We start from the raw sequence: 57154 nt of genomic DNA on the forward strand, positions 1-57154 counted from the left end.
GACGCCGCCGCGTGGTCGGAGTACGAGACCGTGCAGGAGCAGGCGTTCTCGCAACTCTCAGAGGAGGTGCTGCCCGGGGTGCTGTGACGGCGGGGCGGGCGCTGGAACGCCCCGAACCACCAGCACGCAGTCCATGCAACGCCGGGACCGGGGGCGGTCTCCGGAGACGGTCACACGAGCTGGCGCGACTTCCCCGGCGCCAGGTCGTGAGCGTTCGTCCGCTGAAAGGTGGACAATAGCGGCCGTGTCCGGAGGCCCTCCGGTTACTTCGGAGGGGCCACGCGAAGGACACCGTGAGGCGCACCCGGTGCGCCGCACGGACCAGGGGGAGATCGCGACAGCGTGGAGGAACAGCAGCGCATGGGGGACAACCGGCAGCACGAGCGGCCCGACAGGGACGGCTCGGCGGACCAAGGGGCCACACAGGACGACATCGCCGCCCGCGTCCGGGCGGCGAGAGCGGGAATCGACCCGTCGCACGTACCGGTCATGCTCGACCGGATCGTGGAACTGCTCGCACCGGCGCTCAGCAGGCCCGGGGCGGTGTTCGTCGACGGCACCCTCGGACTGGGCGGCCACTCCGAGGCCCTGCTCAAGGCCTGCCCCACCATGCGACTCGTCGGTGTGGACCGGGACACCACCGCTCTGGAGCGCAGCGCCAAGCGCCTCGCACCCTACGCGGACCGGACCCACTTCGTCCACGCCGTCTACTCCGAGATCCCGCGCGCGCTCGACGAGGCGGGCACGGAGCACGCCGACGCGGTCCTGCTCGACCTCGGTGTCTCCTCACCGCAGCTGGACGAGACCGAACGCGGGTTCGCCTACGCCCACGACGCCCCCCTCGACATGCGCATGGACGGTACCCAGGCACTCACCGCCGCCGAGGTCGTCAACGACTACCCCGTCGCCGAGCTCACCCGTGTCCTGCGCACCTACGGTGAGGAGCGCTTCGCCTCCCGCGTCGCCAGGGCGATCGAACGCCGCCGTGCCCAGGGCCGTATCGACTCCACCCGGGAACTGGCCGAACTGGTGCGCGAGGCCATCCCCGCCGCCACCCGCCGTACCGGCGGTCACCCCGCCAAGCGCACCTTCCAGGGCCTGCGCATCGAGGTCAACGCCGAGCTCTCCATCCTCAAGGAGACCCTCCCCGCCGCGATCTCCCGCCTGGACGTCGGCGGCCGCATCGCGGTGCTGTCCTACCACTCGCTGGAGGACCGGATGACCAAGAAGGCCCTCGCCGCCCTGGCCACCGACACCACACCCGCCGACCTTCCGGTCCCCCTCCCGGACCGCCAACCGGAACTCCGGCTCCTCACCAGGGGCTCGGAACTCCCCACGGACGAAGAGAACGAACGCAACCCGCGCGCACAGTCGGCACGCCTCCGGGCGGCCGAACGCGTGCGCTGGCCGTCGCGGCAGTAGGGAGACCAGAGATGGGCACGAAGACGGACACACGCCGCACCACCACCAAGGGGCGCGCGACGACCACGAGGCGCACCGGGGCCACCAAGCGCCCCACGGCGCCCAAACGTCCAGCGCGTCCTGCGGCGACCACACGCACCACCCGCCCAGACGGTTCCGGCCCCGCGCCGAAGATCCCCTTCGTCCTGCTCATCCTGTGCCTGCTCGGCGGCGCACTGGTGGCGCTGCTGGTACTGCGCAGCGTCGTCGCCCAGGAGGCGTACACCATCACCAGTCTCCAGTCGGAGAACCGGGAGATGTCCTACGTGGAACAGGAGCTGGAGAAGTCGGTGGCCCACCTGGAGACCTCCGAGCGGATCGCCAACGACGCCGAGGAGATGGGGATGGAGCAGGGGGACGCTCCGCTCTTCCTGGACCTCGACAGCGGCCAGATCAGCGGTGACAACGGTACGGACACCGGGAACGCTGGGAGCGGAGAGTGAGCAACCCCCGGGACCGCCGCCCCCGTGACCCCCGAGGCCCCGGAGCGGCGGGACGCTCCGGGTCCCGGCCCAGCAAGCGTCCCCAGCGGGAACCCCGGCGCCCCGCCAGCGGGGCCCGCGCGAGCTCCGGATCGAACCGGGGAGGGTCCGCGCGCGAGGTGAGAAGGGGCGGCGAGCGGCCACGGCGCAGGAGCCCGGCCCCGCCGCCCCCGCCGCCGCTCCTGCGGCGCACCTTCCGGCCGGGTGATCCGAACAAGCGGATCAGGATCGGCGGGGCGATCATCGTCGTGATCCTCATGCTGTTCGCCGGGAGGCTTACCCAGATCCAGGGGGTGGACGCCGAGCGCTACGCCGAGGCCGCCGCCAACCTGAGACTCCAGACCATCGACATCCCCACCCTGCGCGGACAGATCACCGACGCCGAGGGGAACCCCTTCGCCCTGTCCGCGGAGGTCCGCACCGTCTTCGTCGACCCCGAAGAGGTCAAGGAGGAGGAGCGCGACCAGCTCGTGGACGAACTGGTCACCCGCTTCGACCTGGAGCAGGAGGAGGTCGAGGCCAAGGTCGACGCCGCTCCCAGCCGCTACCAGGTGGTGGCCAACAAGGTGTCGCCGGGGGACTGGCAGGACATGCGCGACCTCGGCCTGTCCGGGGTGGGCGCCGAGGTGGACTACGAACGCGTCTACCCGGAGGAGACCGGTGCCGCCGACCTGGTCGGTTTCACCGGTTCGGAGGGTCACGGCCTTGAGGGGCTGGAAGGCTACCTGGACTCCACGCTGGCCGGTGAGGCCGGCAAGCGCCAGGTCGAGGTGGGCAACGACGGGACGCAGATTCCCATGGCGGGCGGTCTGGTGCGTGAGCCCGAGCCCGGTCAGGACGTGCGCCTGACCCTGGACCGCGACCTCCAGTGGTTCGTCCAGCAGGCGCTGGCGGAACGCGTGGAGGAGTTGGACGCCGAGGGCGGAAGCGCCATCGTCACCAACACCGACCAGGAGATCCTCGCGATGGCGGACTACCCGTCCTACTCGCAGAACGACATCGCCGCCACCGGGCCGGAGGAGTGGTCCAACGGAGCCGTGGCGGAGACCTTCGAGCCGGGCAGTACCAACAAGGTGATCACGGTCGCCGCCGCGCTCGAAGAGGAACTGACCACACCGGAGACCGTCTACACCGTCCCGTACACCCTCCAGTACTACGACCAGACCTTCCGCAACTCCACCAACAACGGCACCCAACGGCTGACCGTCAACGGCATCATGGCGCAGTCCAGCAACGTGGGCACCATCAAGATCGCGGACCAGGTCAAGGCCGGGGTGCTGCACTCCTACATGAAGGACTTCGGCCTGGGACAGCCGACCGGCCTGGCCCTGCCGGGAGAGGAGTCGGGGGTGCTCACCGAGCCCGACGACTGGTGGGGGACGCAGCTACCGTCGGTGTCCATCGGACACGGCCTGTCGGTGAACGCCGCCCAGATGGCCTCGGTCTACGCGACCATCGCCAACGACGGGGTACGGGTGGAGCCCCGGCTCATCGCCGGGACCGTCGACACGGACGGGGAGTTCACCCCTTCCGAGGAGCCCGAGAAGACCAGGGTGGTCAGCAAGGAGACCGCCGACAAGCTCGCTCTGATGCTCGAAGCCGTCACGGGCGACGAGGGCACCGCGCCCCAGGCCCGCATCGACGGCTATCGGGTCGCGGGCAAGACGGGTACCGCCAACCGGATCAACCCGGAGACCGGCGGCTACGACGGCGGCGGCTACACGGCGACCTTCGCGGGCTTCGCCCCCGCCGACAACCCCGAGCTCGTCGTCCAGGTGGTCCTGCACAACCCGAAGGAGACCTACTACGGAGGCGAGGCCGCAGGACCGGTGTTCAACGACATCATGTCCTTCGCCCTCAAGACCATGAAGGTCCCACCGACGGACACCGAGCCCCCGGCCATCCGCCTCTTCGAGGAAGAAGAGGACCGCTGACCCAGAGGCGGGAGCCGCCACTCAGCGGCTCCCGCCACCCCGGCTCTGGCGGCGCGGGGCGCAGCCGAGGGCGTTTCCGTCCGCCGCGCCATGACCGGGTCCATCCCCGCGTGCGCGGGGAGCAGCCCTGTCGCCGGGGATTGGTGATGCCATGGGCGGGTCCATCCCCGCGTGCGCGGGGAGCAGGGGGGACCGACTTGGGCCCGATCCCCTCCTGACGGTCCATCCCCGCTTGCGCGGGGAGCAGTCAGACGGCGCAGGGGGGACCGACTTCTTCTCGGGTCCATCCCCGCGTGCGCGGGGAGCAGGATGACCAGACCGACCAGTACGACTCGCTGCCGGGTCCATCCCCGCGTGCGCGGGGAGCAGCCATCATAGCCGACGCGTGCGCGTCTGTCCCAGGGTCCATCCCCGCGTGCGCGGGGAGCAGACTCTTTCACCTGGCAACTTACCGGCGGCAAGTGCCAGTATTTCCAACTTGTCGAGAAACAGACAAATCCGGCACCACTCGTCACTGTCGCTGTCCCAGATGAGCCCACGACCACGGCGATGTGGATCCTTCTCGCCTGTGCGGAACGGGCTTCGTGTCGCGGCTGATCAAGCTTTCCACCGGACTGCGGCGGCGAGGGTGGGCTGTGGGCCGGGGTGGGTGGTCTTCGCCGGGTGGATGGGGGTGGAGGCCGACCCGGCTCCGGTCGCGGGGGTGAGGGCCTTCGCGGCGGTGAGGGTCATGGGTCGGCCTCCTTCCGGGGGTGGCGGGTGGGGTGTGTGGGCCTGCGGGGAGAGGGAGTTGCCGCTCATTCGCGGGGCGGAGGTGGTTCCGGCTGTGGGGGCGGGTCCGGGCGCCGGTGGGCGGGGCGGCCCTTCCAGGTGGCGCGGTGAGGGTTGTTCTCGCGGCGCCATTTGAGGCGGTTGTGGGTGGAGCACAGGGGCTGGATGTTCTCGGCGCTGGTGCGGCCGCCCCGGGAGTAACTGGTGACGTGGTCGGCCTCGGTGCCGCTGATGGGGACGTCGCAGCCCTGGGGCCAGGCGCAGGTGGTGCGGCCGTGGTGGGCGACGGTGCGGATCTGCTCGGGGGCGTTGCGCATCCCTCGGCCCACGTCCAGGGGCTTGCCGGTGGCGGGGTCGGTGATCACCCGGCGGAGCACGCTGCCCGGGGACAGGGCGCGGACGGCTTCCATGGCCAGGAGCATCCCGTCCTGCGTGGCCGCACCATCACCGTCACCTTTGGGCACGGTGGCGCGCTGGCCGGTGTAGACGTCCAAGGGCACGGTCACGTTGATCATCGCGAGGGGACCGGGGGGTTTGGTGCAGTTCTGGTGGCCCAGCGCGGACCTGATCAGTTTCATGAAGGCGTCGTAGGAGCGTTCTGCCTTCGACTGCCTCGGGCCGGTGGGGTTGAGGGGCTTGGTGAACGCGGCCACCGCCTTCTCCAGGAGCTCGGCGTCCACCTCGGGGCCGGAAGCCTGGAGGTAGAAGGAACCCTCGAAGCTACGCAGCACGTCCAGGCGACGGTTGCGGTGGGCCCTCCTGTGCTCGTCCTCCACCAGGGTGGGGTGGAGTTGAACGGAGATACGTCGGCCGAGCCGGGCGAGTTGGGAGGCGGAGAGGGCGGGGTTGTCGGCCTTCACGGCCATCATCCCGGAATCCATCAACTGCCGGAAGGCGTCCGGGTCGGGGAACTCGGTCTCGTCCCGGGTTTTCGTCGCGGCCTCGACCGCCTTGGCGGTGGCGGTGGCTTCTCCGAGGGAAAGCAGTCCCGAGTCGAGGGCTTGACGTGTTTCGGGAAGCCTTTCATGAAACAGTGAATCTGCCAGGCACGCGAGGGACCGGGCTTCTGCCGGACTCGTTCCGAGTGCTTGGGTGATCCACCCGGCCAGAGTGCGCTGACCCCCCACTTCCAGGAGATTTCCGGTGGAGTGGATGTGCGCCAGCCGCATAAGGATGTGCAGTTTGGCCTGATCCATGTCGTGCCACACCTGGCAGATGTCGTCCAACACCTCGGCCACGGCACCGGCTGAGGGTGTGGCCTCGAAGGTGTGGGTGACCTGCTCCCTCGCTTTGCGCATGGCGGCGACGGCGGAGGAGTGTCCCATTGTCGCCGTGTCACGCGTGGAGGAGAAGGTCATGCCTCCACTGTAGGGGTGAATGGCGGAAAAGAGAATGGGAGTTGAGAATGAATTCGACCTGGAACGCCAGGTTTCTTGGTTGCCAAAAAGGTCCTGTGGATAACTCCGATAATGGCCGAGGCTCTGCTATTTAATGCCCTGGGCCTGAACCCTCTTGGTCCGGAAGGGCGTCCACGAGGGTTCGGAGGGCGCGGACGTGTTCGGGGCCGGTGCGGCAGCAGCCCCCGACGAGCACCGCGCCGTCGGTGATCCACTGGGCGGCGGCGTGGCCGAAGTCCCGCGGGTCGGTGGTGCCGGTCCACCTCTGGGTCTCTGCGTCCCAGCGTTCGCCGGAGTTCGGGTACGCGACGGTGGGCAGGCCGGTGCCGGCGACCTCGCGAAGCAGGCCGGGCACGTCGCTGGGCGGCACGCAGTTCACGCCCACGGCCAGCAGCTGGTCGCGGAGCGGAGCGAGCTCGGCCGCGACCTGGCGGAGGGGAGTGCCGTCGCTGATGTGCTCGGCATCGGCACAGGAGAAGCTGAACCACGCGCGGACGTGGGGGGTCTCCTCCAGGAGACGGGCGAGGGCTCGGGCCTCCTGGAGGGAGGGCAGCGTCTCGCAGGCCATGAGGTCGGCACCGCTGTCCGTGAGGATCCGCCAGCGTTCGCGGTGCCAGTGGTGGAGCTGGTCCTCGGTGAGGCCGTAGGCGCCCGTGTACTCGGAGCCGTCCGCGAGTGAGGCGCCGTAGGGGCCCACGCTGGCGGCCACGAGGCCGCCGCCGAAGGCGTTACGTTCGGTGCGGGCGAGTTCCACGGAGCGGGAGAGAAAGCCCTGGGCCTCGGCGCGGGAGTGGCCGCGTTCGATGAGGGCGGTGACGCTGGCCTGGTAGCTGGCGGTGATCGCGACGTCGGCGCCCGCCTGGAAGTAGTCGCGGTGGACCCGGGAGACGAGTTCCGGTTCCTCGACGAGGAGACGGGCGGACCACAGGCCTCCGCTGAGGTCGCGTCCGTGCGCCTCCAGGCTGGTGGCCAGGCCTCCGTCGAGTACGAGTGGGCGTGTCATGGCGGCACCTCCTTCGGGTGAAGTATCGCCCGCGGGCAGCGTGGAAATTACCGAGAGGTCCCCCGCAGCCGTTAACCTCCACACGTGCCACCGGTAATGCGACCTGAACACGCCAAACTCCGTCCACTGTCCGCCCTCGCAGCGCTGCTCGGGCCGGACGCCACACTCCTGCGCCCGGATCTCGGCGCGGACCGTCCAGCGGACATGCCCGATCGGGAGATCCATGTCCGCGGTATCACCCATGACTCCCGCAAGGTGCGACAGGGTGACCTGTACGCCGCCCTGCCGGGGACCCGCGCGCACGGCGCCGACTTCTCCAAGCAGGCGGCCCAGGCCGAGGCCGCGGCGATCCTGACCGACGCCGCTGGCGCCGACCGGGCCGTCGAGTCCGGCCTGCCCGTGCTCGTCGTGCCGGACGCGCGCGCGGCGCTGGGCAAGGTCGCGGCCTGGGTCCACGACGACCCCGCCGAGGACCTGCTCCTGGTCGGTACCACGGGGACCAGTGGCAAGACCACGGTCACCTACCTGATCGAGTCCGGCATGCGCCAGGCCGGGATGAGCACGGGCCTGGTCGGCACCGTGGAGATGCGTGTGGGCGACGAGCGTGTCGCCTCCTCGCTGACCACGCCGGAGGCCACGGACCTGCACGGTCTGTTCGCGGTCATGCGCGAACACGGGACGACGGCCGCCGCCATGGAGGTCTCCAGCCACGCCCTGGCCCTGGGCCGCGTGGGCGGGACCCGCTACGACGTGGCGATCTTCACGAACCTGTCCCAGGACCACCTGGACTTCCACTCGGACCTGCGCGACTACTTCGACACCAAGGCGCGCCTGTTCTCGCCCGAGTACTGCGACATCGCCGTGGTCAACGCCGACGACCGGTTCGGCCGCGCGCTGGTGGACATGGTGCAGGGGCGCGGCGCGGTCCCGGTGACCACCTTCGCGGTGGAGGGCGCCTCGGACGCGGGCCCGGAGAACGCCATGGCGGCGGACTGGACCGCGGTGGACGTCGTCCTCGGCGCCACCGGCAGCACCTTCCGCATCGTGGGTCCCGGCGGTATGGAGGCGCGTGCCTCGGTGGCGCTGCCCGGCCCGTTCAACGTCTCCAACGCCATGGCGGCCGTGGTGGGCCTGGTCGAGGCGGGCATCCCGATGGAGACGGCGATCGCCGGTGTGGCCGCCGCTCCCGGAGTGCCGGGCCGCATGGAGCCGGTCGAGGTGCGCGGCGCGTCGGGGTCGCAGGACTTCGCGGCCCTGGTGGACTACTCGCACAAGCCCGGCGCGATCGAGGCCGTGCTCAGCGCCCTGAGGGAGACCACCGACGGGCAGGTCACCATGGTGGTCGGCTGCGGCGGCGACCGGGACCGCGCCAAGCGTCCGCTCATGGGCGAGGCCGCCGCGCGCCTGGCCGACCAGCTGATCATCACCAACGACAACCCGCGCACCGAGGACCCGGTCTCCATCGCCTCCGCGATGCTGGACGGGGTCGCCAAGGTCCCCGAGGACCAGCGGGCCCGCGTGACGGTGGAGTTCGACCGAGCCGAGGCGATCGGCCTGGGCGTGCACCGGACCGGCCCCGGCGACGTGGTGGTGGTCGCGGGCAAGGGCCACGAGACCGGTCAGTACGTCAAGGGCGAGGTCCTGCCCTTCGACGACCGCGAGGTCCTGCGGGGCGCCATCGAGGACGCCCTGCGCACCCGGGCGAGCGAGCGGCTGGGCAACGCCCTCCAGAACGTCCACCGGGTGCCTGACGAGGGCTGACCCACGACACACCCGAGGTGCGCCGAAACTTGGTGCCGTCCTCTTTCCGGGACGCGGTCCCAGACCGCGTCCCGGTGGTGTGCCCCTCCGTGACGTGCACGAATCACACGCGCGGTGCGTGTCGACGGTCACGAAGTGGAGCATATTGCTCTGGACAGGGCCCTGCCGGGACCCCAGACACCCCAACATGTTCTAAGGTAGGTCCGGCAATCGCAGCCCGACACGTGCCGCCCACCCAGGCGCCCGCGGCCCGGTACCAGCCGGAGTTCGTGGCCCGGCGCGGCACCGCGCGCACGGTATCCGCGGTGCCATCCCCTGACCCGATCCCGAGGCCGGGTGGCCAATGCCCCTGGGGCGCCGTGGGCCGGGCCTGACATGAGGAGTGGATTTGATCGCGCTCACGCTCGATCGGATCGCTGAGATCACCCAAACCGCCATCGGCGGATCAGCGCGCCCCGACGCCGTCGTCGACGGCCCCGTCGTCATCGACTCTCGACAGGTGGCGCCAGGAGCGCTCTTCGTCGCCCTGAGCGGTGAACGGGTCGACGGTCACGACTTCGCCGCGACCGCCGTGGCGGCCGGAGCCGTCGCGGTCCTGGCCTCGCGCCCGGTCGACGCCCCCCACCTGCTGGTGGACGGCGGCGACGACGAGGTCGTGGCGGCCCTGGCCCGACTCGCCCGGCACGTGGCCACCGAACTCAGCGACCCCGCGCGCGGAACGGCCACCACGGAGGTCGTGGGGGTCACCGGCTCCTCCGGGAAGACCACCACCAAGGACCTCATCGCCCAGGTTGTCGGAGAACTGGGCCCCACCGTCGCCCCCGCGGGCTCGTTCAACAACGAGATCGGCCACCCGCTCACGGTGCTCCGCGCGGACACCGGCACCAAGAACCTGGTGCTGGAGGTCGCCGCACGGGGGATCGGGCACATCGCCCACCTGTGCCGCGTCGCCCCGCCCCGGATCGGTGTCGTCCTCAACGTCGGCAGCGCCCACATGGGCGAGTTCGGCGGCCGTGACGCCATCGCCAAGGCCAAGGGCGAACTCGTGGAGTCCCTGCCGCCCGGCGGCGAACGGCGCGGAGTGGGCGGCGTGGCCGTCCTCAACGCCGACGACCCGCTGGTGCGCGCCATGCACTCCCGCACCGAGGCCCGCGTGGTGTTCTACGGCACCGCCGAGGACGCCCAGGTGCGCGCCACGGACATCACCATCGGTACCGACGGCGCCCCGTCCTTCACCCTGAACCTGCGCGGTCGTACCGCCCCGGTCCAGCTGGGACTGGTCGGCGCCCACCAGGTCAGCAACGCGCTGGCCGCCGCGGCCGTCGCCGACGACCTCGGGATGGACATCGAAGACATCGCCGCCGCCCTCGGCGCGGCGACCCCGGTCAGCCGCTGGCGCATGGAGGTCACCGAACACCACGGTGTCACCCTCGTCAACGACGCCTACAACGCCAACCCCGAGTCGATGCGGGCGGCACTGACCACCCTGGGCGCGCTCGCGCGGGACCGCCGGTCCATCGCGGTGCTCGCGCACATGGCCGAGCTCGGTGACGACGGCGGGGCGGAGCACGAGAACGTGGGTGAGCTGGCCGCCGAGACCGGCGTGGCCCACCTGGTCGTGGTCGGAGCGGCGGCCGAGGGGATCGCAGTCGGCGCCGAACGCGCCGCCCAGCAGGGGCGGTGGCGCGGTGAGAGCATCCGGGTTCCCGACGCGGAGGCGGCAGCCGACGCGGTGCGCGAACGGATGCGCACAGGAGACGTTGTCATTGTGAAGGGATCGCGCGTGGCTGCGCTCGAAAGGGTCATCGACCTCATCACCAAGGGTGATGTCCAGTGATCGGCATCACCATAGCGGCGGGGCTCTCGCTGATCATCTCCATGGTGCTGATGCCGCCGCTCATCAAGCTCCTGTACCGGTTCAAGTTCGGCCAGGAGGTCCGCGACGACGGACCCGAGGGCCACAAGACCAAGCAGGGCACGCCCACCATGGGCGGCATCGTGATCATCCTCGGCGCGGTGGTGGGCTACTTCGGCTCCCACCTGCTGCTCTGGGCGATCCAACCGGCCGCCTCCGGGCCCACGGCCTCCGGTCTCCTGGTGATGTTCCTGTTCGTCGGCATGGGCTGTGTCGGCTTCCTGGACGACTTCATCAAGATCTACAAGCGCCGCAGCCTCGGTCTGCGCAGCGGCGCCAAGATGGTCGGCCAGGCCGTCATCGGTGTCGGCTTCGCCTACGGCGTCACCCAGTTCCCGAACGGCTACGGCTACACCCCCGCCGCCCCCCAGCTGTCGTTCCTCCGCGACTTCGGACCGCCGCTGATGATCGGCGTGTTCGTGATCTGGGCGCTGTTCCTCATCGTGGGCTTCTCCAACGCGGTGAACCTCACCGACGGTCTGGACGGTCTGGCCACCGGCGCGACCATCCTGTCGCTGGCCGCCTACGTCATCATCGGCAACTGGCAGCTGCGCCAGTCCTGCGTGGAGGCGCTCACCTCCAGCTGCTACACGGTCCGCGACCCCCTGGACCTGGCCGTGGTGGCCTCCGCCGTGCTCGGCTCGTGCATCGGCTTCCTGTGGTTCAACGCCCCGCCCGCCAAGATCTTCATGGGCGACACCGGTTCGCTGGCCCTGGGCGGACTCATCGTGGGTCTGGCCATCACCACCCGCACGCAGCTCCTGCTGCTGCTCATCGGTGGCCTGTTCGTCATCATCACCATGTCCGTGATGATCCAGATCACCTCGTTCCGCCTCACCGGCAAACGGGTGTTCCGCATGGCCCCGCTCCAGCACCACTTCGAACTCAAGGGTTGGGCGGAGACCACCATCGTCATCCGGTTCTGGATCATCCAGGGCCTGTTCATGGCGATCGCCATCGGGCTCTTCTACCTGGAATGGATGCCAAGCTAGAGGCATGCCGCACCTCCATCCTTCCGACTCGTCCCGCTCCGCCGCCCCCGCAGGGGGAGACGATCCCTTCGTGGGCGCGCGGGTCTGCGTCGCCGGTCTGGGTGTCTCCGGGCCCCCCGTCGCCAGGGCTCTCCTGGCCCGGGGGGCCCGCGTGGTCGTCGTCGACGGCCGTGACGACGACACCACCCGCCCGGTCGCCGCCGCCCTGACCGAGGCAGGCGCCGAGGTCGTCCTGGGCGACACCCCCCTGCCCGAGGGCTGCGACCTCGTGGTCACCTCGCCCGGCTGGCGTCCCGACTCCCCGCTCCTGGTCCGCGCCGCCGAGGCCGGAGTGGAGGTCATCGGGGACGTGGAGCTGGCCTGGCGGCTCAAGCCCGCCGACCAGGTGTGGCTCGCCATCACCGGTACCAACGGCAAGACCACCACCGTGCGCATGCTGGAGTCCATCCTGCGCGCGGACGGCCGTGACGCGCTCGCGGTGGGCAACGTCGGCACCCCGATCGTGGACGCCGTTCTGCCCGACGCCGACGGCCACGTGCACGACGTCCTCGCCGTGGAGCTGTCCAGTTTCCAGCTGCACTGGTCCAACAGCGTCCGCCCCCACGCCGCCACCGTCCTCAACGTCGCCCCCGACCACCTGGACTGGCACGGCGGCCTGGAGCCCTACGCCCGCGCCAAGGGCAAGGTGTTCGCACGCGGCACGATCCGCGTGGTCAACACCGCTGACGCGTGGTCCGTCCGCCTGGCAGAGGAGGAGGGCGACCCGCACACCCCGGTGGTGGGCCTGCGTCTGGACACACCGGGCGTCGGTGAGTTCGGTGTGGTCGAGGACCTGCTGGTGGACCGCGCCTTCGTGGACGAGCCGCACAGCAGCGCCGAGGAGCTCGCCACCCTGGCCGACGTACGGCCCGCCGCTCCGCACAACGTCGCCAACGCCCTGGCCGCCGCGGCCCTGGCCCGATCGCTGGGGGTCGCGCCCGCCTCGGTCCGGGCGGGGCTGACCGCCTTCGTGCCCGAACCCCACCGCATCGCTTACGTGGCCTCGGTCGCGGGCGTGGACTACGTGGACGACTCCAAGGCCACCAACCCGCACGCCGCCGCCGCGTCGCTGAACTCCTACGACTCCGTGGTGTGGATCGCGGGCGGCCTGCTCAAGGGGGCCGAGGTGGACGGACTCGTTGCCGGGGCCGCCGCCCGTCTGCGCGGCGCGGTGCTGATCGGCGCCGACCGCGAGCGCATCCGCGAGGCCCTGGCCGAGCACGCCCCCGAGGTCCCGGTGGTGGAGGTGGCGGGCCCCGAACCCGACGCGCCCGCCGGTCACACGGTGATGGACGCGGTGGTCGCCCGGGCCGCCGAGCTCGCCGAGGAGGGCGACACGGTGCTGCTGGCCCCGGCCGCAGCCTCCATGGACATGTTCACCAACTACCCCGAGCGGGGCCGGTTCTTCGCTGAGGCGGTTCACCGCCGGTCCTGAGGGGCACCGGACACGGGCCCGGACGAGCGGCGGCCCGATCTGTCACTGAGTCACCGGAGGTCACCCCTGCGTCATTTCGGACGTGCGGGTGGCCTCCTGTGTGTCGCGTAGCACCCCGCACACCGCCAAAGATGGCCAACACGCGGGAAATGTCCACGGTTCCCGACCCGCCGGTACGCAAGTATTGAGGCGCGAATCGTGCGGAGGGTGTGGATGGCGGCGACGACAACGGTTCCCGGGGTGTCCCGCACCCGGGAGCGCACGGCGGCCGGTGGCCGCGAACGGGGCCTCTGGCGTGAGTGGGCCCGGTCCCTGGACCGACCCCTCACCTCCTACTACCTGATCCTCAGTACCGCGGTGATGCTCATCTCGCTGGGCCTGGTCATGGTGCTGTCCTCGACGATGGTCAACTCCATCACCGAGACCGGCTCGGCCTTCTCCGTGGTCCAGCGCCAGATGGTGTCGGCCATGATCGGCCTGCCGCTCATGGTGATCGCCTCCCAGCTGCCCCTGTGGGTCTTTCGCATGGTCGGCTACCCGGCGATGATCCTGTCCGTGGCACTGCTGCTGCTCACCGCGTTCCAGGGCACCGAGGTCAACGGCGCCATGCGGTGGCTGGAGGTCGGCGGCCTGGTCATCCAGCCCTCCGAACCGGCCAAGCTCGCCTTCGCCCTGTGGGGCGCCAACATCCTGGCCCGCAAGGAGGAGCTCAAGGACCTCACCGAGTGGCGGCACCTGCTGATCCCGCTGGTGCCAGGCTGCGGACTCCTCGTGCTCCTCGTGCTGCTGGGCTCGGACCTGTCCACCTCACTGGTGCTGCTGCTCATCTTCCTGAGCCTGCTGTGGGTGGTGGGCGCGCCCGCGCGTCTCTTCGTGGCCATGTTCGGGCTGGTCCTGGGCCTGGCCGCGATCGTCATCGCGATCGAGCCCTTCCGCATGACCCGTATCGCCGTGTTCCTCGACCCCGAGTCGGACCCGAGCGGTTCCGGATTCCAGTCCCTGCACGGCCTGTACGCGCTGGGCACCGGAGGGCTCTTCGGGGTCGGCATCGGCGCCAGCCGTGAGAAGTGGGGGTTCCTGCCCTTCGCCGAGTCCGACTTCATCTTCGCCATCATCGGTGAGGAGTTCGGGCTCCTCGGCTCCCTGCTGGTCCTCGGCCTGTTCGGCATGCTGGGCTACGCCGGTCTGCGCGTGGCCTTCCGGGTCAGGGACCCGTTCTCCCGGCTCGCCGCCTTCGCCATCGTGACCTGGATCATCGGCCAGTCCATGATCAACATCGCGGCCGTCATCGGCCTGGTCCCCGTGACCGGCATCCCGCTGCCCCTGGTCTCCTACGGCGGCTCCGCGCTCATCCCGACGATGATCTCGCTCGGGGTGCTGCTCGCCATCGCCCGGAACGAGCCCGAGGCCCAGAAGGCCCTGGCGGCCCGGGGTCCCACGCGGGTCCAAAGGGCTCTAAGCTGGCTTGGCCTGGAGAACATCGTCGCTTCCGTCCGTAAACAGAGCGGTTCGACGCCCTCCAAGCGCACCACCGCGTCGCGCACCCCTCGCAAGTCGGGTGAGCGCGGGGCGAAGACGGGTGCCAAGACCACGGCCAAGAACAACAGCGGACCGGTCCCGGCGGGTGATCGGCCAAGGAGGAATCGGCGACGATGAGGGTAGCCCTCGCCGGAGGCGGCACGGCCGGGCATATCGAGCCCGCACTCTCCCTAGCGGACGCGCTGCGGCGCGTGGAACCCAACACGGAGATCCTCTGCCTGGGAACGGAGCGGGGCCTGGAGACCCGGCTGGTTCCCATGCGCGGCTACGAACTGGGCCTGATCCCGGCGGTCCCCCTGCCGCGCAGGCTCACCCCGCAACTGCTCACGGTCCCCGGCAAGCTGGCCGGGGCCCTCAGCGCGGCGGGCGAACAACTCGACAAGGTCCAGGCCGACGTCCTCGTCGGCTTCGGCGGCTACGTGGCCACCCCCGGCTACCTGGCGGCCCGGCGCCGTCGCATCCCCATCGTCGTGCACGAGGCCAACCCGCTCCCGGGCCTGGCCAACCGGCTCGGCGCGCGGCTCACCCCGCACGTGTTCACCGGACACCCGCACACCCAGATCCGTAACGGCCGGTTCATCGGCATCCCGCTGCGCCAGCAGATCACCTCGCTGGACCGGCTGGCCATGGGCGACAAGGCCCGCGCCTACTTCGGCCTGCGCCCCGACCTCCCCACCCTGCTGATCTTCGGCGGCTCCCAGGGCGCCCAGCGCATCAACGAGACCGCCTTCCAGGCCGCCGCGGCCTTCCGCCAGGCGGGCGTGCAGGTCCTGCACGTGGTCGGCCCCAAGAACGCCGACGAGCCCCAGGACCTCACCCAGGACGGCATCCCCTATGTCGCCGTCCCCTACGTGGACCGCATGGACATGGCCTACGCCGCCGCCGACGTGGCGATGTGCCGGTCCGGTGCCATGACCTGCGCCGAACTCACCGCCGTGGGACTGCCCGGCGCCTTCGTGCCGCTGGCCATCGGCAACGGCGAGCAGGCGCTGAACGCCGAGCCGATCGTCCAGGCGGGCGGTGGCCTGATGGTCGACAACGCCGACGTCTCGGTCGAGTGGATCACCGGCCAGCTCATCCCGCTGCTCACCGACACCGACCGAGTCGTGGCCATGTCGGAGGCGGCGGCTCGGATGGGTCGCCGCGACGCGGACACCGAACTGGCCCGGGAGGTCCTCGCGATCGCCCGCGGCGACAAGCCCACCCCTGACATGCAACTGTCCGACGACGACGGCGAAGACGCCTTCTACGACGACGGGAAGGACGCACGATGAGCCTGGTCACACCGACCGACCCGGTCCCCGTCGACGAACTCGGCCGTACCCACTTCATCGGTCTGGGCGGGGCCGGCATGTCCGGCATCGCCCGCGTGCTGCTCCAGTCCGGGGTCGAGGTCTCGGGCAGTGACGCCCGCGACAGCGAGACCCTGCGCGAACTCGAGCAGATGGGCGCCCAGGTCTTCGTGGGCCACGCCGCCGAGAACCTGGGCAAGGCCGAGACGCTCGTGGTCTCCTCCGCCATCCGTGAGGACAACCCCGAGCTCGCCGAGGCGCGCGCCCGGGGCATCCGCGTCCTGCCCCGCGCCGCCGCCCTGGGCGCCCTCCTGCTGGGCCGCGAGGGGATCGCCGTCTCGGGCACCCACGGCAAGACCACCACCACCTCCATGGTCACCGTGGTCCTCCAGCACCTGGGGGTCGACCCCGGGTACGTGATCGGCGGCAAGCTGGTCACCACCGGACTCGGTGCCGACGCCGGGATCGGAGAGGTCATAGCCGTGGAGGCGGACGAGAGCGACGGGTCCTTCCTGATGCTCTCTCCCAAGGTCGCCGTGGTCACCAACGTCGAGGCCGACCACCTGGACAACTACAGCGGCATCGACGAGATCCACGCGAACTTCGCGAGCTTCGTGGACCGGGTGGAGCGCACCCTCATCGTCGGGATCGACGACCCGGGCGCCCGCACGGTCGCGGAGCTCGCCCGTGAGCGCGGCAAGAGGGTGCTCACCTACGGCGAGGCCGAGGACGCGGACTACCGGATCACCCGCGTCCGCGCGCGCGGCTTCACCACGGAGTTCACGCTGACCACCGTCGACGGCGAGCCGATCGACGGCACCCTGGCCGTCCCCGGGCGCCACAACGTCCTGAACGCGGCCGCGTCCGTGGTCGTCGCCGACGAACTCGGCCACGACCTGGAGGTCGCGGTGGAGGGGATCGCGGACTTCGCCGGTGCCGCCCGCCGCTTCGAGCTCAAGGGCGAGGGCGACGGCGTGGGCGTCTACGACAGCTACGCGCACCACCCCACCGAGATCGACGCGGACCTGCGCGCCACGCGCGCCGCCCTGCGTTCCTTCTCCGAGGACTCCGACGAGGAGATCGCCGAGGGCCGGGTCGTCGCCCTGTTCCAGCCGCACCTGTACAGCCGGACCCGGATCTTCGCGGAGGAGTTCGCGACCGCCCTGAGCCTGGCCGACGAGGTCGTGGTGATGGAGGTCTACGCCGCCCGCGAGGACCCCGAGCCCGGGGTGACGGGGGAGCTCATCACGTCGAAGGTGTCCCACGACAACGTCCGGTACGTGCCGGACCGCGCGGACGCCGTGCGCACGGTGGCCGCGCTGGCCCGCCCCGGGGACATCGTCCTCACCATGGGCGCCGGTGACGTCACCGAGCTGGGGCCGCTGATCGTGGAGGAGCTGGCGCGGAACGCCGAAGGTACCGAAACCAGCTAGAGGAGCACGCACGTGGCCGCTGACCGTCAGAGGGCGAAGACCACGGAACAGGACGAGGCGGGGCCGGAGGCCGCCGTCCGCAAGGGGTCGGACCCCTGGAAGGTCGCCTTCGCGGTCCTGCTTGTCGTGTCACTGGTCTGCGTGGTCACGTGGGTGCTGCTCGGCTCCCGTCTGCTGGTGGTGCGCGACGTCGCCGTCACCGGCCTGGACCGGGTGTCGAAGGAGGAGGTGGTCGCGGCGGTGTCCGTCGAGACGGGCACGCCCCTGATCCGGGTGGACCTGGATCAGGGCCGCGACCGCGCCGAGGGGATCGACCTGGTCGAGTCCGCCGAGGTGAGCCGGGGCTGGCCCGCGACCCTCAGGGTGGAGGTGGTCGAGCGCCGCCCTCTGCTGGCCATCCGGATGGGTGAGGAGTACCGGCTCGTGGACGGCGACGGCGTCCGGATCGAGGACTCCGCCACGCGGCCCGGTACGCACCCGCTGGTCCGGGTCACGGGGGAGATCGAGGAGAACACGGCGGTCCGGGCCGCCGCCGACATCGTGGAGGAGGCCCCGGACTCCCTCATCGCGCAGATACAGCTGATCGACGCCACCGACACCGACGACATCACCGTGGAACTCGGTGACGGGTCGGTCGTGGAGTGGGGCGACGCGCGGGACACCGCCTCGAAGAGCGCGGTGCTGCGCGTGCTGATGCGCGAGCACCCGCCCGAGGCGGGGCGTGTCTACGACGTCGGAACCCCCGACCTCGCCATCGTCCGGTGAAGCGGGTCCCAAGGAACGGGATACTCACGCAGGAGTCAGGTCAAGAGGCGCGAGTGGGGACAGAGGGTACGAGTGGGAGCTCGACACCGCGAACCGAATCCCTCACGAGGACATTCCAGACGCGACGCGCCGAGTGCGCACTTCGCTTCCTCGCGTTATACGCCGTTAGGCTGAAGTCGTCACCGGTTGCTCGCACCCGACGGTCCGCTTACTGTCGGGAAGCACAACCAACGTCAACAACGCAGTAAGACACGCTTTCAGGGGTACACGGGAACCGTTCGAGAACGGTCTTCGGTGGCCCCGGGTCTCCCACACACGGTCGCCTCCGGGCGCTGTGCGAGGGTACCCGAAACGCACACTGTAGAACCGGATGCCGGACCGCCGGCGCACCCGCTGACCCCAGGGCCAGCGGACGCGGAGACGGAACGGCGTATGCGAGCGGAAAGGCCCCTCGTCGTGGCAGCACCGCAGAACTACCTCGCGGTCATCAAAGTCGTCGGTATCGGCGGCGGCGGTGTCAACGCCGTCAACCGAATGATCGAAGAGGGGCTCAAGGGCGTCGAGTTCATCGCGATCAATACCGATGCCCAAGCGCTGCTGATGAGCGACGCGGACGTCAAGCTCGACGTCGGCCGTGAGCTCACCCGTGGCCTTGGCGCAGGCGCCAACCCCGATGTCGGCCGCAAGGCCGCCGAAGACCACCGCGAGGAGATCGAGGAGGTCCTCAAGGGGGCCGACATGGTCTTCGTCACGGCTGGTGAGGGCGGTGGCACCGGTACGGGGGGAGCCCCGGTCGTCGCCAACATCGCCCGCTCCCTCGGCGCGCTCACCATCGGTGTGGTCACCCGCCCCTTCGGTTTCGAGGGCAAGCGGCGCGCGACCCAGGCCGAGTCGGGGATAGCGATGCTCCGTGAGGAGGTCGACACCCTCATCGTCATCCCGAACGACCGACTGCTGTCCATCTCGGACCGCCAGGTCAGCGTCCTGGACGCCTTCAAGGCGGCCGACCAGGTCCTGCTGTCCGGTGTCCAGGGCATCACCGACCTGATCACCACGCCGGGCCTGATCAACCTGGACTTCGCCGACGTCAAGTCGGTCATGTCCGGGGCCGGATCGGCGCTGATGGGAATCGGATCAGCGAGAGGGGACGACAGGGCCGTCGCCGCGGCCGAACTGGCGATCTCCTCACCACTGCTGGAAGCGAGCATCGACGGCGCCCACGGTGTGCTGCTGTCCATCCAGGGCGGCTCCGACCTCGGACTGTTCGAGATCAACGAGGCGGCACAGCTGGTCGCCAACTCGGCGGCGCCCGAGGCCAACATCATCTTCGGCGCCGTCATCGACGACGCCCTGGGTGACGAGGTCCGTGTCACCGTGATCGCGGCGGGCTTCGACGAGCCCGAGGTGTCCGGCTCCGTCACACGGGAGCGCCAGCCGGTGGACCCTCCTGAGGCCGTCGCCCCCACGGCAGGCATCACGTCCGGCAGGGAGGAGTCGTCCGCGAAGGCGACGCCCCCCGGCACGGACGCGAGCGGGGCGCCGGCCACCAGCATGCCGTGGATCGCTCCGTCCCGCCCGGCCCAGCCGGTGCAGGAGGCTCCCCGGCCCGCGATGCCGCCGGTGCAGCCCACGGTGACCCCGGAACCGGTCCAGCCCGAGCCCCAGCAGGTCCAGGCCCCGGCCGAGCCCGCCCTGGGCAACGGCTACCCGGTCTCGCACGGCGAGCCCGAGCCGGTCGAGCAGGAGCCGACGCCGTCGGTTCAGGCGGAGGAGACCGTCGCCCCGGAGCCCGAGGACACCGAGCCGGAGGAGCAGGCGAACCACATCCACGCGGTGTCGGAGGCCTCCGAGCGTCGGAGCGAGGTTCCCACGCCGCGTCGCCGGGTCATCTTCGACGACCCCGACGACCTGGACGTCCCGGAGTTCCTCAAGTAGTCCCGCACCATCCCGGTACCATCGACGTGTCAGCGGCCCCGACCCATCTGCGGCGGGGCCGTCGCCGCCCTCGGTGGGGCGCGGCGGAGGACGGCGGGGGCGATCCGCCCGCCGTCACTCCTCCTCCCCCGGGGCAGAGGGAAGGACCACGTCGCACCGATGGGCAACGTCATCGACCTGGGGCACGGTGTCCGTGCCGCCGTCACCGAACGCAAGGGCGGCGTGAGCCCGGCACCGTACGACTCGCTCAACCTCGGACTGGGCACCGGCGACACCCGGGAGGCGGTCACCGCCAACCGTCGTCGTGCCGCCGAGGAGTGCGGGTTCGACGTCGAGCGTGTCGTGTGGATGAACCAGGTGCACAGCGCCGACGTGCTCGTGGCGACCGAACCCGGCGGGGTCGGTACCTGCGACGGCGTGGTCACCACCCGATCGGACCTGGTCCTGGCCTCGATGGCCGCCGACTGCCTGCCGGTGCTCGCCGCCGACACCCGCGCCGGAGTGCTGGGGGCGGCCCACTCGGGCCGTCTGGGCACCGCGAACGGGGTCGCGGTCAACCTGGTCGACACGATGGTCGCCCAGGGCGCCACCCCCGCACACGTCACCGTCTTCCTCGGCCCCGCCATCTGCGGCAGCTGCTACGAGGTCCCTCCCGAGCTCCAGGCCCAGACCGCGGCGCGGACCCCCGAGGCCGCCTCCACGACACGCCGGAGCACCACGGGCGTCGACATGGTCGCCGCCGTCACCGCCCAGCTGCGCCGGGCGGGTGTCACCGACATCGTCACCGACGGCCGCTGCACCCTGGAGAGCCCCGAACTCTTCTCCCACCGGGGCGACGCGCCCACCGGCCGGTTCGCCTCCTTCCTCTGGCGCACCTGACCCTCCGACCCGCCCGACCGCGCCGACTCCCACGGCCGGTTCCGGTCACGCGCCGCCCCACCGACACCAGAAGGAACGAACGACCGTGTCAGAGACCGACCGCGAGCGCACCGAGCAGATCCGCGCCAACCTCACGGCCGCGCGGGCCAGGATCGAGGCGGCCTGTCACAGGGCCGACCGCGATCCCTCGGAGGTGTCCCTGATCGGCGTGACCAAGACCTATCCGGCCAGTGATGTGCGTATTCTCGCCTCGCTCGGTGTCAACGACGTCGGGGAGAACCGCGACCAGGAGGCGGCCCCGAAGGCGGCGGAGACCGCTGACCTCGGCCTGACCTGGCACTTCGTGGGCCAGCTCCAGACCAACAAGGCGCGTTCCGTGGCCTCCTACGCCGACGTGGTGCACTCGGTGGACCGGGCGAAGCTGGCCCGGGCCCTGGGGGACCGGGCCGCCGCCGCCGAACGGCGTCTGACCTGTCTGGTGCAGGTCAACCTGGACGCCGACTCCCAGGCGGGGGTGATCGGTCCGCGCGGCGGCGTGGACCCGGCCGACGCGCCGGCGCTCGCGGAGAGCATCGACGCGCACGAGGCGCTCACCCTCGGGGGAGTGATGGCCGTGGCCCCGCTCGGCGGCGACCCCGACGCGGCCTTCGCGGTCCTCGACGAGGTGGCGGCGCGGATTCGGGATCGCTACCCTCAGGCGACGGTGATCTCCGCGGGGATGAGCGGGGACCTGGAGGCCGCGATCGGAAGAGGCGCGACACACCTGCGACTCGGCACGGCGTTGCTTGGCGCTCGGGGACCGATCGTGGGGTAATGTCCCCACATAGACCTTGGGGCCCGTCTGTGGCGTTCGCCCGAATGGACGAACACCCCGCTGAGGCGGGGCGCAGGGGCCGGAAACGACGGAGGAGTCGGCTGCGGTGAGAACGCCGCGGGGACGACGGAGGACATGAGATGGCCGGCGCGATGCGCAAGATGGCGGTCTACCTCGGCCTCGTGGAGGACGACCGTTACGATCACCGCTATGCGGACGAATATGATGAGTTCGACGATTTCGACGAGGGCGTGGAGGAGCAGCGTGACCGCGACGCCGACACTCCACGGGGCGAGGAAACACGAGGCGACGCTGTGACGGACACCGGCGACTACCTGGGAACGGGTGAACGGCGCGGTGGAACGACCACGACAGCCTCAACCGCCGACCTCGCTCGGATCACCACGCTCCATCCACGCACCTACAACGAGGCGCGTACGATCGGAGAGCACTTCCGGGAAGGTACACCGGTGATCATGAACCTGACCGAGATGGTCGACAGCGACGCGAAGCGTCTCGTCGACTTCGCGGCTGGTCTGATCTTCGGTCTCCATGGCAGTATCGAACGCGTGACCAACAAGGTGTTCCTGCTGTCCCCGGCCAACGTCGAGGTGACCGCCGAAGACAAGGCGCGGATCGCCGAGCGAGGGTTCTTCAATCAGAGCTAGATCATCACATTTGTCCAGAGATTGGGTCGGGGAACGACCGTGAGTATGGTCCTGTACGTGCTGCTGCTTCTGCTTCAGCTGTTTGTCTTCGTGCTGATAGCGCGGGTGGTGTTGGAGATGGTGATGTCCTTCTCCAGGACCTGGCGGCCGACCGGGTTCGTGCTCGTGCTCGCCGAGATCGTGTACACGATCACCGACCCGCCACTGAGGTTCCTACGCAGGTTCATCAAGCCGATCCGGCTGGGAAGCGTCGCACTCGACCTGAGTGTGCTGATTCTCTTCTTCGCCGTGATCATCCTTCAGAGCATTCTGAGGGGCATGATGGCAAGCTTCGCGTAGGGGATCGCGGGCGGAAAAGACGCCCCGGATTCCGATATGTGGTCTTGGTCATGATCTGGATTGCCGTAAGGTCACGATCAGGTAGCGTCCCTACGGACAGACTCCAAGCGCGCCAAGGAGACGAACATGCCGCTGACACCCGCTGATGTGCGGAACAAGCAGTTCAGTACCACCCGGCTCCGGCCGGGGTACGACGAAGAAGAGGTCGACGCCTTTCTCGACGAGGTCGAGTCCGAGCTGGACCGCCTCATCCAGGAGAACGAGGAACTGCGCGGCAAGCTGGCCGAGTGCCTGAGGGGCAAGGTCCCCAACGCCGGTATGCAGGACTTCCAGCAGCAGGAGCAGGCCCCCGAGGCTCCGCAGCAGATGGAGCAGATGCGCCCGGAGCCCGTCCAGGCGCAGCAGCCCGTCGAGCCGCAGCCCCAGCCGCCGGCGCCGCAGCCGCAGATGGGCATGACCGGCGCCAACCTCGCCATGGGTGGCGAGGAGAACATGGACACGGCCGCCCGCGTCCTGGCGCTCGCCCAGCAGACCGCCGACCAGGCGATCTCCGACGCCCGCCGTGAGGCGGACGAGACCCTCGGCCGCGCCCGCCACGAGTCCGAGGACATCCTCGGCAAGGCGCGCCGCCAGGCCGACCAGATCATCGGTGAGGCCCGGGCCCGCTCCGAGAACCTCGACCGTGACGCGCAGGAGCGCCACCGTCAGGTCATGGGCAGCCTGGTCCAGCAGCGCGAGGAGCTGGAGCACAAGGTCAACGTGCTCAAGGACTTCGAGCGCGAGTACCGCAGCCGTCTCAAGGACTACTTCGAGCGTCAGCTGCGCGAGCTCAACGAGGAGGGCAAGTCCATCGAGCCCAACCCGAACACCACGGGTGGGTTCCAGACGATGGCCCCCCAGTCCGGTGGGACCCCCGCGCTCCAGCAGCACGGCCCCGGCGGCAGCCCGTTCGGTCAGCCCGAGCCCGCCCAGCACGGTGGTTTCCACCCGGGTGAGGCCCCTCACGAGCGTCGCTGACCCGTCAGCGACCGCGGCTCCGAACAACTGAAAACTCCGGCTCCACACGTGTAAAGGCCCTGGTCGACCCGTGATCCTTAGCCTCCTCGCCACCGTGGCGGTACTGGCGGCCCTCGTCGTCATCGCGGCAGCCCTGGTGCTCGCTGAGCCCACCCTGGTGTACATCGCCCTGGGACTCGGCGGCTTGAGCGTCCTCCTGTTGTTGGGCGCGCTGGTCCAGGGACGGTTCGGTGGGAGCGGATCGGACACGGCACGGACGGACGGTTTGGGGAAGTCGTCCGTCCCCGTGGTGGCCGCCGCGACGGCGGCCGACACGGTACCGGTCACACAGTGGGAACCGGAGCACTCCAGGCGCGTACCCGCACCGGCTCCGCAGCCGGTGCGGGAATCCGCCGTCACGGAGCCCCCCGTGCCCCCGGGGCACGAGCCCGGCGAGCCGCGTGTCGCGGCGGCCGAGGAGAACGAGGAGGAAGCGGAGTTCGAGGTTCCCCGCTGGCAGACCCCCACCATGGGGAGCTGGCCGGAGCCGGCCGTCGAGCCGGAGACGGCGCCGCAGTCGGCAGAGGACTCCGAGAGAGCCGAGACCGTCCCCGAACCCGACGGATCGGACGTGTCCCCGCGGGACGAGAGGCCCCCCGAGCCGGAGGCGCTCCACGAGGACGCGCCGGACCCGACCGAGGTCGAGGCGGCGCCGGAACCCGTGGTCGCGGAGGAGCACCCCCCGGAGGCCGTGGCCGAGGCCGAGCCCGCCACGGAGCCCGAGCGGGAGGCGGTCGAGAGGACCGCGACGGAAGAGACCACCGCCAGGGAGGAACCGTCGCCTCCCGAGAGCGACGAGGCGTCGGCGCAGGAGCGGGTCCGCGAGGACGCGGCCCCCGTGGACGACGAGGAGGCCGTCGCCTACGCGGCCCTCCTCGACACGCCGGACAATGCCCCCGAGCCCGATCAGGACACCGAGGCCGGGGAGACGGCCCCGACGGAGGCGGCCCGTCAGGACGAGACGGTCCACGGACCGTCCGGTGAGGACACCCAGGACGGCCAGGACGCTGTCCCGGCGGAGGAACACGTGTCCCCGGAGGCCCCTCACGGGATCGAGCCGGTCGACGGACCGTCCGGTGAGGCCGTCCGGGACGACCAGGACGCTGTCTCGGAGGATGACCGAAGATCCCCGGAGACGCTCCACGGTGACGAGATCGCTCCGGTCGACGGACCGTCCGGTGAGGCCGTCCGGGACGACCAGGACGCTGTCTCGGAGGATGACCGAAGATCCCCGGAGACGCTCCACGGTGACGAGATCGCTCCGGTCGAGGACGCCCCGGACGACCAGGACACGGACTCCGAGAAGGACGCCTCGATCCCCGAGGGCCCTCAGGAGGTGGAGCCGGTCGACGGTGGTCCCGATGGGGACGCCCCGGCAGACCGGGCCACGGCCCCCGACGAGGGGCCTCCGTTCTCGGAGAAGCCTCACGCCGAAGAGGTCGAGCCCGGCGAGGACACCCGGGCCGAGGACACCGACGTTCCCGAGGAACCGAACGCCCTTCCGGACGAGACCCGGGAGAGCGTGACCGAACCGGTTCGCCACGGGTCCGACGAGGCCGCCCCGACCGAGACCCCCGCGTTCGAGGACGCCGGGAGCTCCGCACCCACCGAGGACCGGGCCGAGGACTCCGAGAGCGCCAAGGAGAGCAACCCCTCCTACAGCGCCTGACCCCTGAACACGAGAGGGCCCCGCTCAGCGCGAGCGGGGCCCTTCGCCGTCCCTGGGACGTGACGGGTCAGGCGCGGCGGAAGCCGAAGACCACGTCGAACTCCTCCGACTCGGCCGAGTGCGGCGCGTCCTCGGACGTACCGGCCACGAAGGCGTCGGCGAGCACCTCACCGGCGATCAGCTGACCGTGCTCGGTGAGCGCCTGACGGATCGACTCGTCGCCCGTCGACCACCACACGTGGATCCGGTCGGACACGTCCAGGCCGCTGTTCTTCCGGGCCTCCTGGAGCATCCGGACCATCTCGCGGGCCAGACCCGCGCGACGCAGCTCCGGGGTCAGCTCCAGGTCCAGGGCCACGGTCTCACCGCCCTCGGAGGCCACCGCCCAGCCCTCGCGGGGCTGCTCGGTCACCAGCACCTCGTCGGCGTTGACCTCGACCGGCTCGTCCTCGACCCGCACCTGCGCCCAGCCGGTGTCACGGACCTGCGCGACCAGGGCGGCCGGGTCGGCGGCCTGGATGGCCTTGGCCACCAGCGGCGTCCGCTTGGCGAACCGCTTGCCCAGTGCGCGGAAGTTCGGCTTGACCACGTAGTCCACGAGGTCGCCGCCGACCGACGACAGCGCGTCCAGCCCGGCCACGTTGAGTTCCTCGGCCACCTGGGCGCGCAGCTGCTCCGGCAGGTCCGAGAAGCCCGGAGCGCCCACCAGGGCGCGGGCCAGCGGCTGACGGGTACGCATCGCGGAGTCGACCCGCGCGGACCGGCCCAGCTCCACCAGACGGCGGGTGAGCGCCATGTTCCTGGACAGCTCGGCGTCGATCAGGTCCTCGTTCACCTGCGGCCAGGAGGCCAGGTGCACCGATTCGGCGGCCTCCGGGCGGCGCAGCGCCGACCACACGTGATCGGTCAGGAAGGGGACGATCGGAGCCATCAGCAGGGTGACGGTCTCCAGGGCCTCGAACAGCGTCGCGAAGGCGGCCGCGCCCTCGGGAGTGTCGGCTCCGCCCCAGAACCGGCGGCGGGAACGGCGGACGTACCAGTTGGAGACGTCGTCCACGAACGCGGTCAGGCGTCGCCCGGCCCCGGTCGTGTCGAACTCCTCCATCGCCTTCGTGACGTCCCGGACGACCTCGTTCAGCTCCGACAGCAGCCAGCGGTCCAGCACCGGCCGGTCCTGCGGGGCGGGCGCGTCGGCCAGCTTCGAGTGGTCCCAGCCCTCACCGGCGTTGGCGTAGAGGGTGAGGAACGACGTGGTGCTGTAGTAGGTCAGCAGCACCTTCCGGACGATCTCCTCAAGGGCGGCGTGGCCGACCCGGCGGGCCGTCCACGGCGAGCCGCTGGCCAGCATGAACCAGCGCAGGGCGTCGGCGCCGTGCCGGTCCATCACCGCGATGGGCTCCATGACGTTGCCCAGGTGCTTGCTCATCTTGCGGCCGTCCTCGGCGAGGATGTGGCCGAGCACGACCACGTTCTCGAACGAGTTGCGGCCGAACACCAGGGTGCTCACCGCGAGCAGCGAGTAGAACCAGCCGCGGGTCTGGTCGATGGCCTCGGAGATGTACTGCGCGGGGAAGTTCTCCTCGAAGGTCTCCTTGTTCTGGTGCGGCGCGCCCCACTGGGCGAACGGCATGGAGCCGGAGTCGAACCAGGCGTCGATGACCTCGGGAACGCGGCGGGCCACCCGCTGCTCCTCGGGCAGTGACGGGTCCGCGTCGGGGTCGGGGATGACGATGTCGTCGACGTAGGGCCGGTGCGGGTCCAGGTTGGACAGGTCCTGGCCGCTGAGCTCGCTCAGCTCCTCCAGGGAGCCCACGCAGATCTGGCGGCCGTCGGGGAACTCCCAGATCGGCAGCGGCGTGCCCCAGTAGCGGTTGCGGGACAGCGCCCAGTCGACGTTGCCGCGCAGCCACTCCCCGAAGCGGCCCTCCTTGACGTTCTCCGGCACCCAGTTGGTGCGGTCGTTCTGCGCGAGGAGCTCGTCCTTGACGGCGGTGGTGCGGATGTACCAGGACGGGACCGCGTAGTAGAGCAGCGCGGTGTGGCAGCGCCAGCAGTGCGGGTAGGAGTGCTCGTAGTTCAGGTGGCGGAAGAGCAGGCCGCGGTCCTTGAGGTCGCGGACCAGCGTCTTGTCGGCCTCCTTGAAGAACACGCCGCCCACGAGGGGGAGGTCGGCCTCGAAGGTGCCGTCCGGGCGGACCGGGTTGACCACGGGCAGGCCGTAGGAGCGGCAGACCAGCATGTCGTCGGCGCCGAAGGCGGGGGACTGGTGGACCAGACCGGTGCCGTCCTCGACGGTGACGTAGTCCGCGAGCACCACGTAGTGCGCGGGCTCGTCGAAGGGCACGAGGTCGAAGGGGCGCTGGTAGGTCCACCGCTCCATCTCGTCCCCCTCGAAGCTCTCACCGGTGAGCTCCCAGCCCTCTCCGAGGACCTTCTCGAACAGCGGCTCCGCGACCACGAGCCGCTCGTCGCCGTTGGTGGCCACCACGTACCGGACGTCCGGGTGCACGGCCACGGCGGTGTTGGACACCAGGGTCCACGGGGTCGTGGTCCACACCAGCAGCGAGGTCGGGTGCTCGGGAGCGGCCAGCGGCCCCGAGGTGACGGGGAAGCGCACGTACACCGACGGGTCGGTGACGGTCTCGTAGCCCTGCGCCAGCTCGTGGTCGGAGAGCGTCGTGCCGCAGCGGGGGCAGTAGGGGCTGATCCGGTAGTCGCGGACCAGCAGCTCCCGGTCCCAGATCTGCTTGAGCGCCCACCAGACGGACTCCACGTACTGCGGGTCCATGGTGCGGTAGGCGTCGTCCATGTTGACCCAGTAGCCCATGCGCTCGGTCATGGAGGTGAACGCGTCGACGTTGCGCAGGACGGACTCGCGGCAGCGCTGGTTGAACTCGGCGATGCCGAAGGCCTCGATGTCCTTCTTGCCGCTCAGGCCGAGTTCCTTCTCCACGGCGACCTCGACCGGCAGGCCGTGGCAGTCCCAGCCCGCCTTGCGGTCCACGTGGTAGCCACGCATGGTGCGAAAGCGCGGGAAGACGTCCTTGAAGGCGCGGGCCTCGACGTGGTGCACGCCGGGCTGGCCGTTCGCGGTGGGCGGGCCCTCGTAGAAGACCCAGTTCTCGTTGCCGCGCGTCTGGTCGAGCGAGCGCTGGAAGACGTTCTCCTTCGACCAGCGGCCGAGGATCTCGCGCTCCGTCGCGGGCAGGTCGATCTGAGCGGGCAGCTGGGGCAGCGCGCGGGATTCGGGCCGGGGGTCGTCGGTCACCGTCGTACCTTTCTCCATCAGGGGTGTTCCTGACGGAGGGACGAGGCCGAGCCCCGCGGTACCACCCTCCTTGGAGCCGCGTCCGAGTCCGCTGGGCGGTCGGTGGCGGGTCCCACTTCGTTGGGTTCGTGCCGGTTCTACTGGGGTGCGCGCTGTGCGCGGCCCGTTCTTCCGGCGGCTCCGGGGTGATCTTCGCGCTGGTCGTTGCCCCCGGGCTCGCACCGTCCCCGGGTCGCTTGGGCGGTCCAGCCCCCTCTAGGCTGTGTCCGTCCGGTCGGGGCCAGCGTTACTCGTCCCCATCGACACGACTTCAGGATAACGCAGTGCGGCCAGGCGCGCCGCGCTTTAGGTGGGGGTGCGGCCATGGCGGAGCGGACACGGGGCGCGGTACTGGTGACCCTGCCCGACCGCGACGACGCGGAGGAGCTCGCGGAGCAGCTGCTGGAGCAGGGCTACGAGCCGTGCCGGGTGTACCGGGACATGCTCGCGGGGGAGGACGACGCCGAGGACGTCGACTGGGTGATCGAGGTGCTGACCGGACCGCACGGCGGCTCGGCGGTTTTCGACGAGCCCCACCTGCTGCTGCTCGCTGAGGACTACGGCGGGTTCGCCGTGGCCGAGTGAGCCGCGCCGACCTCCCGCACCGCACCGTCGGGATCGTTGCCATGGGCCGGGGTATTGCCTAGGCTCACGGCACCACTCACGGCCGTTCCGAAGGGGAGAACCCCAGTTCAGGTGGGGTGCGGAGGCCGTGGTGCACGTGGAGGGGGAGTGCGATGAAGGCCACCGAGGCGGCGGCGCTGCCGGTGCGACCGGGCGAGGAGCCCTGGACGTCGGGGGAGCTCGCGGAGGTCCGGAAGCAGCTGGAGGGCGAGATCGCGGCCCAGCGCGAGGAACTGCGGGACGGCGAGAAGGAGCTCGCGGAGCGGCTCACCGATCCGGTCGAGGGCGCGGGGGACGACCCCGCCGACGTCGGGGCCAAGACCTTCCAGCGCGAACACGATCTGGCGTTGGCCTACAATACTCGTGACCTGCTCGCCAAGAGCGAGCGGGCGATCGAACGGATGGACGCGGGGACCTACGGGGTCTGTGAGTCATGCGGCCAGGCCATCGGTAAGGCGCGTCTACAGGCCTTTCCGCGCGCCACCCTGTGCGTCACCTGCAAACAGCGCGAGGAGCGTCGCTGACTGAGGTAGAGCCCTCCGGGGACAGCAACATGACCACGACCGACAACACCGTTGCCCGGCCGCGCAGGTACGTACTCCTGTTGGTGGTCGCGCTCACCGCGATCGTCGTCGACTTCCTCACCAAGGAGTGGGTGCTGGCCGCCTTCTCCCCGGGCGAGCGGCTCGACGTCGTCGGCGAATTCGTCCAGTTCACCCTGGTCTACAACACCGGTGCCGCGTTCTCGCTCGGTACCGGCTACACGTGGGTGTTCACCGCCATCGCCACCGTCGTGGTCCTCGCGATCGCCTGGATCGGCTGGCGTGTGCGCAGCCTGTGGTGGGGCGCGACGCTCGGCCTGATGATGGGCGGCGCCGCCGGAAACCTCGTCGACCGCTACTTCCGGGGCGAGACGCCCGGGACGGGCGCTGTCGTCGACTTCATCAGCGTCGGGACCTTCCCGGTCTTCAACGTGGCCGACTCCTGCGTGGTGGTCGGGGCCTGCCTGGTGGTGGCGCTCACGTTCAAGGGGCTCAACCTGGACGGGACGAGGGCCGAGGACGAGGGTGCCGGGCCCGACGAGGGCGCTGCGAAGGACAACGACGACAACGACGAAGGGAAGGGCGCATGAGCGACACCCGGAGCCTGCCCGTCCCTGACGGGCTCGAGGGCGACCGGCTCGACGCCGCCATCGCGCGGATGTTCGGGCTCTCCCGGACCCGCGCGGCCGAGATCATCGGGGACGGCGGGGTCCTCCTCGACGGCGCCGAGGCGGCCAAGTCCGACCGGGTGAGTGCCGGTGCCTGGCTGGAGGTCACCCTCCCGCCGCCGCCCACCGCCCCGGTGCCCCGGGCCGAGGCGGTCCCGGGCATGCGGATCGTGCACGAGGACGCGGACATCATCGTGGTGGACAAGCCGGTGGGCGTGGTCGCGCACCCCACGGTCGGCTGGACCGGCCCCAGCGTGCTGGAGGGTCTGCTGGCCTCCGGCGTGCAGCTGGCCACCAGCGGCGCCGCCGAGCGCCAGGGCATCGTGCACCGGCTGGACGCGAACACCACCGGCCTGATGGTCGTGGCGAAGAGCGAGACCGCCTACAGCGTGCTCAAGCGGGCGTTCAAGGAGCGCACCGTGGACAAGCGCTACCACACGCTGGTCCAGGGACACCCCGACCCGCTGCGCGGCACGGTCGACGCCCCGATCGACCGACACCCGGCCGGTGACGGACGCTGGGCCGTGGTCGCGGGCGGGCGCCCCTCGGTGACGCACTACGACACCCAGGAGGCCTTCCGGGCCGCGAGCCTGCTGGAGATCAAGCTGGAGACGGGCCGCACCCACCAGATCCGGGTGCACATGGCCGCGCTGCGCCACCCGTGCGTGGGTGACCACCTGTACGGCGCCGACCCGACCCTCGCCGAACGGCTGGGGGTCAGGAGGCAGTGGCTGCACGCGGTGCGTCTGGGCTTCGACCACCCCACCGAGCACCGCCCGGTGGAGTTCTCGAGCCCCTACCCCGACGACCTGAGCGCCGCCGTGGAGCTGCTCCGCGAGGACTAGGCCGTGTCTCTCGGGGCTTCGCCGATGGCGGCGGAGCCACCGTTGAGGCCAGCGGCCATCCGGGCGATCTCTCGCGAGACCAGGAGCGAGGCCGCCCCTCCTGCGCGCCGCTACGTGAGCTCCGCGGCCTCGCACAGCGTGGGCCCCGGCCCCCGCCCCTCGTCAGGCCCCTCCGCCGTCCTGCCCCACCGGGGCCGGGCGGCGGACGTGCAGGACCCGCTGGCACAGCGCCGCGCCGAGGATGATCACGAGGGCCCCCAGCGGCTGGTTCCAGGTCAGGGTCTCACCGAGCAGCAGGACTCCGGCGGTGACGGCGACCACCGGGACGACGTAGGTGACGGTGGTGGCCACCGTCGCGCCCGCGGCCCGGACGATCGCGTAGTTGAGGATGTAGGCGAACCCGGTGCCGAACACGCCCAGGGCGGTCACGGCGAGGGCGGCCCGCCAGGTGAGCTCGGTGGGGACCCCGGTGAACAGCGGAGCCAGCACCAGCAGGGGCAGGGTTCCCAGCAGCATCTGGAGCGAGCTCAACTCCAGCGCCGTGTGCGGGCTTCCCGCCACGAACCGGCGCAGGTAGGGGGTGCCGATCCCGTAGCAGACGGTGGCGCCCACCACCAGGAGCATGCCGAGCAGAGCCTCCTCGTCGGAGGCGTCGACGCGGCCCAGGGAGTTCCAGACGCCGAAGACGGTGAGGACCCCGAGGAAGCCGATGCCCAGGCCGAGGAGGCGGGTCCGGTCGGGTCGTTCGTCGGTGAGGATCAGCATGGCGAACACCACGCCGAAGAGCGGGGTGGCGGCGTTGACGATGCCCATGAGTGCGGAGGGGATGAGCTGGGCCGCGTACCCGAACAGGGTGAACGGGACGGTGTTCAGCAGCAGGGCGGCCACGAACACGTGTCCCCACAGCCGGGGTGAGGAGGGGAGTCGTCCACGGGTCAGGAACAGGATCGCGAGCAGGGCCAGGGCCCCGGTACCCATGCGGCCCAGGGCGAGCTGGAGCGGGGCGAGGACCTCCGCGCCGACCCGGAGGAGGACGAAGCTCATGCCCCAGATGAGCGCGAGCAGCACGAACTTGGCACGCCAGTTCAGGAGCGGGGTTCGTCGGGGTGCGACGGCCGACGGGACGGAGGCGACGGCGTCGGGAAGAGTGGACATGGGATGTTTCTATCTGTGCACGATCCCTTAGGTCTACTTCGTATCTCTAAACCCATGGCTTAGCGTTGCTTACATGCTCAGTGTCGACCGCCTCCGGGTCCTGCACGCCATCGCCGCCCACGGGTCCCTCAGCGCGGCCTCCCAGGCCCTGCACGTCACCAACTCCGCCGTCTCACAGCAGCTGACCAAGCTCGAACGCGAGGTCGGCCAACCCCTGGTCGAGCGCAACGGGCGGGGCGTGCGCCTCACGGACGCCGCCGAGCTCCTCGTGGAACACACCTCCCGCATCCTGAGCCTGGTCCACCGCGCCGAGGCCGACCTGGAGGCCCACCGGGGCGAGGTCACCGGCCACCTGCGCCTGTCCGCCACCCCCACGGCCGTGCGTGGACTGCTGCCCGCCGCCCTTCCCGCCCTGCGTGAGGCCCACCCGGGTCTCAGGGTGGAACTGCACGAGGACGAACCGCAGGAGAGCGTCCCGGCCATGGCGCGCGGCGACGCCGACCTGGCCCTGGTCGTGGACTGGATGGGGGCGCCCCTGCAACTGCCCCAGGGGATGACGCGCGCCTCCCTCATGGAGGACGTCGGTGACATCGCGCTGCCCTCGGACCACCCCCTGGCCCATCGGGAGATCCTGGAGCTTGACGAGATCCTGGACCTGCCGTGGATCAGCTGGACCAAGGGGTCCATCTGCGACGACTGGCTGCACGACATCATCCGGGGGCGCGGGGCCGAACCCCACGTCATCCACTCCGTGGAGGAGCACCAGACCAAGCTGGCCCTGATCGCCGCGGGGATCGGCGCCGCCGTCATGCCGCGCCTGGGCCGGGGCCCCGTGCCCGAGGGGGTGACGGTGGTCCCGGTGCAGCCCGCGATGGTCCGCCAGGTCTACGTGTTCTGGCGTACCGACGCCTCCCGGCGCCCGGCCATCAGGGCCGTGGTCAGGGCCCTGCGCGAGGCGGCCGCGGCCTACGCGGACTGAACCGGTGGGGCGGCCCGCGGGACGCCCCACCGCTCAGGCGTCGCCGAGCAGGTCCGTCATGGTGGCGGTCGGGCTGATCACCTCCGGATCGGTGCGCACGTCCACCAGGGTGGGCAGGTCCGCGCCCACGGCCTCGGACAGGGCCTTCTCCAGCTCCTCACGGGTGTGCACGGTGGCGCCCCGGGCCCCCAACGCGCGGGCGTACCCGGCCAGGTCCAGGGGGCCGCTGATCTCCGTCCCCGCGAGTCTGCCCAGCTCGCGGGCCTGGTGCATGGCGATCGTGCCGTAGAGCCCGTTCTGGAACACCACCACCGTGATCGCAGCGCCGTGGCGCACCGCCGTCTCCAGCTCCTGCCCGGTCATCAAAGCGCCGCCGTCCCCGGCCACCGCCACCACCGTCCGCCCGGGGGCGGCGAGCTTGGCGGCCACGGCGGCGGGCACCGCGTAGCCCATGGCTCCGCTGGTCGGCGCCAGCTGGGTGTCCGCGTGCCGGTACCACCAGCCCCGGTGCAGGAAGGAGGCGAAGTTGCCCGCGTCGTTGGTGATCAGGGCGTCCTCGGGCAGGGCCTCGCGCATGCCCGCGATCACCGACCACGGGTGCATGCGCGGTCCGCTGTGCCGTTCGGCCTCCGGTGGGACGGTGGCGCTCTCCACCCAGAGTCGGCGTGCCGCGCTCCAGTCCCGGTAGGGCACCTTGACCGGGGCCTCCGCCAGGGCGCGCAGCGCCTCGCCGGAGTCGGCCACCGCGCCGAGCCACACGTCCTTGGTAGCGCCCACCTGCGCGGGGTCGATGTCGATCTGCGCCACCCTGGTGCGGCCGTCCGACTCGGGCAGCCGGTACCCCTGGGTGGTGGTCTCACTCATCCGGCAGCCCACCACCAGGACCGCGTCGGCGTCCGCGAGGGCGCCCAGCACCGCGCTGGGCGCCCCCAGCCCCAGGTGCCCGAGGTAGAGCGGGTGGTCGTTGGGGAAGACGTCCTGGCGGCGCCAGGCGGCGTACACCCCGGCGCTGTACCGCTCGGCCACGCGCACGAGGTCCTCGCGCGCGGCCCGTGCCCCGCCGCCCGCGATGATCACCGGGCGCACCGCCCGGGCCAGCCAGGCGGCCAGTCGGTCGCGGTCGCCCTCGCCCAGCGGCGGCCGGGGGACCAGCGGGGCCCGCGGAGCGGGCGGTGCGCCGACCCTCTGCCCGAAGAGGTCTCCCGGAACGGCGATGGCCACCGGGCCCGGCCGCCCGGTGGTGGCGATCCGGACCGCGCGCGCGGTCACCTCCGCCAACCGGTCCGCCCGGTGCACGGTGGTCGACCACTTGGTGATGGGCGCGTAGAAGGCGGTCAGGTCCACCTCCTGGAAGGCCTCCCGGCCCAGGTGCTCGGTCTCGGCCTGTCCCAGGAAGACGATCATCGGGGTGGAGTCCTGCATAGCGGTGTGCACGCCCACCGCCAGGTTGGCCGCGCCGGGGCCCCGGGTGGCGGCGGCCACGGCGGGGACACCGGTGAGCTTGGCCTCGGCCTCGGCCATGAAGGCGGCGCCGCCCTCGTGCCGGGTGGAGACGAGGGCCATCTCCGGGTGCTGGTCGATGGCGTCGGCCAGTTCGAGGAAGCTCTCTCCTGGGACGGTGTAGCACCGTCTGATCCCGGCGGCGGCCAGGACCGACACCGTCGCGTGCGCGGCGGTGTCGGCGGGGGGACGTGGGTCGGCAGGGGCCATGGAGGCGGGTCCTTCCATCGTCGCAAGGTCCACTCAGCGCGCCCCGGGGCAGGGGTGTGGCCCGGAACACATGCGGCTGACTCTGGCAGGCGGCCCAGAGCCGGTCAAGGCCGGGCGCCGCGGCCTGTGGACAACTCCACCCGAGCCGTCCCAACCCGCCCGCGCCGGTGCGTGCCCGGTGGTCCGAACGGTCAGGCGGGGCCCCCGCCCTCGTGTTCGAGGTGCCGTGCCGCCGACCGGCCCCTGCGCGGTTCGAGGGCGCTGGCGTGGTCGTGCAGTTCGTTGAGGACGGCGTTCACCAGGGGGTGCCCCTCGGTTCCACGGCGCACGGAGACGAACACGTGCCTCCTCGGCGGTCGTCCCCTCAGGGGGACGACGCTGACGCCTGGCAGGTCGACGGCGGCTATCGCCGACCGCGGGGCGAGCGCGATGCCGAGGCCTGCGCCCACGAGCGCGCTGACCGCGCGGAAGTCGTTCGAGACCGACTCGACGCGCGGCTGGAAGCCCGCCTGCTGGCACGCGAGGAGCGTGAGGTCGTGGATGGGGTTGCCCGGGAGCGGCGTGATCCACACCTCGCCCGCCAGGCGTGACAGTGACACCTGGGCGCTGGCGGCCAGGTCGCTGTCCGAGGGCACCAGCGCGTCCAACGGCTCCGAGTACAGACGGGCGTGGCTGAACTCCTGGACGGTCGAGACCGTCGCCTCGGGATAGTCCACGGACAGTGAGACGTCGACGTGACCCTCCGCGAGGAGCCGCTGCGCCGCCGCGCCCTCCGCGTCCGTGACGTGCGCGCGCAGATGCGGAGCGGAGGTCCGGAGCGCGCGGAGGGCGGGTGCCACGACCTCGATGATCGCGGACGGGAAGGCGGCGATACTCACCGTGCCGACCTCTCCGATCGCGGACGCGGCCAGGTCGGCCTCGGCCTGCTCCAGGATCGCTGACACCTGCACGGCGTAACCCGCGAGGACCGTTCCCAGGGAGGTCAGCCGGATGTTGCGACCGTGGCGTTCGAAGAGGTCGAGGCCGACCTCGCGCTCCAGCGCCGACAGCTGCTGCGACACCGCCGACGGTGACAGGTAGAGCGACCGCGCCGCGGCGGTGACCGTGCCGTGGAGTGCGACTGCCTGGAGAACGCGCAGGCGGCGCGGGTCGATCACGCGATCTCCTTTGAAGCAAAGCTTGAAGGTTCTCTACAGGTCTTCGTGATGGACTTAATGATATCCGGTACGTGATGATCGGGGTCATGAAGGCTCTTTCGAAACTCCGCGGCGAACCCGGGCTGACCTTGGCGGACGTCAAGAACCCCGAGATAGGTCGCGGCGAGGTGCTCATCAGGGTCCTGCGCACGGGAATCTGCGGGACCGACCTCCACATCAGAGCCTGGGACCACTGGGCAGAGTCCGTGATCGAGCCGCCGCTCGTGCTCGGACACGAGTTCGTCGGTGAGGTCGTCGACGTCGGCGGTGGTGTGAGCGACGTGAAGGTCGGCGACCTGGTGAGCGGCGAGGGCCACCTGGTGTGCGGCAAGTGCCGCAACTGTCGAGCCGGCCGCCGCCACCTGTGCATCCGCACGATCGGCCTGGGGGTGAACACGAACGGCGCGTTCGCCGACTACGTCGTGCTCCCCGAGCCGAACGTCTGGGTGCACCGCATCCCGATCGACCTCGACGTCGCCGCCATCTTCGACCCCTTCGGCAACGCCGTGCACACGGCGCTGTCCTTCCCCGTCATGAACGAGGACGTCCTGGTCACCGGGGCTGGCCCCATCGGGATCATGGCCGCGGCGACCGCGCGCCACGCGGGGGCGCGCAGCGTCGTCGTGACCGACCTGAGCCCGTACCGCCTCGGGCTGGCCCGGGACATGGGAGCGACGATCGCCGTGGACGTCTCACGGGAGGACCTGGCCGACGTCATGTCGGCGAACAACATGAAGGAGGGCTTCGACGTCGCGTTCGAGATGTCGGGGCAGCCCAGGGCGCTCGCCTCGGCGATCTCCAGCATGAGCCCCGGCGGTCGTATCGCGGTCCTCGGCCTGCCGTCCGACGACGTCTCCGTCGACCTCGCGACCGTGGTGACCCGGATGCTCACGCTCAAGGGAATCTACGGGCGGGAGATGTTCGACACCTGGTACGCGATGTCCGTCCTGCTCGAGAACGGTCTCGACATCAGCCCGGTCATCACCCACCGGTTCGGCTACGAACAGCACGAGGAAGCGTTCGAGGTCGCCGCGACCGGCGCGTGCGGGAAGGTCGTGCTCGACTGGACCACGCCGGTGATCCCCCAGCCGGGGGCCGCCCACAACGACGATCAGCAATCAGTAGGGGAGTGACGTGTACTCAGCGATGCGCGACCATCTCACGCGGGAAATCGAGGACATCCGGGAGGCGGGGCTCTTCAAGGACCAGCGGCTGATCAGCGGCCCCCAGTCCGCGCGGATCAGCGTCGGTGACGACTCCGTCCTCAACTTCTGCTCGAACAACTACCTGGGCCTCGCCGACCACCCCGACCTGATCGAGGCCGCCAAGCGGGCGCTCGACGAGTCGGGTTTCGGGATGGCCTCGGTGCGGTTCATCTGCGGGACCCAGGACCTGCACGCGCGACTGGAGCGACGGCTCTCGGAGTTCCTCCGGGTCGACGACACCATCCTGTACAGCTCGTGCTTCGACGCGAACGGCGGCGTCTTCGAGACGCTCCTGAGCGCCGAGGACGCGGTGATCTCCGACGAGCTGAACCACGCGAGCATCATCGACGGCATCCGGTTGAGCAAGGCGGCCAGGTTCCGGTACAAGAACCGGGACATGGTCGACCTGGAGAAGCAGCTCATCGCGGCCGCGGACGCGCGCCACCGCCTCATCGTCACCGACGGCGTGTTCTCGATGGACGGCTACCTCGCCCCGCTCGACGAGATCTGCGACCTGGCGGAGCGCCACGACGCGCTCGTCATGGTGGACGACTCCCACGCCGTCGGGTTCGTCGGGCCGAACGGCCAGGGAACGCCGGAGCTGTTCGGCGTCCAGGACCGCGTGGACATCGTGACCGGAACGCTCGGGAAGGCGCTCGGCGGCGCCAGCGGCGGGTACGTGGCCGGACACGCCGAGATCGTGGAGATCCTCCGGCAGCGGTCGCGCCCGTACCTCTTCTCCAACTCGCTCGCCCCGATGATCGTCGGTGCCTCCCTGCGCGTGCTCGACATGCTCTCCGAGGCCGACGACCTCAGGACGCGGCTGAACCGGAACGCCGCGCTGTTCCGGGAGTCGATCACCGCCGCGGGCTTCGACGTCCTGGACGGCGAGCACCCGATCGTGCCCGTGATGATCGGGGACGCCGCCCAGGCGGCCAGGATGGCGTCCGCCCTCCTGGAGAAGGGCGTGTACGTGACGGCGTTCTCCTATCCCGTGGTCCCCATGGGGCGTGCCCGTATCCGGGTCCAGCTGTCGGCGGCCCACAGCGAGGACGACGTCCGCGCGGCGGTGGCGGCGTTCGCGCAGGTCCGGGACGAACTCGGCGCGGCCGACTCGACGGACTGACGCTGAGGCGGCCCCCCGGAGACGTTCCGGGGGGCGCCCAGGGCGTGTTCCGTGGATGCTTTCGGTTGACTCGGCGCTCGCGCCGATCAATGCGAGCGGCCGCCAGGCAATCTCTCGCAAGACGATGAGTGAAGCTGCCCCTACTGTGCGCTGCTACGCAGGCTCCGCAGCTTCGCACAGCGGGGGCCCGCCCGGGGTTGGCTGTCCGAGCTTCATCGGCGCGGCGAGAGGCAGCCTGGTGGTCGCGAGCCCGGAATGATCCACGGAACACGCCCTAGGCCACTCCGAGGGCGCGCAGGGCGGCCGTGGTTCCGGCCGCGGCGACGACGACCAACAGGAACGGCGCGCGCAGCACCAGGGCGAGCACGGCGGCGCCCACCCCGGCCATGCGGGCGGTGTCCCAGTGCAGTGCCTGGCCGTCGCCCAGGGCCTGGACGGTGATCAGCGCGGCCAGCAGGGCGAGGGGGACGGCCATGGCGAAACGGCGAAGCCACGGGTTGTCCAGCAGGCGACGCGGGGCCCCCAGCCCGGCGTACTTGAGCAGGTAGCACCCGGCGGCGGTGGCGATCAGCGCGATCCACAGGGTCATGACCGTCCCTCCTCGGAGCGCGTGCCTCCGGCGGAGGTCCCCTGTTCCACGTGGTCCTCGCCCTCGGGTCCCCGCGACCGGTCGTCGGCACCCGCGAACACCAGGAGGGCGGCGGAGGCCGCCAGGAGCACCGGAACCCCCGGCGGCAGGAACGGGGTCGTGGCCAGCGCCAGCCCGGCGCCCAGGCCCGCGATCAGCCAGGTGCGCGGTCCGCCCTCGCGCAGGCGGGGCCACAGCAGTCCCAGGAAGATGGCCGGGCCCACCGCGTCCAGCCCGAACGCGTCGATGTCGTCCACGCGGTCCGTGGCCAGCGCGCCCACCAGGGTCGTCGTCACCCAGAACCCGCCCAGGACCAGGTAGGTCGTCATGAACGCCGTACGAGCGGACGCGCGGTCCGGCTGGATCAGCGTCACCGCCGTGGTCTCGTCGATCACCCCGTGCGCGGCCAGCGCCCTGCGGGTGCCCCGGTACCCCAGGACGTCGGCCAGCCGCAGCCCGTACAGGGTGTTGCGTGCCCCGAGCAGGAGGGCGCCCAACGCTCCGGCGACGAGGTTGCCGCCACCGGCGATCACCCCGACCAGGGCGAACTGCGAGGCGCCGGTGAACATGAACAGGCTGAGGAACACCGCCTGGGCGGGGGACAGTTCGGCGGCCACGGCCGCGGTGCCGAAGGCCAGGCCGGCGGCGCCGACGGCGACACCGATCCCGAGGCTGTCCCGCACCGCTGGCGAACGGAGTACGGAGAAGGTCTTCACGAGCGCCCACGCTAGGCGGGGCCCGGCCCGGAGTCTTGAACGTTCTTGCGCACCCCGAGGGGATCAGCCTCGCAGGGCGCGTTGGTAGGCGACCGGCGGCACGCCCAGGTGCCGGCGGAAGTGCCGGGTCAGGTGGGACTGGTCGGCGAAGCCCACCCGCGCGGCCACCTCGCCCGCCCGCCAGCCCTGGAGCAGCAGGGCCCGGGCCCGGTCCACCCGCTGCTGGTTCAGGTAGGCGTGCGGGGGTAGTCCGTAGGCGGCCCGGAAGGCCCGTGCCAGGGAGAACGGGCCGATCCCCACGTGCGTGGCCAGCTCCTCCAGCGTCGGCGGGTCCACCAGGCGCTCGGTCAGCAGATCCCGTGCCAGCGCCACCTCGGGCCGGGCGGTGTGCGCCCCGCCCTCGGCCCCGCGTTCGCGCCCGTGTGCGCGCAGCAGCATCGCGATACCCCTGCGGGCCAGGGACGACGCCGTGAGCGGTTCCCCCCGTTCGGCGGCCATGTGCGCGCTCACCAGCACACGGGAGACCTCCGGGGCGTGGATGCCGGAGTGGGTGAAACCCGGGGTGCCGCGCATCCCCAGTTCCCGTCCGATGTCCTCCACCACCTCGGGTGCGGGGTAGAACACCCGGTAGCCCCACCCCTCGGGAACCCCGGCGTGCCCGGTGTGCACCTCGTCCGGGGCCACCACGGCCAGCCCTCCCGGCCCCACCCGTGAGCTCCCGCCCGCGTGTGAGTACTCCTCGATCCCGGCGGTGATCATGCCGATGGTGTAGGTGGAGTGCGTGTGCCGGGTGAAGGCCGTGGTGACGAAGCGGGCGGTGAGCAGTTCGGTGTCGGGCAGCCCGGAGAAACGCCAGTACCGCGCGCGTTCCACGCGCGGGTCCTCGACCGTGGGGTGGACGTCGCTGGGCATTTCCATAGGTCCAGGTTAGAACGGGTCGGGGAGGGCCGCCGGAGCCCGGGTGGGGGACCGACGCCCACGGGTCGAGGCAGGCCCGCGGGGGTGTGCGGTGTCGGCGCGCGGATAGTCTGCGCCCATGAGCAAGCCACAGATCCGCCGGGCCGAGGACGAGCGCGACCGCGCGGCCGTCTTCGTGATCCGGGGAGCCGTCTTCGTCGCCGAACAGCAGGTCCCCATCGAGGAGGAGTGGGACGAGCGTGACTCCACCGCCGCGTTCCTCCTCGCCCTGGTGGACGGAACCCCCGTGGGCACGGTCCGCCTCGTGGACCAGGGCGACGGGTCGGGCCTCCTGGGCCGCATGGCCGTCCTGCCCGCCGGACGGGGGAGGGGGACCGGCGCCGCTCTGGTGCGCGCAGCCGAGGAGCTGGCCCGCGAGTCCGGGCTCGAGCGGGTGGAGCTGCACGCGCAGACGCACGCGCTGGGCTTCTACGAGCGGCTGGGCTACTCCGCCCACGGTGAGGAGTTCATGGACGCCGGGATCCCGCACCTGCACATGGAACACAAGCTCGGTTGACCGGGCCCGACGGGGTGCGTGCTCCCGGTCCGGTGTGACGGGGAGCGCACACCCTCGGGCCGCCCCCTGCGGGTACTACCGAGTAGGATTCGGTTTTGATGTCGGCCCCACCGGCGTGCCGAGCACGTCGCCGCCGACGAGCACGAACGCCGATCCGACGAGGAACACATGACGGTCAACACGCACACGGCCACCGAGAGCCCCGACGACCCGCGAGCCTACGGACTCCCGCTCGTCGACGCCCACTCGATCCCCGCCGAGCTGCGCACGTTGGTCTCCCGCGTCCACGACCTCGTCGACGCCGTCGCCAACACCGAGGTCGACTCCGACACCCTGGCCGAGACCGCCGCCGTGGTCGAGGGCCTCACCGACCGCCTCAACGTCGCCCGCCGCGAGATCGGCACCATGGTCAGACGGGAGCTGGGCGACGGCACCACCGTGCTCGGCACCATCACCAACATCGTCGAGGGCGAGACCAACCCCGCCGCGCCGAGGCTCTTCCTCGACCGCACCGAGGAGGGGCTGCGTGCCGAGGTCACCCTCAATACCGTCTACCAGGGTCCGCCCGGCCTGGTCCACGGCGGCTGGATCGCCGCCATGCTCGACCAGGCCGTCGGCAGCGTCTCCTCCGTCGAGACCAGTCCGGGGCTGACCGCGCGGCTGGAGATCGACTACCGCCGCCCCACGCCTCTGTTCACTCCCCTGGAGATCACCTCCTGGGTGGAGCGGGTCGAGGGCCGCAAGGTCTTCGTGGCCGGTCGGATCCGCGCCCACGGACAGGTCACCGCCGAGGCCCACGGCCTCATGATCCAGGTCGAGGTCCCCGAGTGAGCGGCGCCCCGCGCCCCCTCGGCGTGTAGTAGCATCACGACCGTGACCCACCGCTATGACGTGTTTAGCCAGCCGACGCACCCGTCGGCCGCTCGCACGTAGGCGGAAACGGGAACGTCGGCAACAGAGCACTCGGGCATCCGCCCGGTGCTCTTTCGTCTTTTCGGGCGGCCGACGTCCCAGTCCACACTTCCCCGACGGGTCGTACGGCCGCGCCGCCTCCGCGAACGCATCCACACCCGAGAGGGACCTCCGTGCACGACCGTCACAGCGAACCCGCGTCCCCCGCCGAGCAGATCCTTCGCCTGCGCGGCCGGATCGACCAGATGGACGCCGAGCTCGCCGCACTCCTCGAACGCCGCGCCCTGGTCGCCGCCCAGGTCCAGCGCCTCAAGCCGGTCGGATACTTCGCCGGGCGCGACAGGGACCGCGAGCGGCGCCTCGTCGAGCGTATGGCCGAGCACGCTCCCCGGCTGGGCGCTGACCGCCTCGCCGGCATCATGGACAGCGTGATCAGCGCCGGTCTGGCCGCCGCCCAGGAGGAGGCGGCCCGCGGCGGTGGCTCCGGCGGCGCCTGACGGGTGAGGGGGCGGCGGCGGGTCCGGCCCGCCGCCGCACCGCTACGGCCGCAGCAGGTCCACCCACACCAGACGGTGGTCGGAGCTGGGGAACGGGTAGTCACCGGTCAGCCGGAACAGCGGGTCGTCCACGGTCGGCCAGAACACGCCCGAACCCCGTGCGGGCAGCGACCGCGACGGCAGGACGTAGTCCACCCGCAGGTTGCCCGGGCCGGGCACGTCGTTGAAGTCGGCGCTGTCCAGCTCCGGGTCTCCCTCGTGGTCCTCGTTGGCGCCGCCCTGCCGCTGGGCCGCGCCGCGCCCGCCCTGGCTGGAGGGGCGCACGTCCACGACGTGGCGGTGCTCCAACAGCTGGGTCACCGCCTCGGGGTGCCCGTCGCCGTCGTTGGGGTCGGCGTTGAGGTCGCCCGCGATCACGAACGGGGAGCCGGGGGCGAGCCCGCCCCGGACGCCCCGGTCGTCGTAGACGTACGAGGCGCCGCGCGGGGTCACGTAGTCCGCCCAGAAGCGGATCTCGTCGTGGTTGCGCGCCACGTTGCGCCGCTCCGGACCGTCGAAGGTCGGCGGTGTCGGGTGGCTGGCCAACAGGTGCACCGGACGGCCGCGCCCGGTGTCGATCGGGACGTCCCAGTGGCTCTTGGAGGACAGCCGCAGCACCTCCAGGGCCTCCTCGGAGTAGAAGGGCTCACCGGTCTCCGGGTCAGTGGGCAGCAACGCGTCCGGCATGTCCGCCCAGCGGAAGTTCTGGAACGTGCGCACCTCGTCGGTGACGATCGGGTACATCGAGTACACGACCATCCCGTACTGTCCCGGGAAGAGGCCGTAGCCGAAGGCGTCCTCGGCGTAGTCGGGCCCGCCCGGCTCGGTCACCGCCCGGCCGTCGCCGTTGAGGTCCACGCCCGAGGCCACACCCGTGTTGACCGGGGCGGTGTACACGTACGGGTACTCGATCGGAGCGGCGCCGGACTGGCCCACGGACAGGTAGTTGTCCTGGAAGAGCCGGGGCCCCGCGCCCTCCTCGTCGTAGTCGAACTCGTTGACCAGCAGCACGTCGGGACGCACGTGCTGGATGATCTCTGCGACGTTGCGGGCCTGCTCGCTGTCGGGAGTGGCCAGCTCCTCGACGAGGGCGCCCTGCTCACCGCGCTCCAGCGCGGTGTTGAAGGTGGCGAAGCGCACCTCGTGCGCTCCGGGCGGGGTCGGGACCGACGGGGACTCGGCCGCCGACGAGGGCAGGGCGGTCAGCGCGGAGGCGGCCAGCACCAGCGTGGCGGTGGAGGCGATCCGGCGCGGCGTGGTGGTCACGGGAGGGGATCCTCTCAACGGGGGAGGGGGGTCGACCGCCGGAGGTTAACAGGCGCGCGTGTCCGGACGGTGTACCAGCACCCGACTCGCGGTGCACCGGTGTCGGATGGTCCGTGTCCCGGCATCACGTCATGTGGCGCGCCCGGCCCGGAGATCTCGGTGAGGAGGCACCCATGCCCGAGGACGTCTGCTCCGACCGCGCCCACAACACCAGTGATCGCACCTGTGACGGGATCGGCGATCCCAGTGTGGCGTGAGCCGCCGGTCCGATGAGGGTCGAGCCGCACCACCGGTGGGGCTCACCTGTCCACAGGGCGTCCGCGAAAGTCGTGGGGAAGTCGTAGGCTCAGGGGACACCACCCGTCCGTCTACCCGCCTGGGGGCACCCGCGTCATGGCCGACTCCTTCGCACATCTGCACGTCCACACCGAGTACTCGATGCTCGACGGTGCGGCGAAGCTGAAGCCTCTCTTCAAGGAGGCCGGGCGGTTGGGGATGCCAGCCGTGGCCATGACCGACCACGGCAACATGTTCGGGGCCTACGAGTTCTACCAGCAGTCCAAGGGGTCGGGCGTCAAACCGATCATCGGGATCGAGGCCTACGTCGCGCCCGAGTCGCGCTTCCACAAGAAGCGGGTCTTCTGGGGGCGCTCCAACACCTCCGACGACGCCTCGGCGGAAGGCGGCAAGGACATCTCCGGTGGCGGCCGGTACCTGCACATGACCATGCTCGCGCGGAACGCGCAGGGTCTGCGCAACCTCTTCCGGATGTCGTCCCTGGCTTCGGCCGAGGGCTACTACATGAAGCCCCGCATGGACCTCGAGCTCATGCAGCAGTACAACGAGGGCATCATCGTCTCGACCGGCTGCCCCTCCGGCGGTGTGCAGACACGGCTGAGGTTGGGGCAGGAGAAGGAAGCGATCGAGTACGCGGCCGGGCTCCAGGACATCTTCGGCAGGGAGAACGTCTTCCTGGAGCTGATGGACCACGGCGTTCCGATCGAGAAGGAGGTCCGCGACGGCCTGCTCAAGGTCGGCCGTGAGCTGGACATCCCTCCGCTGGTCACCAATGACTCGCACTACGTCTACGAGTCCCAGTCCGCGGCGCATGACGCCCTGCTGGCGGTGGGCGTGGGCAAGAACCTGGACGACCCCACGCGTTTCCGGTTCAACGGTTCGGGCTACTACCTCAAGACCGCCGACGAAATGCGCGGCCTGCTCAACTTCGACGAGTGGGCGCAGGGCTGCAAGAACACCCTGCTCATCGCCGAGCGGGTCGAGGCCGGGGCCTATGACGAGGTCTTCGCCCATCGCGACCTCATGCCGGAGTTCCCCATCCCGGAAGGTGAGACCCAGGCCTCCTGGCTGGCAAAGGAGGTCGAACGGCTGCTCCCGACCCGTTACCCGGACGGTGCGGGTGACGACGTCCGCCGTCGGGTGGAGTTCGAACTCGGCATCATCAACGAGATGGGCTTCCCCGCCTACTTCCTGGTGGTCTCCGACATCTGTCAGCACGCCCGCAAGACCGGGATCGCCCTGGGGCCGGGCCGTGGTTCGGCGGCCGGCTCGATGATCGCCTACGTTCTGGGTATCACCGACCTGGACCCCTTGGAACACGGTCTGCTGTTCGAGCGGTTCCTCAACCCCGAGCGTGTGACCATGCCCGATGTCGACCTGGACTTCGACGAGCGTCGGCGCGGCGAGATGATCGACTACGTCACCCAGTTGTACGGCGAGGAGCGGGTGGCGCAGATCCTCACCTTCGGCACCATCAAGGCCAAAGCGGCCGTGAAGGACTCCACCCGGATCCTGGGTATGCCCTACTCGGTGGGTGACCAGATCACCAAGGCCTTCCCCGCGGCGGTGGGTGGCAAGGAGATCGCGCTCGACGCGGTGTTCAACACCGAGAACGAGCGGTACGGCGAGACCACCGAGCTCCGGGGCCTGGTCGACAACGACCCTCAGGTAGCCAAGGTCATGGAGACCGCGCGGGGTATCGAGGGCCTGACCCGGGGCACCGGTGTGCACGCGGCGGGCGTCATCCTGTCCAAGGAACCTCTGCTCGACGTCATTCCGCTGCACAAGCGTGACTCCGACGGCGCCATCATCACCGGCTTTCCCTACCCTCAGTGCGAGGACATGGGTCTGCTCAAGATGGACTTCCTGGGCCTGCGCAACCTCACGATCATGGACGACGCGGTCAAGAGCATCAAGGAGGCCGAGGGGGTCGACATCGATCTCGCTCAGCTGCCGCTGGACGACAGGAAGACCTACCAGCTGCTCTCTCGGGGTGACACCCTGGGCGTGTTCCAGCTGGACGGCGGCGCCATGCGCAACCTCCTCAAGCGCATGGAGCCGAAGAAGTTCGGTGACATCGCGGCTGTTCTCTCCCTGTACCGACCGGGCCCGATGGCGGCCAACGCACACAACGACTACGCCGACCGTTCGAACGGTCGCCAGGAGATCACTCCGATCCATCCGGAGCTCAAGGACGCCCTGGAACCGATCCTGGGAGAGACCTTCCACCTGCTGGTCTACCAGGAGCAGATCATGGCGATCGCTCAGCAGTTGGCCGGGTACACGCTCGGCGGCGCCGACCTGATGCGTCGCGCCATGGGTAAGAAGAAGAAGGAGGCCCTGGAAGAAGAGGAGGCCAAGTTCTTCCCCGGGGCGAAGAAGCGCGGCTTCTCGCAGGAGGCCATCCAGGCCCTGTGGGACGTCATGCTTCCCTTCGCGGGCTACGCCTTCAACAAGTCGCACGCCGCCGGGTACGCGCTGGTCTCCTACTGGACCGCGTACCTCAAGGCCAACTATCCGGCCGCCTACATGGCCGCGCTGTTGACCTCGGTCAGTGACGACAAGGACAAGATGGCGGTGTACCTGGCCGAGTGCCGGGCCCAGCACATCAAGGTGCTCCCGCCGGACGTCAACGAGTCCGGTCTGCGCTTCACCCCGGTCGGCAAGGACATCCGCTTCGGCATGGGCGCCGTGCGCAACGTGGGCGCGAACGTGGTGAACTCGATCGTCAAGACCCGCACGGAGAAGGGCAAGTACTCGTCCTTCACCGACTTCCTGTCCAAGATCGAGCTGGCGGCGTGCAACAAGCGCGTGATCGAGTCGTTGATCAAGGCGGGCGGCTTCGACTCGCTGGGCCAGCCCCGGCGCGAGCTGTACCGGCACCACGAGGTGGCGGTGGACGGGATGATCAGCTCCAAGAAGCAGGAGGCGCACGGCCAGTTCGACCTGTTCGGCGGTGGTGACGACGACGGCGACTCCACGCCGATCGGGTTGAACATCCAGTGGGGCGAGGAGGAGTGGGACCGCAAGACGAAGCTGGCGTTCGAGCGGGAGATGCTGGGTCTGTACGTGTCCAGCCACCCCCTGGCCGGGGCCGAGCGGGTGCTGGCGCGGTCGCGCGACACCTCGATCGCGCAGATCGTCGCCGGCGAGCTGGCGCGCGAGCGCGGTGAGGTGCGGATCTCGGGGTTGATCTCCAAGGTGGACAAGCGCACCAACAAGGCGGGCAACCAGTGGGCCATCGCCACGGTGGAGGACCTGGACGCCAGCATGGAGGTGCTGTTCTTCCCCAAGACGTATCCGCTGTACGTGGAGGCGCTGCTGGAGGACACGGCGGTCACGGTCAAGGGGCGGCTCAACGACCGGGACGGCACCTGGTCGATGTTCGCCTCCGAGATGTCCATCCTCGACATCTCCCACGTCACCGAGGGCGAACCGCCGGTACTGCTCACCGTGGCCGAGGACCGGCTGAACTCCGAGCTCGTGGACGATCTCCGTCAGGTGCTGAGCACGCACAAGGGGGACACCCCCGTGCGGATCCGGGTGGACAACCCGGTGCGCTCCCGGATCTACGCGGTGGACCGCTACTCGGTGCGGATCTCGCCTGAGTTCAACGGTGAGATGAAGAGCCTGCTGGGGGCGTACGCGGTCGACTACTGACCGGTCGACCACCTCCAGGATCCCCGTGTGCGGCACCGCACACGGGGATCTTTGTGTCTCCACTCTTGCCTTGAGCCATTTAGCGATATATCTTTGAGCTATCGGATCACGGAGTGACAGTCGTGAACGATCAACATCAATCGCTACCAAGGAGAACGACATGACCGCGATGGCACTTCCCGGCCCCTGGCCCTGGGGCGGGCGACGCACCGAGCGTCCCCGGCTGCCCTGGGCCCCGCGCCCCACAGACATCCCGAACGCACACCACGACGAGCACCAGGGCCCGCGACGGGACGGATTCGGCCACCCGCCGCCCCCGCCCGGCCCACCCGGGTCGCCGCCCCCTCCGTGGGGAGGGTCCCCGGGCGGGCACTTCGGTCCCGCGGGCCCGGGGGCACCGTTCGGTCCGGGCTTCCCCTTCGGGGGCGGGCACGGGCCCCGCAGGGGAGGCAGCCGCGCCCGGCGCGGCGACGTCCGCACCGGCATCCTCATGCTCCTGGCGGAGGAGACGCGCAGCGGATACGAGATCATCCGCGAGGGACGCGAGCGCAGCGGCGGCGCTTGGCGCCCCAGCCCCGGCTCCGTCTACCCCATGCTCCAGCAACTGGAGGACGAGGGCCTGGTCGCGCAGGTCGAGGGGGAGGGGCGCCGCCGCCCCTACCAGCTCACCGACGAGGGCATCGCCTACCTGGAGGAGAACGGCGCCGACCTCACCCCGCCGTGGGAGGCGGGAGCGGACGCGCACGCCGACGCCAGGTCCCGCTACGAGGAGATCGGAGCCCTGGCCTACCAGCTCTCGGCCGCCGCGTCCCAGGTCGCCCAGGCCGGGACCCCGGAGCAGCTGGAGCGGGCCAAGCGCCTGCTGGCCGAGACCAAACGCGGTCTGTACCTGATCCTCGCCGACGAGGAGGAGGCCCCCTCCTCCGAGGACGGTGACGACCAGGACTGATCCGCGCGGTCGTCGGGCCCGGGGCGGTGAGTACCGTCCCGGGCCCGCGCACGCCGGAGGGCTACTGGCCGGTGGCGCCGTCGGCCAGCTCCCGGAGGACGTCCAGGTGTCCGTTGTGCCGGGCGGTCTCCTCGATCATGTGCAGGACCACCCAGCGCAGGGTCACCCGGTCGCGTTCCCTCAGCACGCGGCGGGCGGAGTTGCCGAGCTCCAGGTGGGAGGTGATCTCCCGGGAACGCTCGCACTGCGCGGCGTACTCGGGGAGGAGCTCCTCCAGGGGCCTTCGCGCCCCCACCCTGAACTCGGCGTCCGGGTCCTCGACCGTGTACGGCGCCAGGTCGGGCTGGTTGAGCATCACCACCTCGAACCAGAACGCCTCCATCCAGCGGAGGTGGGAGACGATCCCGCCGATGGTGGTCATCGGTGACCCCGGCAGCGGCGCCGACGAGGAGAGGTCGGCGGCCAGACCCGCGCACTTGCGGTGCACCGTGGCGCGGTGCCAGTCCAACCAGGCCAGGAGCATCGTGCGCTCGTCGGCCGCTGTGGGAGCATCGACACGCTCGGGGAGGCCGTGGAGGCTGCTCTTGTCGCTCATGGCGGTATTCTCCTTCGGGCCATGTCCGGTATCCACTGGTTTTCGGCGGGGCCGGGTGGCGATGATGAGGAGCGGTTGATGGCGGAACAGAGCGGTGGCGCGCCGGTACGCGGCCTGGTCGTGGGCGTGGCCTTCCTCGGGGGTACGGCGCTGCTGGGCGCCCTCCTGGCCCCGTTGTGGTGGTGGCTCGCCCCGCGGCCCGAGGTGGTGGTCCTGCCGGACGGCGGGGTCTTCACCGGCGCCTCCGAGGAGGTCTTCGCGGGGGAGGGCTACTTCGTCGTCATCACCGCGCTGGCCGGGCTCGTCACCGGCTACGCCGCGTACATGGTCCAGTTCTCCCTGGCCCGGCGCCGGTTCCAGGACCTGCGGATGGTCGGACTCGTCGCGAGCACGCTCGGCGCGGCCGCCGCGTCCCTGCTGGTCTGGCGGATCGGCGTCGCTCTGGACGCTCCGGCCCGGGAGGCCGTGCTGGCCACCGACCCCGGTGGCACGGTGGTCGCGGCCCTCCAGCTCCAAGCCGTCGCGTTCCTGGTCGTGTGGCCCTTCGTGCACGTCCTCCAGTACGGGCTGTTGGACGCCTTCAGCCTGATGCGCGGCGACCAGCCCGGCGTGCCCGAACCTGTCCGGGACCGGATCCCCGCCGAGGGTGTCGTCCCCCTGACCGGCGACCCCCGTCAGGGAGGAGCGGGGACCGCCGGACTCGGCTGAGGGCGTCCGCCGCGCCCGGCGGCGCTCACAGGGTCTGCACGGAGTCCTCGTACATGCCGTCGAGCAGGTCCCGGTACCGCTCCTCCACGGCTCTGCGGCGCATCTTCAGGCTCGGTGTGATCTCGCCCTGCTCCACCGTGAGCTCGTTCGGCAGGATGGCGAAGTCCTTGACGGACTCGTGCCGGGGCAGGCCGCGGTTGAGCTCGTCGATGGCCTCCTGAAGCATGGCCCGCACCTTGGGTTCCCTGGTCAGCCCGAGGTAGTTCAGCGCGCCCAGGCCGTTGGCCTCGGCCCAGACCTCGATCGCCTCAGCGTCGAGGGTCACCAGGGCCACGCAGTAGGGCCGACGGTCACCGTGCACCACCAGGTTGCCCACGTAGGGGCACAGGGACTTGAACCGACTCTCGATGCTCTGCGGAGCCACGTACTTGCCGCCCGAGGTCTTGATGAGTTCCTTCTTGCGGTCGGTGATCCGCAGACGGCCGTTCTCCAGGGCGCCGATGTCACCAGTGGCGAACCAGCCGTCCTCGTCGAGGACCTCCTGGGTGGCTCCGGACAGGTTGTGGTAGCCGCGCATCACGCTTCCGCCGCGCAACAGGACCTCGCCGTCCTCCGCGATCCGCACCTCCGTCCCGGGCAGGGGCAGCCCCACCGAGCCGAAGCGCACGTCACCCGGTCGGTTGAGGAAGGCCCCCGCCGAGGTCTCGGTCAGGCCGTAGCCCTCCAGGATGGTGATCCCGGCGCCGTAGAAGAACCGGCCGATCTCGGGGGCCAGGGGCGCGCTGCCGGACACGAAGAACTTCAGCCGGTCACCGAACCGGGCACGCAGCTTGGCGAACACGAGGCGGTCGGCCACCCGGTACCGGGCGGCGAGCAGTCCGCCGGGCTCCCGGCCCTCCTCCCTCAGCCGGGCCACCTGGTCTCCCACGCCGACGGCCCACCGGAAGATCCGGTACTTGGCGGCGCCTCCCTCCTTGGCCTGCATGACGACCCGGTTGAACACCTTCTCGAAGATGCGCGGGGCGGCGGCCATGAAGGTGGGCCGCACGACGGCGAGGTTGTCGACGATCCGGTCCACGCGGCCGTCGACGGCGGTCGTGAACCCGAGCCGCAACTGGGCGACCTGCATGACCTTGCCGAAGCTGTGGGCCAGGGGCAGCCACAGGTACTGGACGTCGTCGGCGTCGAGCATCTCCCAGCCCTGGGCGCGCATCTCGTCGCCCATGACCCGCAGCGCCTCGGCCTCGTAGAGCCAGTTGGCGTGGTCCAGGCGCACCCCCTTGGGGCGGCCGGTGGTGCCGGAGGTGTAGATCAGCGTCGCCAGGTGGTCGGCGCGGACGGAGGAGACCAACGTGTCGAAGAGATCGGGCCGCTCGGCGTGCAGGCCCGCGCCGACCTCCTCCAGTTCGGACAGGCTCATCACCCAGTCGTCGTCGCCCCCGGCCGCCCCCTCGAAGGCGATGACCCGGGACAGTCCGGGCATGGCGCCGCGCTGCTCCAGGAGTTTGGCGACCTGCTCGTCGTTCTCGGCGAAGGCCACCATGCTGCCGGAGTCGGACACGATGAACGCGCAGTCGGGCGGGCCGGAGGAGGGGTAGATCGTGGTGGAGGCGCCGCCCGCGCACAGGATCGCGAGGTCGGCCAGGACCCACTCGACGCGGGTGCTCGACGCGATCGCGCACCGGGCCTGGGAGGTCAGACCCAGGGAGTGCAGGCCCAGCGTCAGGGCGCGAACACGGTCACGGGTCTGGTTCCAGGTCAGGGACTCCCACTTCTCGCCGCCACCGGCGGGGGAGGGGACCGGGTAGGTGAACGCCTCCCGGTCGCCGGATTCGGCGACGCGGGAGACGAACATGTCGGGAACGGACCGATAGGGGGATGAAGTGTTGCCCATGTCACAAAGCTACCCCTGGGTAGGGGGGCGGGCAACACTCCGTACGCGAATGTGTGCCGGTCCACGGACCCCTGTGACCCAGCGGATTCCGGGGCCGAGCACGGGGCGACGACTCCTCTTCGCCCGCTCCGGGCCGCCCCGGCGCCCTGGGTCGTTCAGTCCGTCCCGATGGGGGCGAGGGAGGCCTCCGTCAGGGCGATGAGGTCCTTGGGGGTCAGCTCCATCTGGAGTCCCCGCCGCCCGGCGGAGACGTACACCGCACGCAGCTCCGCCACCGAGGAGTCGATCACCGTCCGCAGCCGCTTGCGTTGCCCCAACGGGCTGATGCCGCCACGCACGTACCCGGTGATCTTCTCCGCCCGGACCGGATCGGCCATCGTCGCCCGCTTGCCGCCGACCGCGGCCGCCAGCGCCTTCAGGTCCAGCGACGCGCTCACGGGCACCACCCCGACGGTGAACACGCCGTCCACCTCGGCCACCAGCGTCTTGAACACCTGCTCGTGCGGTACCCCGATCGCGTCGGCGGCGTCCGCGCCATAGGAGTGGCCCTCGCCCCCGTTCACCTCATAGGGGTGCAACGTGTAGGTGGTCTTGGTCCTGCTGGCGGCCACCGTCGCGGGCGTGGATCTTCCACTCATGGGTCACCTGGGCCTTCCACTTCGTACTTCCACCTCAGGGCAGGCTACTCCTCCGTACACGGGACACCGCACCAGGTGACGGGGGTGTCCCCGTCAGGGGGAGGATCCCCTGAGACGGCGCCCTAGTTGAAGGAGACCCCGTTGTCGAGGAACGGGCCCGCGGGGAGGTTGGGCAGGTCCGGCGCGGCCACGATCCGGTTCTCCCTGCGCAGGAAGCGCGCGGCCACCGCCAGCCGGGTCGCCGCGTCCTCGGCCTCCAGCAGACGCTGCTTCTCCGCCGAGTCCAGCACCACCGAGATCGCCACGGTGTACGACAACGCGATCGGGTCGCGCGGCAGGTCGCCCGCGGTCTCCGACGCCATGCCGATGTCCGCCAGCCGCCGCTCGTACACCTCGTACAGTTCCCGCACCCGGTCGGCGTGCTCCTCGACGTCCGGCCCCAGGGGCTCGGGCAGAAGGGAGACCGCCGCCGTCGAGTAGTCGTCGGTGGAGGCGGTGTCGACGTCCGACAGGTCGGTGATGGTGAACCGCGTGCCGCCCTCGACCACCAGGTCGTAGCGGCCGTCCTCGTAGGTGCGCACGTCGCGCACCACGGCCGTGCACCCGGTCGCGCTCACCAGCGGAAGGGAGGCCGGCGCCCCGGGCCCGGCGGTGTTGGGCACACCGGTGTCCGCGCCCCCCGAGCCCTGCCCGGACTCACTGGCCACCTCCTGGCCCAGTTCGATCCAGACGACCCCGAAGCGCGCGGGTCCGTGGTCCCGGCCACCCGGCTCGCCCCCGGCCAGGGTGGGGCCGAGCAGTTCCGAGACCAGCCGACGGTACCTGTTCTCGAACACGTGGAGTGGGATCGTCATACCGGGGAACAGCACGGTGTTCAGCGGGAAGATCGGCAGCGCCTCTGGCATGGTCCCAGTATGCCCCCGCCGGGGTACGGACGCGGGCGCCCCGCCCGGGGCGGCCCGGGCGGGGCGGGTGCGCGGACGGCGCCGGAGGCGCGGCCGGTCAGGAGACCGAGGGGCCCGCGGTGCCCGGAGCGCCCTGGCTGCCGTTGTCCTCGCTCGGCATGTCGCGGGCGACGAAGGTCTCCACGTCGAACAGGTTGCCGTTGGCGCGGTCCACGACGTTCAGGAGGGTCGACATCTTGGCGACCTCCTCCACCTGCTCCTGGATGAACCACTGGAGGAACTGCTCTCCGGTGTAGTCGTCCTCGTCGCGGGCGACCCTGGCCAGTCGCTGGAAGTTGTCGGTCACCTCGCGTTCCTGGCGCAGGGCCAGGGCGACCAGGTCGCGGGCGACGGCGAAATCGGTCTCGATGTCGTCCACGCCGGGAAGGGCGAAGGTGACGTCGCTGTCGAGCAGGTACCGCACGATCATCATCGCGTGGTCGCGCTCCTCCAGGGACTGCTCGTAGAAGACCCTGGCCAGCTGGGGCAGGTCCTGGTCGTCGAACCAGGCCGCGATCGCCACGTACTGGTGCGAGGCGGTGAACTCGTGCCGCACCTGGTCGATGAGGAGACGATGGAACTTGGAATGGCTGCTATCGCCGGTCTTGTTCGAAGTCATGCCCCCACGATAACCCATTAAAAAGCGTTTTGCGAAACACCTCGGAGTGGCGCCCCAATGAATGAGGCAAGCCTTTCTTTCATCAAATTAGGTAAGGTGTCCCAAACTTAGGCGACGCTTATTTCGCGCGTCCGGGGAGTCGTCGGGGCGCGGGTCCGGGAAGCGGGTTCGCGCCGGTCGCGCGGGTGTGGTGTCCATCATCCGGACTCCGCCACCCACGGATTGGGCCGAGCCCCCTAGACTGGGACCGTGATCAGTCGAATCGACCTCCGAGGCTCCCAGGACGACCCGCGCGACGCCCTTCCGCGCGCCGAAATCGATGTGGCCGACGCCACCGAGCGCGTGCGGCCGCTCTGTGAGGACGTCCGCCATCGCGGGACCGAGGCACTGGTCGAACTCACCGAACGCTTCGACGGCGTGCGGCTCACCGACGTCCGTGTCCCCAAGGACGCCATCGACGCGGCCCTCGTCGAACTCGACCCCGCCGTGCGCGCCGCGCTGGAGGAGTCCATCCGCCGCGCCCGCAAGGTGCACAGCGCGCAGCGCCGCCAGGACCACACCACCCAGGTCGTCCCCGGCGGCACCGTCACGGAGAAGTGGATCCCTGTCAACCGCGTCGGCCTCTACGTGCCGGGCGGCCGCGCCGTCTACCCGTCCAGCGTCATCATGAACGTCGTCCCCGCCCAGGAGGCGGGCGTGGCCTCCCTCGCGGTGACCTCGCCGCCGCAGAAGGACTTCGGTGGGCTGCCCCACCCGACCATCCTCGCCGCCTGCGCGCTGCTCGGCGTGGACGAGGTGTACGCGGTCGGTGGCGCCCAGGCGGTGGCGATGTTCGCCTACGGCACCGACGACTGCGAGCGCGCCGACATGGTCACCGGCCCCGGCAACATCTGGGTCGCGGCCGCCAAGCGCCTCCTCAAGGGCGTCATCGGCATCGACGCCGAGGCCGGGCCCACCGAGATCGCGATCCTCGCGGACTCCACCGCCAACCCCGACTACGTCGCCGCCGACCTCATCAGCCAGGCCGAGCACGACGTCGTCGCCGCTTCCGTCCTGGTGACCCCGGACGAGGCCCTGGCCGAGGCGGTCACCGAACGCCTCGCCGCGCGCGTCGCCGCCACCAAGCACAGCGAGCGCGTCCGTGAAGCCCTGTCGGGCCCGCAGTCCGGCATCGTCCTGGTGGACGACCTCGAGCAGGGGCTGGCGGTCGTCGACGCCTACGCGGCCGAGCACCTGCAGATCATGACCGCCGACGCCCCGGCTCGGGCGGCGCGCGTGCGCAACGCCGGAGCGATCTTCGTCGGGGACCACTCCCCGGTCTCCCTCGGTGACTACGCGGCGGGCTCCAACCACGTGCTGCCCACCGGCGGCTGCGCCTGCCACAGCGGTGGCCTCAGCGTGCAGACCTTCCTGCGCGGGGTGCACGTCGTCGAGTACGACCGCGACGCGCTGGCCGACGTCGCCCATCACGTCATCACCCTGGCCCAGGCCGAGGACCTGCCCGCGCACGGTGAGGCCGTGGCCGCGCGCACGGAGGAGGGGAACACGCCCTGACCCGGGGGTGTTCCAGCAGTTCCGGGGAGGAGCCGGGGGTGACCGCCCCCGGCGGCGCCCGAACAACGGCCGAAGCGAACCGGAGGCCGTCAGACGCCCGCCCCGGCGGGGCGACCGGAGGGGACCCCTGTGACCACGGTGGTCACAGTGGCCCCGGGAGACCGTCCCGCCACGACCGACCACGAGTGTGAACCCAGTGAGCTTCACCCTGAACGACCTGCCGCTCCGCGACGACCTGCGCGGACGCTCGGCCTACGGCGCACCGCAGCTGGACGTGCCGGTGGTCCTCAACACCAACGAGAACCCCCACGCGCCCTCCCCGCGCCTGGCGAAGGCCCTCGCCGAGGCGGTGGCGGACACCGCCCTCGGGCTCAACCGGTACCCCGACCGGGACGCGGTCCGGCTGCGTGAGGGCCTGGCCGCCTACCTCGGCCACGGCCTGACCGCCGCCCACGTCTGGGCGGCCAACGGCTCCAACGAGGTCCTCCAGCAGCTGCTCCAGGCCTTCGGCGGACCCGGCCGCACGGCGATGGGCTTCGAGCCGTCCTACTCGATGCACCCGATCATCTCCCGGGGGACCGGGACGCACTGGGTGCCGGTCCCGCGCGACGCCGACTTCCGGATCGACGTGGACGCCGCCCTGGCCGCCATCGAGGAGCACCGGCCCAGCGTCGTCTTCCTGACCTCGCCCAACAACCCCACCGGTACCGCCCTGGAGATGGCCGACATCGAGCGCGTCGCCCGGGCCGCCCCGGGGGTCGTGGTGGTCGACGAGGCCTACGCCGAGTTCCGCCGCGCGAACACGCCCAGCGCCCTGTCCCTGCTGCC

Annotated in this window: 51 protein-coding genes and 1 CRISPR repeat array (2 of these 52 cut by a window edge); of the genes, 35 read left to right on the top strand and 16 right to left on the bottom strand. The window is 70.8% G+C overall.

Annotation, left to right across the window (positions count from 1 at the left end; translation table 11 throughout):
- The 4 genes from mraZ to ACRWK8_RS12645 form a co-directional block, all read left to right on the top strand.
- Nucleotides 1-87 carry the end of a division/cell wall cluster transcriptional repressor MraZ gene (gene mraZ / locus ACRWK8_RS12630; protein WP_378741371.1) on the top strand. 345 nt of this gene lie to the left of the window's left edge, so only the last 87 of its 432 coding nucleotides appear in the window; its start codon lies off the left edge, out of view; its stop codon occupies nt 85-87.
- 273 nt (nt 88-360) lie between these two features.
- Entirely contained in the window at nt 361-1422 is a 1062-nt protein-coding gene (rsmH, locus tag ACRWK8_RS12635; RefSeq protein ID WP_431870446.1) for a 16S rRNA (cytosine(1402)-N(4))-methyltransferase RsmH, read from the top strand.
- An 11-nt stretch (nt 1423-1433) separates the two neighbouring features.
- Nucleotides 1434-1904: a cell division protein FtsL gene (gene ftsL, locus ACRWK8_RS12640; RefSeq protein WP_378741373.1), complete on the top strand. Its 471-nt coding sequence runs from the start codon at nt 1434-1436 to the stop codon at nt 1902-1904.
- Nucleotides 1901-3877: a peptidoglycan D,D-transpeptidase FtsI family protein gene (locus ACRWK8_RS12645; protein WP_378741375.1), complete on the top strand. Its 1977-nt coding sequence runs from the start codon at nt 1901-1903 to the stop codon at nt 3875-3877. The genes ftsL and ACRWK8_RS12645 overlap by 4 nt, the downstream gene beginning before the upstream one ends.
- 95 nt (nt 3878-3972) lie before the next feature.
- Nucleotides 3973-4307: direct repeats of the CRISPR family, unit length 30 nt; unit sequence CGGGTCCATCCCCGCGTGCGCGGGGAGCAG.
- Nucleotides 4308-4474: 167 nt separating this feature from the next.
- On the opposite strand, the gene ACRWK8_RS12650 is transcribed toward ACRWK8_RS12645, so the two are convergent.
- The 3 genes from ACRWK8_RS12650 to mmuM all read right to left on the bottom strand — a co-directional run bounded on the left by ACRWK8_RS12650 (nt 4475) and on the right by mmuM (nt 7048).
- Nucleotides 4475-4609, bottom strand: a complete 135-nt coding sequence (locus ACRWK8_RS12650) for a hypothetical protein (protein WP_431870374.1) — start codon at nt 4607-4609, stop codon at nt 4475-4477.
- 65 nt (nt 4610-4674) lie between these two features.
- Nucleotides 4675-6006 (bottom strand): HNH endonuclease signature motif containing protein, encoded by a 1332-nt coding sequence (locus tag ACRWK8_RS12655; protein WP_431870376.1) that lies wholly within the window; start codon nt 6004-6006, stop codon nt 4675-4677.
- A gap of 130 nt (nt 6007-6136) precedes the next feature.
- Entirely contained in the window at nt 6137-7048 is a 912-nt protein-coding gene (gene mmuM / locus ACRWK8_RS12660) for a homocysteine S-methyltransferase (RefSeq protein WP_431870378.1), read from the bottom strand.
- A gap of 96 nt (nt 7049-7144) precedes the next feature.
- Here mmuM and ACRWK8_RS12665 point away from each other — a divergent pair, with 96 nt between their 5' ends.
- The 15 genes from ACRWK8_RS12665 (at nt 7145) to ACRWK8_RS12735 (ending at nt 25579) form a co-directional block, all read left to right on the top strand.
- Nucleotides 7145-8809: a UDP-N-acetylmuramoyl-L-alanyl-D-glutamate--2,6-diaminopimelate ligase gene (locus ACRWK8_RS12665; protein WP_431870380.1), complete on the top strand. Its 1665-nt coding sequence runs from the start codon at nt 7145-7147 to the stop codon at nt 8807-8809.
- Nucleotides 8810-9197: 388 nt separating this feature from the next.
- Nucleotides 9198-10646: a UDP-N-acetylmuramoyl-tripeptide--D-alanyl-D-alanine ligase gene (locus ACRWK8_RS12670; protein ID WP_378741383.1), complete on the top strand. Its 1449-nt coding sequence runs from the start codon at nt 9198-9200 to the stop codon at nt 10644-10646.
- Complete coding sequence (mraY, locus tag ACRWK8_RS12675; RefSeq protein ID WP_017544493.1) at nt 10643-11716, top strand: phospho-N-acetylmuramoyl-pentapeptide-transferase; 1074 nt, start codon at nt 10643-10645, stop codon at nt 11714-11716. The genes ACRWK8_RS12670 and mraY overlap by 4 nt, the downstream gene beginning before the upstream one ends.
- 4 nt (nt 11717-11720) lie before the next feature.
- Entirely contained in the window at nt 11721-13190 is a 1470-nt protein-coding gene (gene murD / locus ACRWK8_RS12680) for a UDP-N-acetylmuramoyl-L-alanine--D-glutamate ligase (RefSeq protein WP_431870383.1), read from the top strand.
- A 213-nt stretch (nt 13191-13403) separates the two neighbouring features.
- Nucleotides 13404-14846: a putative lipid II flippase FtsW gene (ftsW, locus tag ACRWK8_RS12685; protein WP_378741389.1), complete on the top strand. Its 1443-nt coding sequence runs from the start codon at nt 13404-13406 to the stop codon at nt 14844-14846.
- Nucleotides 14843-16003 (top strand): undecaprenyldiphospho-muramoylpentapeptide beta-N-acetylglucosaminyltransferase, encoded by a 1161-nt coding sequence (murG, locus tag ACRWK8_RS12690; RefSeq protein WP_378741391.1) that lies wholly within the window; start codon nt 14843-14845, stop codon nt 16001-16003. Before ftsW ends, murG begins: the two co-directional genes overlap by 4 nt.
- A complete protein-coding gene (gene murC / locus ACRWK8_RS12695) occupies nt 16000-17454 on the top strand; it encodes a UDP-N-acetylmuramate--L-alanine ligase (RefSeq protein ID WP_431870386.1) in 1455 nt (484 codons plus the stop codon). The genes murG and murC overlap by 4 nt, the downstream gene beginning before the upstream one ends.
- A gap of 12 nt (nt 17455-17466) precedes the next feature.
- Nucleotides 17467-18219: a cell division protein FtsQ/DivIB gene (locus tag ACRWK8_RS12700; RefSeq protein ID WP_431870388.1), complete on the top strand. Its 753-nt coding sequence runs from the start codon at nt 17467-17469 to the stop codon at nt 18217-18219.
- A 456-nt stretch (nt 18220-18675) separates the two neighbouring features.
- A complete protein-coding gene (gene ftsZ / locus ACRWK8_RS12705) occupies nt 18676-20154 on the top strand; it encodes a cell division protein FtsZ (protein WP_378741397.1) in 1479 nt (492 codons plus the stop codon).
- A 159-nt stretch (nt 20155-20313) separates the two neighbouring features.
- Complete coding sequence (gene pgeF / locus ACRWK8_RS12710) at nt 20314-21033, top strand: peptidoglycan editing factor PgeF (RefSeq protein ID WP_431870391.1); 720 nt, start codon at nt 20314-20316, stop codon at nt 21031-21033.
- A gap of 85 nt (nt 21034-21118) precedes the next feature.
- Nucleotides 21119-21847 (top strand): YggS family pyridoxal phosphate-dependent enzyme, encoded by a 729-nt coding sequence (locus ACRWK8_RS12715; protein ID WP_431870393.1) that lies wholly within the window; start codon nt 21119-21121, stop codon nt 21845-21847.
- 140 nt (nt 21848-21987) lie between these two features.
- On the top strand, nt 21988-22515 hold the full coding sequence (locus tag ACRWK8_RS12720; RefSeq protein ID WP_017544502.1) for a cell division protein SepF: 528 nt from the start codon (nt 21988-21990) through the stop codon (nt 22513-22515).
- A gap of 39 nt (nt 22516-22554) precedes the next feature.
- Nucleotides 22555-22854: a YggT family protein gene (locus tag ACRWK8_RS12725; RefSeq protein WP_378741403.1), complete on the top strand. Its 300-nt coding sequence runs from the start codon at nt 22555-22557 to the stop codon at nt 22852-22854.
- A gap of 126 nt (nt 22855-22980) precedes the next feature.
- Nucleotides 22981-23871 carry a DivIVA domain-containing protein gene (locus ACRWK8_RS12730; RefSeq protein WP_378741405.1) on the top strand — a complete coding sequence of 297 codons (891 nt, stop codon included), beginning with the start codon at nt 22981-22983 and terminating at the stop codon, nt 23869-23871.
- Nucleotides 23872-23941: 70 nt separating this feature from the next.
- Complete coding sequence (locus tag ACRWK8_RS12735) at nt 23942-25579, top strand: hypothetical protein (protein WP_431870396.1); 1638 nt, start codon at nt 23942-23944, stop codon at nt 25577-25579.
- Between the two features lie 67 nt (nt 25580-25646).
- Here the strand turns inward: ACRWK8_RS12735 and ileS are convergent, their stop codons facing one another.
- The gene (gene ileS, locus ACRWK8_RS12740) at nt 25647-28847 is read right to left on the bottom strand and encodes an isoleucine--tRNA ligase (protein WP_378741590.1); all 3201 of its coding nucleotides are present in this window, start codon (nt 28845-28847) and stop codon (nt 25647-25649) included.
- Between the two features lie 363 nt (nt 28848-29210).
- Here ileS and ACRWK8_RS12745 point away from each other — a divergent pair, with 363 nt between their 5' ends.
- The 4 genes from ACRWK8_RS12745 to ACRWK8_RS12760 all read left to right on the top strand — a co-directional run bounded on the left by ACRWK8_RS12745 (nt 29211) and on the right by ACRWK8_RS12760 (nt 31565).
- Entirely contained in the window at nt 29211-29471 is a 261-nt protein-coding gene (locus ACRWK8_RS12745) for a divalent-cation tolerance protein CutA (protein ID WP_378741409.1), read from the top strand.
- Between the two features lie 152 nt (nt 29472-29623).
- Nucleotides 29624-30034: a TraR/DksA family transcriptional regulator gene (locus tag ACRWK8_RS12750; protein WP_378741411.1), complete on the top strand. Its 411-nt coding sequence runs from the start codon at nt 29624-29626 to the stop codon at nt 30032-30034.
- A gap of 29 nt (nt 30035-30063) precedes the next feature.
- Nucleotides 30064-30642, top strand: coding sequence for a signal peptidase II (lspA, locus tag ACRWK8_RS12755; protein WP_378741413.1), 579 nt, complete (start codon nt 30064-30066; stop codon nt 30640-30642).
- A complete protein-coding gene (locus ACRWK8_RS12760; RefSeq protein WP_431870399.1) occupies nt 30639-31565 on the top strand; it encodes an RluA family pseudouridine synthase in 927 nt (308 codons plus the stop codon). The genes lspA and ACRWK8_RS12760 overlap by 4 nt, the downstream gene beginning before the upstream one ends.
- A gap of 162 nt (nt 31566-31727) precedes the next feature.
- Here the strand turns inward: ACRWK8_RS12760 and ACRWK8_RS12765 are convergent, their stop codons facing one another.
- Nucleotides 31728-32720: a DMT family transporter gene (locus tag ACRWK8_RS12765; protein WP_431870401.1), complete on the bottom strand. Its 993-nt coding sequence runs from the start codon at nt 32718-32720 to the stop codon at nt 31728-31730.
- Between the two features lie 73 nt (nt 32721-32793).
- Between ACRWK8_RS12765 and ACRWK8_RS12770 the strand changes: the two genes are divergently transcribed.
- Nucleotides 32794-33699, top strand: coding sequence for a LysR family transcriptional regulator (locus ACRWK8_RS12770; RefSeq protein ID WP_378741419.1), 906 nt, complete (start codon nt 32794-32796; stop codon nt 33697-33699).
- Between the two features lie 33 nt (nt 33700-33732).
- On the opposite strand, the gene ACRWK8_RS12775 is transcribed toward ACRWK8_RS12770, so the two are convergent.
- Both ACRWK8_RS12775 and ACRWK8_RS12780 read right to left on the bottom strand, forming a co-directional pair.
- Nucleotides 33733-35409 (bottom strand): thiamine pyrophosphate-dependent enzyme, encoded by a 1677-nt coding sequence (locus ACRWK8_RS12775; RefSeq protein ID WP_378741421.1) that lies wholly within the window; start codon nt 35407-35409, stop codon nt 33733-33735.
- A 191-nt stretch (nt 35410-35600) separates the two neighbouring features.
- Nucleotides 35601-36566, bottom strand: a complete 966-nt coding sequence (locus ACRWK8_RS12780; RefSeq protein WP_431870403.1) for a LysR family transcriptional regulator — start codon at nt 36564-36566, stop codon at nt 35601-35603.
- A gap of 86 nt (nt 36567-36652) precedes the next feature.
- Here ACRWK8_RS12780 and tdh point away from each other — a divergent pair, with 86 nt between their 5' ends.
- Nucleotides 36653-37738 carry an L-threonine 3-dehydrogenase gene (gene tdh / locus ACRWK8_RS12785; protein ID WP_431870405.1) on the top strand — a complete coding sequence of 362 codons (1086 nt, stop codon included), beginning with the start codon at nt 36653-36655 and terminating at the stop codon, nt 37736-37738.
- Between the two features lie 13 nt (nt 37739-37751).
- Complete coding sequence (locus tag ACRWK8_RS12790) at nt 37752-38936, top strand: glycine C-acetyltransferase (RefSeq protein WP_431870407.1); 1185 nt, start codon at nt 37752-37754, stop codon at nt 38934-38936.
- Between the two features lie 274 nt (nt 38937-39210).
- On the opposite strand, the gene ACRWK8_RS12795 is transcribed toward ACRWK8_RS12790, so the two are convergent.
- From ACRWK8_RS12795 to ACRWK8_RS12805, 3 genes are all read right to left on the bottom strand, one after another.
- Entirely contained in the window at nt 39211-39525 is a 315-nt protein-coding gene (locus tag ACRWK8_RS12795; protein WP_431870409.1) for an AzlD domain-containing protein, read from the bottom strand.
- The gene (locus tag ACRWK8_RS12800; protein ID WP_378741431.1) at nt 39522-40280 is read right to left on the bottom strand and encodes an AzlC family ABC transporter permease; all 759 of its coding nucleotides are present in this window, start codon (nt 40278-40280) and stop codon (nt 39522-39524) included. Before ACRWK8_RS12800 ends, ACRWK8_RS12795 begins: the two co-directional genes overlap by 4 nt.
- 63 nt (nt 40281-40343) lie before the next feature.
- A complete protein-coding gene (locus ACRWK8_RS12805) occupies nt 40344-41198 on the bottom strand; it encodes an AraC family ligand binding domain-containing protein (RefSeq protein ID WP_431870411.1) in 855 nt (284 codons plus the stop codon).
- A 118-nt stretch (nt 41199-41316) separates the two neighbouring features.
- On the opposite strand from ACRWK8_RS12805, the gene ACRWK8_RS12810 reads away from it, so the two are divergent.
- The 3 genes from ACRWK8_RS12810 to ACRWK8_RS12820 all read left to right on the top strand — a co-directional run bounded on the left by ACRWK8_RS12810 (nt 41317) and on the right by ACRWK8_RS12820 (nt 43163).
- On the top strand, nt 41317-41754 hold the full coding sequence (locus ACRWK8_RS12810; protein WP_378741435.1) for a GNAT family N-acetyltransferase: 438 nt from the start codon (nt 41317-41319) through the stop codon (nt 41752-41754).
- A gap of 168 nt (nt 41755-41922) precedes the next feature.
- Nucleotides 41923-42585 carry a PaaI family thioesterase gene (locus ACRWK8_RS12815; RefSeq protein WP_378741437.1) on the top strand — a complete coding sequence of 221 codons (663 nt, stop codon included), beginning with the start codon at nt 41923-41925 and terminating at the stop codon, nt 42583-42585.
- Nucleotides 42586-42839: 254 nt separating this feature from the next.
- Nucleotides 42840-43163 (top strand): chorismate mutase, encoded by a 324-nt coding sequence (locus ACRWK8_RS12820; protein WP_431870414.1) that lies wholly within the window; start codon nt 42840-42842, stop codon nt 43161-43163.
- A gap of 42 nt (nt 43164-43205) precedes the next feature.
- On the opposite strand, the gene ACRWK8_RS12825 is transcribed toward ACRWK8_RS12820, so the two are convergent.
- Nucleotides 43206-44468: an endonuclease/exonuclease/phosphatase family protein gene (locus tag ACRWK8_RS12825; RefSeq protein WP_378741442.1), complete on the bottom strand. Its 1263-nt coding sequence runs from the start codon at nt 44466-44468 to the stop codon at nt 43206-43208.
- 113 nt (nt 44469-44581) lie between these two features.
- Between ACRWK8_RS12825 and ACRWK8_RS12830 the strand changes: the two genes are divergently transcribed.
- The 3 genes from ACRWK8_RS12830 to ACRWK8_RS12840 all read left to right on the top strand — a co-directional run bounded on the left by ACRWK8_RS12830 (nt 44582) and on the right by ACRWK8_RS12840 (nt 49374).
- Entirely contained in the window at nt 44582-44725 is a 144-nt protein-coding gene (locus ACRWK8_RS12830; RefSeq protein WP_431870416.1) for a hypothetical protein, read from the top strand.
- 136 nt (nt 44726-44861) lie between these two features.
- Nucleotides 44862-48425: a DNA polymerase III subunit alpha gene (gene dnaE / locus ACRWK8_RS12835; protein WP_431870418.1), complete on the top strand. Its 3564-nt coding sequence runs from the start codon at nt 44862-44864 to the stop codon at nt 48423-48425.
- 160 nt (nt 48426-48585) lie between these two features.
- Complete coding sequence (locus tag ACRWK8_RS12840; protein ID WP_431870420.1) at nt 48586-49374, top strand: PadR family transcriptional regulator; 789 nt, start codon at nt 48586-48588, stop codon at nt 49372-49374.
- A 61-nt stretch (nt 49375-49435) separates the two neighbouring features.
- Here ACRWK8_RS12840 and ACRWK8_RS12845 read toward each other — a convergent pair whose 3' ends face one another.
- Entirely contained in the window at nt 49436-49969 is a 534-nt protein-coding gene (locus ACRWK8_RS12845; RefSeq protein ID WP_378741450.1) for a DinB family protein, read from the bottom strand.
- 78 nt (nt 49970-50047) lie between these two features.
- Here ACRWK8_RS12845 and ACRWK8_RS12850 point away from each other — a divergent pair, with 78 nt between their 5' ends.
- The gene (locus tag ACRWK8_RS12850) at nt 50048-50677 is read left to right on the top strand and encodes a hypothetical protein (protein ID WP_378741453.1); all 630 of its coding nucleotides are present in this window, start codon (nt 50048-50050) and stop codon (nt 50675-50677) included.
- 25 nt (nt 50678-50702) lie between these two features.
- Here the strand turns inward: ACRWK8_RS12850 and ACRWK8_RS12855 are convergent, their stop codons facing one another.
- From ACRWK8_RS12855 to ACRWK8_RS12870, 4 genes are all read right to left on the bottom strand, one after another.
- On the bottom strand, nt 50703-52571 hold the full coding sequence (locus ACRWK8_RS12855) for an AMP-dependent synthetase/ligase (RefSeq protein WP_431870423.1): 1869 nt from the start codon (nt 52569-52571) through the stop codon (nt 50703-50705).
- 155 nt (nt 52572-52726) lie between these two features.
- Nucleotides 52727-53209: a Cys-tRNA(Pro) deacylase gene (gene ybaK / locus ACRWK8_RS12860; protein ID WP_378741457.1), complete on the bottom strand. Its 483-nt coding sequence runs from the start codon at nt 53207-53209 to the stop codon at nt 52727-52729.
- A 122-nt stretch (nt 53210-53331) separates the two neighbouring features.
- Nucleotides 53332-54114 carry an LON peptidase substrate-binding domain-containing protein gene (locus ACRWK8_RS12865; RefSeq protein ID WP_378741459.1) on the bottom strand — a complete coding sequence of 261 codons (783 nt, stop codon included), beginning with the start codon at nt 54112-54114 and terminating at the stop codon, nt 53332-53334.
- Between the two features lie 97 nt (nt 54115-54211).
- Entirely contained in the window at nt 54212-54772 is a 561-nt protein-coding gene (locus tag ACRWK8_RS12870) for a ferritin (protein ID WP_378741462.1), read from the bottom strand.
- Nucleotides 54773-55021: 249 nt separating this feature from the next.
- On the opposite strand from ACRWK8_RS12870, the gene hisD reads away from it, so the two are divergent.
- The gene (gene hisD, locus ACRWK8_RS12875; protein WP_378741464.1) at nt 55022-56326 is read left to right on the top strand and encodes a histidinol dehydrogenase; all 1305 of its coding nucleotides are present in this window, start codon (nt 55022-55024) and stop codon (nt 56324-56326) included.
- Between the two features lie 196 nt (nt 56327-56522).
- Nucleotides 56523-57154, top strand: the 5' portion of a protein-coding gene (locus ACRWK8_RS12880; protein WP_431870426.1) for a histidinol-phosphate transaminase. 451 nt of this gene lie beyond the right edge of the window; the window shows 632 of its 1083 coding nt (coding positions 1-632); the start codon lies at nt 56523-56525; its stop codon lies off the right edge, out of view.

Origin of the sequence: Nocardiopsis eucommiae, assembly GCF_965344335.1 — a bacterium.
GTDB lineage: Bacteria > Actinomycetota > Actinomycetes > Streptosporangiales > Streptosporangiaceae > Nocardiopsis > Nocardiopsis eucommiae.

What these genes read in the sequence shown, in the direction of transcription:
- rsmH (WP_431870446.1), top strand. Translation starts at nt 361, where the DNA reads ATGGGGGACAACCGGCAGCACGAGCGGCCCGACAGGGACGGCTCGGCG.
- ftsL (WP_378741373.1), top strand. Translation starts at nt 1,434, where the DNA reads ATGGGCACGAAGACGGACACACGCCGCACCACCACCAAGGGGCGCGCG.
- ACRWK8_RS12650 (WP_431870374.1), bottom strand. Translation starts at nt 4,609, where the DNA reads ATGACCCTCACCGCCGCGAAGGCCCTCACCCCCGCGACCGGAGCCGGG.
- ACRWK8_RS12655 (WP_431870376.1), bottom strand. Translation starts at nt 6,006, where the DNA reads ATGACCTTCTCCTCCACGCGTGACACGGCGACAATGGGACACTCCTCC.
- mmuM (WP_431870378.1), bottom strand. Translation starts at nt 7,048, where the DNA reads ATGACACGCCCACTCGTACTCGACGGAGGCCTGGCCACCAGCCTGGAG.
- ACRWK8_RS12665 (WP_431870380.1), top strand. Translation starts at nt 7,145, where the DNA reads ATGCGACCTGAACACGCCAAACTCCGTCCACTGTCCGCCCTCGCAGCG.
- murD (WP_431870383.1), top strand. Translation starts at nt 11,721, where the DNA reads ATGCCGCACCTCCATCCTTCCGACTCGTCCCGCTCCGCCGCCCCCGCA.
- ftsW (WP_378741389.1), top strand. Translation starts at nt 13,404, where the DNA reads ATGGCGGCGACGACAACGGTTCCCGGGGTGTCCCGCACCCGGGAGCGC.
- murG (WP_378741391.1), top strand. Translation starts at nt 14,843, where the DNA reads ATGAGGGTAGCCCTCGCCGGAGGCGGCACGGCCGGGCATATCGAGCCC.
- murC (WP_431870386.1), top strand. Translation starts at nt 16,000, where the DNA reads ATGAGCCTGGTCACACCGACCGACCCGGTCCCCGTCGACGAACTCGGC.
- pgeF (WP_431870391.1), top strand. Translation starts at nt 20,314, where the DNA reads ATGGGCAACGTCATCGACCTGGGGCACGGTGTCCGTGCCGCCGTCACC.
- ACRWK8_RS12720 (WP_017544502.1), top strand. Translation starts at nt 21,988, where the DNA reads ATGGCCGGCGCGATGCGCAAGATGGCGGTCTACCTCGGCCTCGTGGAG.
- ACRWK8_RS12730 (WP_378741405.1), top strand. Translation starts at nt 22,981, where the DNA reads ATGCCGCTGACACCCGCTGATGTGCGGAACAAGCAGTTCAGTACCACC.
- ACRWK8_RS12745 (WP_378741409.1), top strand. Translation starts at nt 29,211, where the DNA reads ATGGCGGAGCGGACACGGGGCGCGGTACTGGTGACCCTGCCCGACCGC.
- ACRWK8_RS12750 (WP_378741411.1), top strand. Translation starts at nt 29,624, where the DNA reads ATGAAGGCCACCGAGGCGGCGGCGCTGCCGGTGCGACCGGGCGAGGAG.
- lspA (WP_378741413.1), top strand. Translation starts at nt 30,064, where the DNA reads ATGACCACGACCGACAACACCGTTGCCCGGCCGCGCAGGTACGTACTC.
- ACRWK8_RS12760 (WP_431870399.1), top strand. Translation starts at nt 30,639, where the DNA reads ATGAGCGACACCCGGAGCCTGCCCGTCCCTGACGGGCTCGAGGGCGAC.
- ACRWK8_RS12765 (WP_431870401.1), bottom strand. Translation starts at nt 32,720, where the DNA reads ATGTCCACTCTTCCCGACGCCGTCGCCTCCGTCCCGTCGGCCGTCGCA.
- ACRWK8_RS12770 (WP_378741419.1), top strand. Translation starts at nt 32,794, where the DNA reads ATGCTCAGTGTCGACCGCCTCCGGGTCCTGCACGCCATCGCCGCCCAC.
- ACRWK8_RS12775 (WP_378741421.1), bottom strand. Translation starts at nt 35,409, where the DNA reads ATGGCCCCTGCCGACCCACGTCCCCCCGCCGACACCGCCGCGCACGCG.
- tdh (WP_431870405.1), top strand. Translation starts at nt 36,653, where the DNA reads ATGAAGGCTCTTTCGAAACTCCGCGGCGAACCCGGGCTGACCTTGGCG.
- ACRWK8_RS12790 (WP_431870407.1), top strand. Translation starts at nt 37,752, where the DNA reads ATGCGCGACCATCTCACGCGGGAAATCGAGGACATCCGGGAGGCGGGG.
- ACRWK8_RS12795 (WP_431870409.1), bottom strand. Translation starts at nt 39,525, where the DNA reads ATGACCCTGTGGATCGCGCTGATCGCCACCGCCGCCGGGTGCTACCTG.
- ACRWK8_RS12805 (WP_431870411.1), bottom strand. Translation starts at nt 41,198, where the DNA reads ATGGAAATGCCCAGCGACGTCCACCCCACGGTCGAGGACCCGCGCGTG.
- ACRWK8_RS12810 (WP_378741435.1), top strand. Translation starts at nt 41,317, where the DNA reads ATGAGCAAGCCACAGATCCGCCGGGCCGAGGACGAGCGCGACCGCGCG.
- ACRWK8_RS12815 (WP_378741437.1), top strand. Translation starts at nt 41,923, where the DNA reads ATGACGGTCAACACGCACACGGCCACCGAGAGCCCCGACGACCCGCGA.
- dnaE (WP_431870418.1), top strand. Translation starts at nt 44,862, where the DNA reads ATGGCCGACTCCTTCGCACATCTGCACGTCCACACCGAGTACTCGATG.
- ACRWK8_RS12840 (WP_431870420.1), top strand. Translation starts at nt 48,586, where the DNA reads ATGACCGCGATGGCACTTCCCGGCCCCTGGCCCTGGGGCGGGCGACGC.
- ACRWK8_RS12845 (WP_378741450.1), bottom strand. Translation starts at nt 49,969, where the DNA reads ATGAGCGACAAGAGCAGCCTCCACGGCCTCCCCGAGCGTGTCGATGCT.
- ACRWK8_RS12850 (WP_378741453.1), top strand. Translation starts at nt 50,048, where the DNA reads ATGGCGGAACAGAGCGGTGGCGCGCCGGTACGCGGCCTGGTCGTGGGC.
- ACRWK8_RS12855 (WP_431870423.1), bottom strand. Translation starts at nt 52,571, where the DNA reads ATGGGCAACACTTCATCCCCCTATCGGTCCGTTCCCGACATGTTCGTC.
- ybaK (WP_378741457.1), bottom strand. Translation starts at nt 53,209, where the DNA reads ATGAGTGGAAGATCCACGCCCGCGACGGTGGCCGCCAGCAGGACCAAG.
- ACRWK8_RS12865 (WP_378741459.1), bottom strand. Translation starts at nt 54,114, where the DNA reads ATGCCAGAGGCGCTGCCGATCTTCCCGCTGAACACCGTGCTGTTCCCC.
- ACRWK8_RS12870 (WP_378741462.1), bottom strand. Translation starts at nt 54,772, where the DNA reads ATGACTTCGAACAAGACCGGCGATAGCAGCCATTCCAAGTTCCATCGT.